Annotated in this window: 42 protein-coding genes and 2 tRNA genes (1 of these 44 running past the window's edge); 12 read left to right on the top strand and 32 right to left on the bottom strand. The window is 43.8% G+C overall.

Annotation, left to right across the window (positions count from 1 at the left end; all coding sequences use genetic code 11):
• Both cydB and JFC10_RS15125 read left to right on the top strand, forming a co-directional pair.
• Nucleotides 1-751 carry the 3' portion of a cytochrome d ubiquinol oxidase subunit II gene (gene cydB, locus JFC10_RS10740; protein WP_193012993.1) on the top strand. Its footprint begins 266 nt before the window's first position, so the window shows 751 of its 1,017 coding nt (coding positions 267-1,017); the start codon falls outside the window, past its left edge; its stop codon occupies nt 749-751.
• 90 nt (nt 752-841) lie between these two features.
• Complete coding sequence (locus JFC10_RS15125) at nt 842-958, top strand: DUF2474 domain-containing protein (RefSeq protein ID WP_406947309.1); 117 nt, start codon at nt 842-844, stop codon at nt 956-958.
• A 120-nt stretch (nt 959-1,078) separates the two neighbouring features.
• Here the strand turns inward: JFC10_RS15125 and murU are convergent, their stop codons facing one another.
• Together murU and JFC10_RS10730 are read right to left on the bottom strand one after the other, a co-directional pair.
• The gene (murU, locus tag JFC10_RS10735) at nt 1,079-1,822 is read right to left on the bottom strand and encodes an N-acetylmuramate alpha-1-phosphate uridylyltransferase MurU (RefSeq protein ID WP_227685819.1); all 744 of its coding nucleotides are present in this window, start codon (nt 1,820-1,822) and stop codon (nt 1,079-1,081) included.
• Nucleotides 1,823-1,937: 115 nt separating this feature from the next.
• The gene (locus JFC10_RS10730; protein WP_227685818.1) at nt 1,938-3,050 is read right to left on the bottom strand and encodes an aminoglycoside phosphotransferase family protein; all 1,113 of its coding nucleotides are present in this window, start codon (nt 3,048-3,050) and stop codon (nt 1,938-1,940) included.
• Between the two features lie 388 nt (nt 3,051-3,438).
• On the opposite strand from JFC10_RS10730, the gene lptD reads away from it, so the two are divergent.
• The gene (gene lptD, locus JFC10_RS10725; protein ID WP_198332806.1) at nt 3,439-6,573 is read left to right on the top strand and encodes an LPS assembly protein LptD; all 3,135 of its coding nucleotides are present in this window, start codon (nt 3,439-3,441) and stop codon (nt 6,571-6,573) included.
• 150 nt (nt 6,574-6,723) lie between these two features.
• Entirely contained in the window at nt 6,724-8,121 is a 1,398-nt protein-coding gene (locus JFC10_RS10720) for a peptidylprolyl isomerase (RefSeq protein WP_198332805.1), read from the top strand.
• Between the two features lie 560 nt (nt 8,122-8,681).
• On the opposite strand, the gene JFC10_RS10715 is transcribed toward JFC10_RS10720, so the two are convergent.
• Nucleotides 8,682-9,812, bottom strand: coding sequence for an endonuclease/exonuclease/phosphatase family protein (locus JFC10_RS10715; RefSeq protein ID WP_198332804.1), 1,131 nt, complete (start codon nt 9,810-9,812; stop codon nt 8,682-8,684).
• Between the two features lie 523 nt (nt 9,813-10,335).
• Here JFC10_RS10715 and asd point away from each other — a divergent pair.
• Entirely contained in the window at nt 10,336-11,469 is a 1,134-nt protein-coding gene (gene asd / locus JFC10_RS10710) for an aspartate-semialdehyde dehydrogenase (RefSeq protein ID WP_198332803.1), read from the top strand.
• A 163-nt stretch (nt 11,470-11,632) separates the two neighbouring features.
• Here asd and JFC10_RS10705 read toward each other — a convergent pair whose 3' ends face one another.
• Nucleotides 11,633-12,283: an SOUL family heme-binding protein gene (locus tag JFC10_RS10705; RefSeq protein WP_198332802.1), complete on the bottom strand. Its 651-nt coding sequence runs from the start codon at nt 12,281-12,283 to the stop codon at nt 11,633-11,635.
• 216 nt (nt 12,284-12,499) lie between these two features.
• On the opposite strand from JFC10_RS10705, the gene tgt reads away from it, so the two are divergent.
• Nucleotides 12,500-13,651: a tRNA guanosine(34) transglycosylase Tgt gene (tgt, locus tag JFC10_RS10700; RefSeq protein ID WP_193013000.1), complete on the top strand. Its 1,152-nt coding sequence runs from the start codon at nt 12,500-12,502 to the stop codon at nt 13,649-13,651.
• Nucleotides 13,652-13,793: 142 nt separating this feature from the next.
• On the opposite strand, the gene JFC10_RS10695 is transcribed toward tgt, so the two are convergent.
• The 12 genes from JFC10_RS10695 to rimO form a co-directional block, all read right to left on the bottom strand.
• A complete protein-coding gene (locus JFC10_RS10695) occupies nt 13,794-15,146 on the bottom strand; it encodes a sodium-dependent transporter (protein ID WP_193013001.1) in 1,353 nt (450 codons plus the stop codon).
• A 310-nt stretch (nt 15,147-15,456) separates the two neighbouring features.
• A complete protein-coding gene (gene lpxA, locus JFC10_RS10690; protein ID WP_193013002.1) occupies nt 15,457-16,236 on the bottom strand; it encodes an acyl-ACP--UDP-N-acetylglucosamine O-acyltransferase in 780 nt (259 codons plus the stop codon).
• Nucleotides 16,237-16,437: 201 nt separating this feature from the next.
• Nucleotides 16,438-16,908 carry a 3-hydroxyacyl-ACP dehydratase FabZ gene (fabZ, locus tag JFC10_RS10685; protein WP_226914639.1) on the bottom strand — a complete coding sequence of 157 codons (471 nt, stop codon included), beginning with the start codon at nt 16,906-16,908 and terminating at the stop codon, nt 16,438-16,440.
• 109 nt (nt 16,909-17,017) lie between these two features.
• Nucleotides 17,018-18,034: a UDP-3-O-(3-hydroxymyristoyl)glucosamine N-acyltransferase gene (gene lpxD / locus JFC10_RS10680; protein ID WP_198332801.1), complete on the bottom strand. Its 1,017-nt coding sequence runs from the start codon at nt 18,032-18,034 to the stop codon at nt 17,018-17,020.
• A gap of 146 nt (nt 18,035-18,180) precedes the next feature.
• A complete protein-coding gene (bamA, locus tag JFC10_RS10675; RefSeq protein WP_198332800.1) occupies nt 18,181-20,604 on the bottom strand; it encodes an outer membrane protein assembly factor BamA in 2,424 nt (807 codons plus the stop codon).
• Between the two features lie 262 nt (nt 20,605-20,866).
• Nucleotides 20,867-22,243: an RIP metalloprotease RseP gene (gene rseP, locus JFC10_RS10670; protein ID WP_198332799.1), complete on the bottom strand. Its 1,377-nt coding sequence runs from the start codon at nt 22,241-22,243 to the stop codon at nt 20,867-20,869.
• A 72-nt stretch (nt 22,244-22,315) separates the two neighbouring features.
• The gene (ispC, locus tag JFC10_RS10665) at nt 22,316-23,524 is read right to left on the bottom strand and encodes a 1-deoxy-D-xylulose-5-phosphate reductoisomerase (protein WP_198332798.1); all 1,209 of its coding nucleotides are present in this window, start codon (nt 23,522-23,524) and stop codon (nt 22,316-22,318) included.
• 447 nt (nt 23,525-23,971) lie between these two features.
• On the bottom strand, nt 23,972-24,781 hold the full coding sequence (locus tag JFC10_RS10660) for a phosphatidate cytidylyltransferase (RefSeq protein WP_193013008.1): 810 nt from the start codon (nt 24,779-24,781) through the stop codon (nt 23,972-23,974).
• Nucleotides 24,782-24,990: 209 nt separating this feature from the next.
• Nucleotides 24,991-25,749 (bottom strand): polyprenyl diphosphate synthase, encoded by a 759-nt coding sequence (gene uppS, locus JFC10_RS10655; RefSeq protein WP_193013009.1) that lies wholly within the window; start codon nt 25,747-25,749, stop codon nt 24,991-24,993.
• A 289-nt stretch (nt 25,750-26,038) separates the two neighbouring features.
• Nucleotides 26,039-26,593, bottom strand: a complete 555-nt coding sequence (gene frr, locus JFC10_RS10650) for a ribosome recycling factor (protein WP_193013010.1) — start codon at nt 26,591-26,593, stop codon at nt 26,039-26,041.
• 154 nt (nt 26,594-26,747) lie between these two features.
• On the bottom strand, nt 26,748-27,473 hold the full coding sequence (gene pyrH, locus JFC10_RS10645; protein ID WP_193013011.1) for a UMP kinase: 726 nt from the start codon (nt 27,471-27,473) through the stop codon (nt 26,748-26,750).
• Nucleotides 27,474-27,682: 209 nt separating this feature from the next.
• On the bottom strand, nt 27,683-29,281 hold the full coding sequence (gene rimO, locus JFC10_RS10640) for a 30S ribosomal protein S12 methylthiotransferase RimO (RefSeq protein ID WP_198332797.1): 1,599 nt from the start codon (nt 29,279-29,281) through the stop codon (nt 27,683-27,685).
• 135 nt (nt 29,282-29,416) lie between these two features.
• On the opposite strand from rimO, the gene JFC10_RS10635 reads away from it, so the two are divergent.
• The 3 genes from JFC10_RS10635 to JFC10_RS10625 all read left to right on the top strand — a co-directional run bounded on the left by JFC10_RS10635 (nt 29,417) and on the right by JFC10_RS10625 (nt 33,000).
• Nucleotides 29,417-30,826: a two-component system sensor histidine kinase NtrB gene (locus JFC10_RS10635; protein WP_198332796.1), complete on the top strand. Its 1,410-nt coding sequence runs from the start codon at nt 29,417-29,419 to the stop codon at nt 30,824-30,826.
• A 60-nt stretch (nt 30,827-30,886) separates the two neighbouring features.
• The gene (locus JFC10_RS10630; RefSeq protein WP_198332795.1) at nt 30,887-32,701 is read left to right on the top strand and encodes a sigma 54-interacting transcriptional regulator; all 1,815 of its coding nucleotides are present in this window, start codon (nt 30,887-30,889) and stop codon (nt 32,699-32,701) included.
• 214 nt (nt 32,702-32,915) lie between these two features.
• Nucleotides 32,916-33,000 (top strand) — tRNA-Leu (locus JFC10_RS10625).
• Nucleotides 33,001-33,125: 125 nt separating this feature from the next.
• Here the strand turns inward: JFC10_RS10625 and JFC10_RS10620 are convergent.
• On the bottom strand, nt 33,126-34,169 hold the full coding sequence (locus JFC10_RS10620; RefSeq protein ID WP_198332794.1) for a protein kinase domain-containing protein: 1,044 nt from the start codon (nt 34,167-34,169) through the stop codon (nt 33,126-33,128).
• 241 nt (nt 34,170-34,410) lie between these two features.
• Here JFC10_RS10620 and JFC10_RS10615 point away from each other — a divergent pair, with 241 nt between their 5' ends.
• Nucleotides 34,411-35,418: an ATP-binding protein gene (locus JFC10_RS10615; RefSeq protein WP_198332793.1), complete on the top strand. Its 1,008-nt coding sequence runs from the start codon at nt 34,411-34,413 to the stop codon at nt 35,416-35,418.
• Between the two features lie 39 nt (nt 35,419-35,457).
• Here JFC10_RS10615 and JFC10_RS10610 read toward each other — a convergent pair whose 3' ends face one another.
• From JFC10_RS10610 to JFC10_RS10575, 8 genes are all read right to left on the bottom strand, one after another.
• A complete protein-coding gene (locus JFC10_RS10610) occupies nt 35,458-36,567 on the bottom strand; it encodes a ribonuclease Z (protein WP_198332792.1) in 1,110 nt (369 codons plus the stop codon).
• Nucleotides 36,568-36,598: 31 nt separating this feature from the next.
• Nucleotides 36,599-36,841 (bottom strand): hypothetical protein, encoded by a 243-nt coding sequence (locus JFC10_RS10605; RefSeq protein WP_193013020.1) that lies wholly within the window; start codon nt 36,839-36,841, stop codon nt 36,599-36,601.
• 93 nt (nt 36,842-36,934) lie between these two features.
• Nucleotides 36,935-37,603, bottom strand: a complete 669-nt coding sequence (locus JFC10_RS10600; RefSeq protein WP_193013021.1) for a glutathione S-transferase family protein — start codon at nt 37,601-37,603, stop codon at nt 36,935-36,937.
• Between the two features lie 192 nt (nt 37,604-37,795).
• A complete protein-coding gene (gene rarD, locus JFC10_RS10595) occupies nt 37,796-38,866 on the bottom strand; it encodes an EamA family transporter RarD (RefSeq protein WP_198332791.1) in 1,071 nt (356 codons plus the stop codon).
• Between the two features lie 239 nt (nt 38,867-39,105).
• Nucleotides 39,106-40,176: an EamA family transporter RarD gene (rarD, locus tag JFC10_RS10590; RefSeq protein ID WP_198332790.1), complete on the bottom strand. Its 1,071-nt coding sequence runs from the start codon at nt 40,174-40,176 to the stop codon at nt 39,106-39,108.
• A gap of 186 nt (nt 40,177-40,362) precedes the next feature.
• The gene (gene gyrA, locus JFC10_RS10585; protein WP_198332789.1) at nt 40,363-43,182 is read right to left on the bottom strand and encodes a DNA gyrase subunit A; all 2,820 of its coding nucleotides are present in this window, start codon (nt 43,180-43,182) and stop codon (nt 40,363-40,365) included.
• 304 nt (nt 43,183-43,486) lie between these two features.
• The gene (locus JFC10_RS10580; RefSeq protein ID WP_193013025.1) at nt 43,487-43,666 is read right to left on the bottom strand and encodes a YdcA family protein; all 180 of its coding nucleotides are present in this window, start codon (nt 43,664-43,666) and stop codon (nt 43,487-43,489) included.
• A 105-nt stretch (nt 43,667-43,771) separates the two neighbouring features.
• Entirely contained in the window at nt 43,772-45,457 is a 1,686-nt protein-coding gene (locus JFC10_RS10575; protein ID WP_198332788.1) for an alpha/beta hydrolase family protein, read from the bottom strand.
• 322 nt (nt 45,458-45,779) lie between these two features.
• Here JFC10_RS10575 and JFC10_RS10570 point away from each other — a divergent pair, with 322 nt between their 5' ends.
• Nucleotides 45,780-46,652, top strand: coding sequence for a methyltransferase domain-containing protein (locus JFC10_RS10570; protein WP_198332787.1), 873 nt, complete (start codon nt 45,780-45,782; stop codon nt 46,650-46,652).
• A gap of 155 nt (nt 46,653-46,807) precedes the next feature.
• On the opposite strand, the gene JFC10_RS10565 is transcribed toward JFC10_RS10570, so the two are convergent.
• The 7 genes from JFC10_RS10565 to JFC10_RS10535 form a co-directional block, all read right to left on the bottom strand.
• A complete protein-coding gene (locus JFC10_RS10565; protein WP_406947315.1) occupies nt 46,808-47,965 on the bottom strand; it encodes an ABC transporter ATP-binding protein in 1,158 nt (385 codons plus the stop codon).
• Between the two features lie 308 nt (nt 47,966-48,273).
• Nucleotides 48,274-49,980: an ABC transporter permease gene (locus JFC10_RS10560; protein WP_198332785.1), complete on the bottom strand. Its 1,707-nt coding sequence runs from the start codon at nt 49,978-49,980 to the stop codon at nt 48,274-48,276.
• A gap of 161 nt (nt 49,981-50,141) precedes the next feature.
• The gene (locus tag JFC10_RS10555) at nt 50,142-51,266 is read right to left on the bottom strand and encodes a Fe(3+) ABC transporter substrate-binding protein (RefSeq protein WP_198332784.1); all 1,125 of its coding nucleotides are present in this window, start codon (nt 51,264-51,266) and stop codon (nt 50,142-50,144) included.
• Between the two features lie 290 nt (nt 51,267-51,556).
• A complete protein-coding gene (locus JFC10_RS10550) occupies nt 51,557-52,282 on the bottom strand; it encodes a 16S rRNA (uracil(1498)-N(3))-methyltransferase (protein WP_198332783.1) in 726 nt (241 codons plus the stop codon).
• The gene (locus JFC10_RS10545; protein WP_198332782.1) at nt 52,279-53,859 is read right to left on the bottom strand and encodes a 3-deoxy-D-manno-octulosonic acid transferase; all 1,581 of its coding nucleotides are present in this window, start codon (nt 53,857-53,859) and stop codon (nt 52,279-52,281) included. The genes JFC10_RS10550 and JFC10_RS10545 overlap by 4 nt, the downstream gene beginning before the upstream one ends.
• 222 nt (nt 53,860-54,081) lie before the next feature.
• A complete protein-coding gene (locus tag JFC10_RS10540) occupies nt 54,082-55,554 on the bottom strand; it encodes a tetratricopeptide repeat protein (protein WP_198332781.1) in 1,473 nt (490 codons plus the stop codon).
• Nucleotides 55,555-55,658: 104 nt separating this feature from the next.
• The gene (locus tag JFC10_RS10535; protein WP_198332853.1) at nt 55,659-57,296 is read right to left on the bottom strand and encodes a cardiolipin synthase; all 1,638 of its coding nucleotides are present in this window, start codon (nt 57,294-57,296) and stop codon (nt 55,659-55,661) included.
• A 296-nt stretch (nt 57,297-57,592) separates the two neighbouring features.
• On the opposite strand from JFC10_RS10535, the gene JFC10_RS10530 reads away from it, so the two are divergent.
• A tRNA-Val gene (locus JFC10_RS10530) sits at nt 57,593-57,668 on the top strand.
• Nucleotides 57,669-57,671 lie beyond the last annotated feature (3 nt).

The raw sequence follows: 57,671 nt of genomic DNA, 5'->3' as shown, positions 1-57,671 counted from the left end.
TTTACCAGTAACAGCGATGTTGTTTGGTCTTATCATGCGCGGTGTGGCATTTGAGTTCCGTTTCAAAGCATCGTCACGTCGTCATGTCTGGGATACGTTCTTTTTTGTAGGTTCAGTCGTTGCCACATTCTCACAAGGCATTATGCTTGGGGCGCTCGTACAAGGTCTTGAGGCAAGCAACCGTTTATATACTGGTGGGCCATTTGATTGGTTAACACCTTTCTCTATCGTCTGCGGCTTTGCCATGATTATTGGTTATGCCTTGCTTGGTTCCACATGGCTCATTATCAAAACTGAACATACCCTACAAGTCTGGGCACGCAAAGTTTCTGGCTGGATGCTTTCTGCTTTGATAGTGGCAATGATCGTTGTCACAGCGTTTATGTATTTTTCAGACATCAATGCCCTCGAAGGCTGGTTTGGCTTCCCAGGTCTACTATATCTAGCGCCTATGCCAATCATTGTTGTACTATTATTTTTCTTGATGCGTAAAGACTTAAGTGGTGAGCGCGAATATCGTCCTTTCTTGTTAACTGTGGCGCTGTTTTTGATGGGTTATATCGGGGTTTGCTTTGCCATATTCCCATACATCGTACCCTATCAGATGACGATTTATGAAGCAGCCGCAGCTGACACCTCACTATCCTTTATGTTAGTTGGTGCCGTCATAATGCTACCGATTATCCTGAGTTATACCGCTTTTGCCTATTATACCTTTAAGGGTAAAACGGGTCATGAGCATATGTACTAAGGGTAAATAAAGGATATAAAAGTGTGGTACTGCAAATATTAGCAGTGGCCATACTTTTTAGCTAAGCGCATTAACACGTAGGAGGCGAGCATGAAAAAGCTCAGTAAGAAACAGTCACAATGGGCATGGTTCATTGGGCTATATATAGCAGGGTTTGCTATTATTTTTACGATTGCTCAATTAATTAAGCTGGCTATGGGTGTTTAGCCGCTATTTATTGCCCACTTACCCATTGCTATACAACGTAAAAAAGCAGCGCCGATTAATCGACGCTGCTTTTTTTATAAGAATGCTTATAGAAGGTTAATGAGAACTAAGCATCTTAATCTAAGCGCCTTGATGGTTATCGACACCATTGCTTTCGATAAACTCGTTTACCTGTGCTAAGCGTTCAGGCGTGCCCACATCTATCCAATTATCAGAAATGACTTCAGCCGTAATTTGAAACTTTATCATCGCTTGCTTGAGCAATGGCGCCAACGCTGCTGGCTGACCTGAAACCAACCCATCGACCAATCGTGGTGACATCACACTAATGCCAGCAAAGGTATACTTGTCTGCACCATCAATCGGCTGTTCACTGGCTAAACTATTATTGATGGCAAAATCACCGCCGTTATTATGCTGTGGATTATCAATCAATAACAGATGTGCGCGCTGATCAGCACTCAGCTCATAATCTTGCAACTGCGCAAAATCATAGGTCGTCCATACATCTGAGTTCACTAAAATAAATGGCTCATCGCGTAGCTTGCCAGTTTGTAACGCTTGAAAAATACCGCCTGCGGTCTCTAGAGGCTCATCACCCTCTACTGACCAATGCAATTTGACGCCATATTGCCTGCCATCACCCAGTATATCCATCAGCTTATCAGCCAGCCATGACGCATTAATCGTGATATCAGTGATACCAGCCGCTTGTAGCGCTTTAATGTGCCAGACGATAAGCGGTTGCCCACCCACCTCCACCAGAGGCTTGGGCGTATCAAGTGTTAACGGACGCAGACGCGTGCCCTTACCAGCAGCCAAAATCATTGCTTGGGTAATCATTGCTCGGTTAATCTCAGCCATGTGCGCTCCTTTTTTTATTTTATTGGATTCTACATTCAGATTAAAAATTGCTGATATTTTAACGCAATTTATCAGATGAGAATTCGCGTCAAATGAAACTTGCAAGTGGTTCGTTCTAAATATATTGCTGTACGAACTTACTTTGATAAGCTGGCAGTATATTATCTCTGAGACTCTCATTAAACGGTGCTACTGCTTGTTGCATATGCTGACTGCCATGCGCCTCTAACCATTCTAATTCAAACATTAAATCACGCATCACCTTAGGAATATCCGCCAAATAGCGGTCTTTGCCATCTCGCTCAGACAAGCGAATAAAAATCCCCAACACTTTTAGATGTCGCTGAACGCCCATGACATTCATATCGTTTTCGAGCTGCTCTATGCTATCTGCAGTGGTCAAGCCCGCCTGCTTTTGCAACTGCCAAAAATCATTAATCCATGCAGAGACTTGGCTCTCTGGCCATTCTACATAAGCATCTCGCAGCAATGACACCAAGTCATAGGTATAAGAGCCGATGACGGCATCTTGAAAGTCAATCACACCTAAGCGCGAGCGATCCGCTTGGTCTTGCATTAGGTTGCGACTGTGATAATCACGATGGACGATGACTTGTGGCTGCTGCAAAACCTCTTTTATTAAGGCTTCTTTTAAAGTATCCCATATCGCTTTATCAAGCTCGACACCGATATAAGGTATGAACCAATCGCTAAATAAATCCATCTCACGATCTAATAACGCGGTATCATAATCTGGCAATTGATGTTGCGACTTTGCTGTTTTAACTGGGACAGTCTGTAGCGCGACCAACGTCTGCATTGCCAACTGATAATGCTCATCTATCTGAGCAGGCGTCGCATCAAGGAGCAGATGGGCGAACTCTACCGCACCAAAGTCCTGCAATACCAAAAAGCCTTTCGTCACATCTTGCGCGATGAGCGTCGGCACATTGATCGCCGGTGCCATCAGTTTAGTCACATTGATAAACTGGCGCATGGCGTCTTGTTCGTCCGCTGAGTCCATGACAATATAATGTGCAACATGCGTGTCATTACTGTTTGATAGCTGGATTCTATGGTATTGGCGAGCACTCGCGTCACCGGGTAGACTATCGAGTTTAAACGCTTGACCAGCAAATACTTGCTGCAACCAGCTCTCTAATTGTTGTAGACGGCTATTGAGTTTGTTATCGATCATATTAGGCTCTAAAATTATTTTATCAGTCATAATGGGCATCACAGGTTAAATATAAGTCGTAAACAATTAAAGTAGTGATAAGTCAGGCAAAACCTTGTTAAAATAGCGATGTCTTGAGCCAAAAAAACTGCGGTAGCAGGCGTATTGGGATATCATTCGACATCTAGCGCTGAGCATAACCGCAAGCAACCATTCAAAAAACAGCTTGGCTATATTATGAATTTTGGTAAATAGTGTAGCTGATTTGGTTTTTTTTGACTATGATTAGTCGTCATTATATGTAAAACAGCCAAATTCTTAAGATAGCATTATCAATCAGTGATTTTTTAGTCGTTTATTAATCGACATACATGATTAATAATATGGTTAATAAATTCAGTATCGCAATCCAATAGGCTCTGCAATCATAGGTGTGCCCTTGTTATATTCTCCGCTTTACCAAAGCATCCGTTTGATCTTATTTGGTGCCTTAGGCTTGTCCAGCCTAAGTGTTAGTGCTGCGCCCAGCAATGCTGACACACAGCAAACTGAGTCGCTAATCACTGACAGTAGCACCCGTTATATCTCTGACGTTACACCTGATGCCAATCGCAGTAGTGTCCAAAAAGATAGTGACTATAATGATATCCGCTATCAAAATAGCAATAGTCAAAAGACTGACTTTCAGCGTAATACGTATCAACAGACTGCTACTGATAACAATACTTCAGACAGTAGTTTTGACAATACTTTTAATGAAAGCGCCTTTAATGAAAGCACCTTCAACGACAGCATCTCTAATGAGAGTGCTATTAATGAAATCTCCTTAGACAACCGTCCTCTAGAAATTACCGCCATTAACGAGAGTGATGATAAAGGTTTTGTACCAGCAGCAGATACGATTGCTACCACTCAGAACAATAGCACTGCCCTGCTTGCTGAAACCACTGTACCTAAAGCCGCACAGAAAACTAGTAAAGTTGATGTGAGTGATGAAAGTATCCAAGATAGTCTGCTGCGTTTAGCAGAGTTTTATGAGCTGACCCCCGATACAGACGCCTCAACGTTAAACAATAGTGATAACGCTAACCAAGATGTCATTCAAAACGGGCTAACACCTACCCCGCAAACCATTCCCAAAGTGGGTAGAAACCTACAGTTATTACCGAATGCCGTAGATAGCGCCCAACGCTGCGAAGGTCAATGGGTTTATCCAAAGAGCAACCCCAACTATCAACGTGCTGTCAATGAGGCAAGAGCAACCAATGGTCAGCCTGCGCCAAACTTAAATGGTCTCCCGAATAATCAAGCGCCGCTGTTTTCAGAATCAGATTATGGTTATTACGACAATGTCGACTATGCAGAGCTGTCGGGCAATGTCATCATCAATCAGGGTACCCAGCAGATAGAAGCAGAAAAAGTCTTGTTAGATTTGAGCAATGGCATTGCCGCCGCTCAAGGCAAAGTCATGTTTACTGACCAAGCGACAGGCCAACAAGTGCCACGTAGCAACGCACTAAACCGCTCATCGAATAACGCCCAAGCCAATTTCACTGAAAAAGCATCAAAAGGTGGTCTTATTGGGGTCGCTGATAGCTTAAATTATAATACTGAAACTGGACAGTCAACAGCCAATGATGTGGCTTTTGCCAGTGTAGAACTGCAAGCTCATGGTTATGCCAAGCGCTTGAACAGACCGAATGACAATCAATATGAGCTAGATGATGTCATGTTCAGTACCTGTCCACCAACCAATCGCAAATGGCAGTTTGATGCCAAAAGCATTGATTTAGATACGGATACGGGTCGCGGCGAAGCCTATAATACCACTTTCCGTATCGCTGACGTGCCTGTGTTCTATTTGCCTTATTTCAACTTCCCGATTGATAATCGTCGCAGTAGTGGTTTTTTATTGCCGAATGCCAGTATCAGTAGTGAAAGCGGTCTTGAGATTGATGTGCCCTACTATTTCAATTTGGCACCCAATTATGATGCTACGCTGAATACCCACATTTATACCGATCGCAATCCTATGGTGTCAGGCGAGTTTCGCTATCTGACCGAAAGTTATGGCGAAGGTATTTTTAATGGTTCATATTTGCCTAATGACAAAGAATATAATGACGAAAACCGCTCTAGCTTCTTTTATGATCATTATTGGTCATCTAAGAGTATTCCACGCTTAAGCGGTGATGCAAAATACAGTTATGTGTCAGATTCAGACTACCTCAATGATTTTGATACGCTGGGTCTATCAGGCAGCACCATAAACTTACCACGCCGTGCGCGTGTCAATTACTATAATGACTATGTTGATGGTGAATTGAAGGTAGAAACCTTTCAAACTTTAGACGCTTTTACCAGTAATGGTAAACCCTTAGAAGACAAAGATAAGCCTTATTCAAGATTGCCGCAGCTCAAACTCGATTATCGACTGCCGTGGGCAAAAAACTTCGATATCACTGGTGTGAGCGATTCTGCTTACTTCAAAAAATCCATCGACGATGGCTCTGAGAATGAAAAAAGTGGCGGGCGAATTTATAATAAACTCAGTGCCGTTTATCCAATGGAAAAATCTTGGGGGTATATCAAGCCCAAACTAAGCTTGCAACATCTCTATACCTCTTATGATGAGGATAGCTTAGCTGACAATCAGCTGAGTGAGAAAGACGGTAGCCAGTCGGTATTTGTACCGCAAGCCAGTATTGATGCAGGTCTGCATTTCTACCAAGCAGGCTCGCCTTTTGGCGCATTCGACGATACCATGGGTGGATATCGCTTGCTAAGCCCGCGATTGAAATACACCTACTCACCGTACAAAAACCAAAATGATATTCCCAACTTCAATACTCGTATCGCCTCTATTAACTATGAGCAGCTATTTTCAGATAGCTGGTTTTTAGGACATGATCGCTTGCAAGATTTGCACTCTATCACTCCTGGCATTAATTATCGTTACATCGATGCAACGGGTGTGACACGTTTTGATGGTAGCATTGCAGAGCAGTTCTATTTAGATGATGGACGTGTAACGCTTGATGATCAGCAGCCGGTATTTACTTCATCATCATCAGGCATGGTATGGGATACTAGCACTCAACCTTATAACAATTTTTGGGTTGATGTCAGCGGAGCACTGACCAACGACTACGATTTAAATTATATTACGACTGAATTACGTTATCAGCCGTCTGACAACAGCTTGTTCAATGTGGGCTATGTCAAACGCCAACGTGATGAAAACACCGATCAGCTGCCGCTCTCTGCTTTTACTGCATCGGCGGTCTTTCCTATCAATAACAGCTGGCGAATCTTGGCTCAAGGTCAATACGATTACAATCGTGATAAAGTCCTGGATTCGTTGGTCGGCGTTGATTACGAAGATTGCTGCTTTGGTTTTGCAGTTTATGGTCGTCGTTACTATAATGACTTAAATGTCAAAGACAAACCAACGCAAGCCATAATGGCAGAGATTAGATTGAATGGTCTTGGTAGTGGTAGCAGCCGCCTGACCCGCTTACTCTCTGATAAAATCTTGGGCTTTGAACCTGTCCAAACTGCTTGGAAAGACTAAGACCGTTCTTGTATAAATATTTGTACTATATATTTCATAACCCCGTTTGTAACCCTATTATAGGCAACGCTGTTTAATATTTGACTGTTAAAAGCATTAGATAGCGTTGACCAACTACCATCCGATGCGATGACATTGATGAGGAGCATCATGAGATTTTTTTCTTTACGTCAAACCAGCCGTGCTGTACTGCTATCTATGAGTACCAGCCTAGCGCTTACATTGAGTGCACAAGCTGCCACCGTTAAACCTGCACAAGCGCCTCAAGCAAATACCGCGGCTGCGCAGAATAACGTCAATCGTTTGACGCCAGCCAATAGCACAGACGGTATCATTGCTTTAGTCAATGAAAATGCTATCTTAAAGAGCGAGTTGGTCGATGCTATCACGCAAGCTCAAGCACGCGCACAAGCGGCTGGAGAACCTATTGCAAACTCAGCACAGCTACAGTCTGAAGTATTAAATGCACTCATCTTACGTGAGCTACAGCTATCCATGGTCAAGCGCGTCGGCCTTAACCCTGATGAAGCCACTATCAATCAACGCCTTGGGCAAATCGCGCAAGCAGAAGGACTGACTAGCATCTCAGCATTGCAGCAGCGTTTAGACGCAGCAAAACCTGGTAGCTATGCGGCGCTACGTGCGCAATTGATCGAAGACGCAGCCATTCAAGCCTTACAACAGCGCCAAATCGGTAGCCGTGTACGCATTAGCGAACAAGATATTGATGCATTTTTAGCCTCACCTGAAGCCAAGCGCTTAAACCAGAGTGAATATCAAACGATTCATGTACGAGTGCCTTACATAGATGATTACAGCCGACTATCAGAAGACCAACGCAATGAGGCGCTAAAGGTAGCAGAAGCCTTGCGTACGCGCTTGCTGGCACCAAACGTTGATGTCGCTGAAGCGGTCGCTGCCAGCCAAGGCAACTATCCTATTCCGCTACAAGGTGGTGATATGGGCTTTCATAAAGCCGCTTCTCTACCTACAGAGCTTTCAAGTGAGATTACCAAACTTGAGGTTGGCGCGGTCAGTGCACCATTAATAACACCTGAAGGCATCGACATCATTAAACTTGCTGACAAAAAAGCCAGCGATACCATGCTGATACCGCAGTGGCATACGCGTCACATATTGGTAAAAGTTGATGAATTACAGACAGACGCACTTGCTGAGCAAAAAATTAATGATTTGTATGAGCAGCTACGCAACGGCGCTGATTTTTCTGGTTTAGCATCGACCTATTCAGATGATCCCGGTTCAGCTGGCCGCGGTGGCGACCTTGATTGGGTGAGCGAAGAAGACATGATTGGTCCATTCGAAGCCATGATGAAAAACACGGCAGTTGGTGACTACTCTGCTCCTTTCAAAACCCAGTTTGGCTGGCATATATTGAAAGTCGAAGGCAAACGCCAACAAGATGTTAGCGATCAATATCGCCGCAACATGGCACGTCAAGCGCTTTACCAGCGCTTAGCACCGCAAGCCAAAGAAGACTGGCTACAAGAGCTACGCGCAGGTGCGTACATTCAAGTACTTGGCTAATTGCTGTAGGCATCGATAAGTCAAATATAATAATGCTTTGTCAAAAAAGGGTATATGCTAATGCATGTACCTTTTTTTATTGACGTTTATTTAGGCTTTAAAAATAATCGGAATGTAATCTCAAATATGTAGCAGCACTCATAAGAATACCGAATAAAATCAATATAAATATTATCTATTTTATAAGCCAAGTAAATTTGACATCACTATTCGCTTTTTGGACTGATATAAGATGGTATAGATTAAGAAAATTACACACAAAGAAAAGCCCCGAACCTAGGGCGATTGGTTCGGGGCTATGGCGCTTCATATTGTTGTTATTATTTCTTCCATGCTGACTCATCCTAAGTCATGAACAGTATCCTATAAGACAGCGGGCTGACCTGTGCTTTTATTGATACTGTCTCAACACTGCATCCATGCGTATCCTTGTGTTGATGGTGGTATTGTAGGGTAATCAGTTTAATGCGACTAGAGGCTAAAGACCTTATTTAACGTAAGCATATGCTTACAGCCTTTTTTAAATTGCATCATACGATGATTACGACATTGGCAAGCTATTAACCCAGACTTCTCTGCTCCTCTGCATGTTCCTGTGAGACTTTTTTGCCTTCTTTCTTGCCTTCTACTATTGTATTATCTGTCTCTTTGATATCTTCCGATTCTGCAGTAGGGGCATTTTTCTCTTGATTACTCTCCGCTTCTGGTTCGTATTGTAAAGTCGTCATAACAGGAAAGTGATCCGAGCCTATAGAAGGCATACGTCGAATATCTACTACTGTAAAGCAAGCACTATGGAAAATATGATCCAGCGCCCAGCGTAAAAATGGATAGCTGACATGGAACGTATTAATAAAATGTCGACCAATACGCGGGTCTAATAATCCTGATATACGTTGAAAACGTCGAGTCGTCTTTGACCATGCCACATCGTTGAGATCGCCTGCCAATATCGCGGTTTGCTCGTTTTCTTTGATGTGCTTGCCAACCATCAATAGCTCAGCATCGCGGGTGGTAGATTTATCCGCTTCCGTCGGACTCGGCGGCATGGGATGCAAGCAATACAACCAAATCACGCGACCACTTTGCAGACGCAGCTGGGCATGAATAGAAGGTATGTCATCGATCATCAAGTACTTGACTTCAGGATCAATCAACTCAAGCTTAGAATAAAGATGCATCCCATACAGATTGTCTAGTGGCACTTTTACGGTGTAAGGATAATCAGGTTCGATTTGATGGAGCGCTTTTTCCCATTTTTCATCGCTTTCTAGCGTAATTAAAATATCAGGCTGTCTTTGCTTCACCAAATCCACCAATTTTTGGGTGTCATCATTTGGCGTTAGTACGTTTGATACCATTATTTTTAGTTGATACGCCTGTCCTTCTGGCTTATCTTTTGCCTTTTGGACTTCTTTTTTCCATAGCTTGGTATACGGCAATATCATTCTCAGCTGAAAGGCCAACGTAATGCTTAAGACAATAAATAATAGCCACTGCCCTAGCTGCCACTCTGACCAAAACATCAGCATACCAATCCAAGCAATGACACCCAGTACCATGATCTGAATACGCGGAAATTCCACACCGCGCACCCACCAATTATCCAGTGGTATCCAGCCCCAAATCGTCACAAATGCAATGAATCCTGCTAGCCACTGTATGCTGTAATATAATAGTGAGAGATCCATAGTATGTATTAGCCGTCTATTAAGAGGATGATTAAACCAATCACTCTGCTTATTGTTAATTGGATGATAAAGGTTTGCATGGTTTGAACTGATGTCATGACATTGACAAAAATTAAAGGCGCAAGAAAAAAGTGTAAGTACCACACCGCATAAGCTAAACGAGTTTGACACAGCTCATTGTACTTTGTAGTTTTGGTATTAGCTGATTACTTTAGCATTTCAGGAGCATATCGCCTACTAATGACTATGGATTATTCGTTAACCGCCATAAAATATTACACTTTTAATCCGCCCATCATAAACAGGACTACGGACGAATTTTATTTTTTAGGGATATCTACTTGTGGCGAGTGAGGCATCGCCACTATCGCCGTTAGGTTAATAACTTAAAGTTATACTGAACATCATTAATAGTGTATGAAAAACCACTAAAAACAGCCAAAACGCCTTGCTTTTTATGGCTATTCACGGCATTGTTATCGGCTGGCAATGCAACAATTTATGGTAAAAAGGATTGAGTTTCATGAGTAATTTAACAGTAGGCTTGGTAGGCTGGCGCGGCATGGTCGGTTCAGTATTAATACAGCGCATGACTGAGGAAAAAGACTTTGACGGTATTACACCCGTGTTTTTCTCAACTAGCAACGCAGGTGGTGATGCACCAAGCCTTGATGGTATTCAGACCGGCCAATTAAAAGATGCTCATGATATTGACGCACTAGCAGCTTGTGAGGTCATCATTACCTGCCAAGGCGGCGACTACACGTCACAAGTCCATCAACCGCTACGTGATAGTGGGTGGAACGGCTACTGGATTGATGCAGCAAGCACCTTGCGAATGGAAGATGACAGCATCATCATTCTTGATCCAGTCAATCGCACTGTCATTGATAGCGCCCTAGCCAATGGCAAAAAAGACTTTATCGGTGGTAACTGTACCGTGTCACTGATGTTGATGGCGATTGGTGAGCTGTTTAATAAAGGCTGGGTAGAATGGGTCAGCGCCATGACTTATCAGGCAGCTAGTGGTTCTGGTGCTAACAACATGCGCGAATTAATCGCTGGCATGGGCGTGCTACACGATGCGGTCAAAGATGAATTGGCTGATCCTGCAAGTGCCATCCTTGAGATTGATAAAAAAATCGCCCAAACTCAACGCTCAGACGATTTTCCTAAACAGTACTTTGGTGTGCCATTGGCTGGTAGCTTAATCCCATATATTGATGTTCAACTAGAGAACAAACAGTCAAAAGAAGAATGGAAAGGTGGTGTTGAAACCAATAAAATCCTTGGTAATTCTGAAGCCGATAAGATTGCTATCGACGGTATGTGTGTCCGCGTGGGCGCGATGCGCTGTCATGCTCAAGGCTTAACCATCAAGCTCAAAAAAGACATTCCTTTAGAGGAAATCGAAGCAGCTCTGAAAAATAGCGACAACGAATGGCTGGACTTGGTCGAAGACGACAAAGAAGCCACCATGAATCGCTTAACGCCCGTAGCCGTCACTGGTACGTTGACAGTCGCACTAGGTCGCTTGCGTAAGCTCAATATGGGCCCTGAGTATCTAGGCGCATTTACCGTTGGCGATCAACTGTTATGGGGCGCAGCTGAACCATTACGTCGTATGCTGAATATTATTCGTGAGCAAAAAAACTAAGTTTATTTTCTTAAAAAATCAGTACAAAAAAGACAGCAAATGCTGTCTTTTTTATGGGTACACCACTTCCAAAAATTTGAATAGTACGGAAAACGAGTGCAAGTACTATCTATAGTAAGCTTAGCAAATTTGACAACGCTAATCATACGCTTTGAGGCTAGTATTATTTTGGCTGATAAGCAATCATCACTTCATTACGGCGCAAAAACGGCAGCGTCCAAGGCGGATTATAACGTGCCAGTTCAGGCGTGCCCGTTATAGTCAAATTTTGTGTTTGCATCCAAGATTGTAGCTCTTTCGTTTTAGTCGCTACTTTTTTACTGCCTGCTAACCCTGAGAACTTAATCACACCGTACGTTTGTGCTGGCACCTCGGTAATCGTGATGTTTGGATTGTTGGGTTTGGGCAGTGTTTGCATCGTGTATTTACTGGGCATAGTAAATTGTACACGCCACTTCCCATCGTCTTGCTGCATACTTACTGGAGCTGTCATCGCGATTTTTTGTGACTCATCAACACCTTTTTTATTTTCAGGCTGCATTGTCACAGGTGCTGTCATGCTAATTTTACTACTGCCGCCCGTTGGCGCTGTATTATTGCCAAATATATAGTCGGCTAACACTTTAAACCCTTCGCGACTCGCTGAGTCTTGGTCACCACTCACCCATGTTTGTGCCACTAGCTGCTTGTCATAACGACGCAGCTCAAAGTCATCCATTTGTGACAATACTGTATAATTCGGCTCTTCGGTAGCCATAGCTGCTCCTGATGTTAGTAGTAAACCACTCAGTAATAAGTAGGTTGCCTTTTTCATATCGTGTCTCCAGCATCTAAAAGCAAGGTCTGGCGATTTTTGCTACCTCACCAGCTAATACTTTACCAATGACTCGATAACGCTGTCTGTATCTTTTGGTTATAGCCAAGCAACATTGGCCAGATATATCAGCGTCTCATAAACATCCATGTCCAAAAAAACTGCCAACAATGCTATAATTAGCACCATTTTCATAGCTTACATAGCGGTTATCATATGCAATTTGTCTTACATAAAACGGCCAGCGGCGAAACGCGCGCGCGCCGTGGTACGGTTCATCTCAATCATGGCGACGTACAAACGCCAGCATTTATGCCTGTTGGTACTTATGGTACGGTCAAGGGTATGCTGCCACGTGATATTGAAGCCATTGGGGCTGATATCGTGTTAGGCAATACTTTTCATTTATGGTTGCGTCCAGGTACTGAGGTCATCGATAAATTCGGCGGTTTGCATAAATTTATGCATTGGGATAAGCCTATCCTGACCGATTCAGGTGGCTTTCAAGTATTCAGTCTGGGTGCAATGCGTAAAATCACCGAAGAAGGGGTTGACTTTAAATCTCCTATCGATGGCGCTAAGGTGTTTTTATCACCAGAAAAATCTATGCAGATTCAGTATAGCTTGAACTCAGACATCGTCATGCAATTTGATGAGTGTACGCCCTATCCTGCCACTCATGACGAAGCCAAAAAGTCATTAGAGTTGTCACTACGTTGGGGGCAGCGCTGTGTTGATGAGCATAAAAGACTGGGTAGCACCAATGCATTATTTGGCATTATTCAAGGCAGTATGTATGCGGATTTGCGCCAGCAATCGCTTGAAGGGTTGCTCAATATCGGCTTCGATGGTTATGCTATCGGCGGTCTATCAGTTGGTGAGCCAAAAGATGAGATGATGGATGTCTTAGACTACATCCCAGATGCGATGCCAGCAGACAAGCCGCGCTATCTGATGGGTGTGGGTAAGCCTGAGGACATTGTTGAAGCGGTGCGTCGTGGCGTCGATATGTTTGATTGCGTCATGCCAACGCGTAACGCCCGTAATGGTCACTACTTCGTCACAGGCGATACGGACAATGCTGGTGTGGTACGTATCCGTAATAGCCAGTATCGCAATGACGAAGGCCCATTAGACCCTGAATGTGACTGCTATACTTGCCAAAACTTTAGCCGTGCTTATCTCTACCATCTTAATAAGTGTAAAGAGATGCTAGGTGCTCAATTAGCGACTATTCATAACTTGCGCTATTATCAGCGTCTGATGCAAGGTATTCGTGACGCCATTGAGCAAGACAAATTTGATGAGTTTGTGAGCGAATTTTATAACAAACGTGGACAAACGGTTCCTGAGTTAAATCTACGCTAATCATATTTTTGAAATTGTTACACGTACAAAAAGGGCTTAAGAATTATCTTAAGCCCTTTTTAGTGTATTGCTTTTATTGTCTAATGATTTAAATTATCTACGTCACTATCAATATTATGCTCTCAACACTATTTAATCAAAACTAGCCCATTAACGAGGTTACAAATACCACGATAACGGCAACTGGTGCTACAAACTTAGCAACGATTTGCCATAATTGCCATTCACCATTAGACAGATTAAGCTCTTGCTGGATACTGCGTTGGTCCATTTTCCAACCAACGAATACAATTGCAGCAAGACCTGTTAAAGGTAAAAGGAACTTACTCGTAATTTTATCCAATGCATCAAAGATACCATTACCCATAATAGTAAAGTCAGACCATAGGTTAAATGATAGTAGTGCTGCGATGCCTAATAGCCAAATCACCGTACTTGCAACGATGGTTGATACCGTACGACTCATTGGCGTACGCTCTTCTAAAAACTCAACCGTTGGCTCAAGCAATGAGATTGATGAAGTAATAGCAGCAAAAGTAATAAGTAAGAAGAACAACGTACCAATAATAGTCCCAGCACCCATGCTACCAAAAGCAATCGGTAAGCTGACAAAGATAAGACCAGGGCCTGAAGCAGGGTCTAGACCATTGCTAAAGATGATGGGGAAAATTGCTAGACCAGCAGCCAAAGCAATAACCGTATCTAAAATCACAACGGTACGGGCGGTTTTTAGTAAGTTCACTTCACGACCCAAATATGAGCCATAAGCAATCATGATACCCATACCAATAGATAGGGTGAAGAAGGCATGACCCAATGCTGCAAGCATCACATCCGCAGTCAACTTGCTAAGATCGGGTGTGAATAGATAGGCTACTGCTTCGCCAAAACCACCATTTATCACGTTATAACCAACGATGACGAACAAAATCACGCCTAGTAATGGCATTAAAACTTTGGCCGTGGTCTCGATACCTTTGGTCACACCAATACCGACAATCAAAGCAGTAATAGCCATAAACACGGTATGCCAAATCGTCAACGTACCTGCTGAAGCTAACATAGCATCAAAGGTCGCAGCAATAGAATCACTGTCTTGACCAATAAAACTGCCTGTACCTGCTTTAGTAATATAGTTGAGTGCCCAACCGCCAATCACACTATAAAACGATAGGATTAAGAAACCACCTAAAATACCTGACGCGCCAACAATGCCCCAATTGCGCGACTTACCTTCACTTGCTGCAACATCCGCAAACGTGTTGACTGGGTTCTTTTGTCCACGGCGACCAATCAGCCATTCAGCGACTAGAATCGGAAAACCTACCAGCGCGATACAGAATAAATAAGCGATAACGAAAGCTGAACCACCACTTTCACCGACCATATAGGGAAACTTCCATATGTTTCCCAAACCAACTGCTGAACCAACCGCTGCCAATACGAAGCCAAAACTTGAGCTCCACTGTGCATGTTCTTGTTTATTAATAGCCATTTTTTCCGTCCTCGTGCTTCAATTAATATCACTGATAATCTTCCTTGATTATCATAAATAGCCATTCAAAATATCGGGCTATTCAATAAACGCCTCAATGTGAGGCATCCAGCAACATTAAGAAAGAATTGTTTACAATATCGTAAAGGCTCAGTTTCTGCTAAGCCACCAAAAAAGTCAAGCGCTCATAAACATAAAAAGCCATAACAATTAGTTATGACTTTTAGTCATTTTATGTATAACTAACAAGAGTTTGGTCGATTAAAATAGTTTTACCCAATATATTTTTCAGCAAACACTAACCACAGTTTTAGCGCACCACACCACGGCGACTTTTTTGTAGTGAGTCAATGAGCAATTGGATTTTTGGCTCTTTTGGTAGCAGCTCATTATTCAAAATTTCAAGCGCTTGCACGGTCGTCAAACCGGATCTAAAAATCGTACGATAAGCTTGGCGCAACACATCAATAGTCTCTTTTGACCAGTCTTTGCGGCGCATTCCCTCCACATTGAGACCATGAGTCGTTGCTGGATTACCAGATACCATCGTAAAAGCAGCTACATCTTTTAGGATCAGACTCGCGCCACCAATCAAGCTATAATCATCGACAGTACAAAACTGATGGATACCTGAATTACCACCAATGATCGTGTGGTTACCGATAGTCACATGACCTGCAACGCCAACATTATTAGCCAATACATTATGATCGCCAATCACACAGTCATGAGCCACATGAGTGTTAACCATCAGAAGATTATGGCTGCCTATTTTAGTTATCTCACTATCTTGTGCGGTGCCTCGGTGTAAGCTACAGGCTTCTCGAATGGTATTATGATCGCCAATCTCAAGCCACGTACGCTCACCAGCATACTTTAAATCCTGAGGATCCTCGCCAATGCTCGCAAACTGATAAAACTCATTGTGTTGACCAATACGCGTCAATTTGGTGACAACTACATGGCGATGCAAAACCGTGTGAGCGCCAATCGTTACCTCATCACCGACGATACAATACGGACCAATGATAGCAGTCTCATCAATCTGGGCGGACGGTGAGATGAGTGCTGTTGGATGGATCTGACTCATAATGTGGGCCTTTGTATGATCTGATGCGAGTAAATGGTAAAACAAATACAGCCAATTTAGTTTTATGAAAAAACCTAAGCATGGCTCTGCTGTTAAATACGAGGGTCAATTATAATGCTTATGACCCATTTTGACCTAATTCTTTAGATACTTTCTTTAAAGATTTAGGTCAACTACGGAGATAATGGCGATTAATAAACGTTATTGCTCTTGGCGGGCAATCATTATTTGTGCACTGGCGGCTAACTCATCATCAACATGTACAGTGCAGTCAAATTTATAAATACCACGCTTCTGCATCACTGTTTTGGCACGAATAGTCAGCTGATCACCAGGAATCACTCGACGCTTAAAACGAACTTTATCAACACCTGCAAACAGATATAAATAACCATCTTCTGCGGTTAGACCGGCACTAATAAATCCGAGCACACCTGAAACCTGAGCCATGCACTCAACCATGAGTACCCCTGGCATAATCGGCTCATCAGGAAAATGACCATTGAAGAATTCTTCATTGATCGTCACATTCTTAATACCCGTAATGCACTCACCAGGTGTGCAATCAATAATCCTGTCGACCAATAAGAAAGGATAACGGTGTGGCAAATAATGCTTTAAAGTATGGTAAGTTAATGGCAGCGTAAGACCTTGTTCAGCTAAGCTTTTCATTTCTTTGTCATTTAAAATATCGATATCGGTGCCGCTCATAATGGTGCTTCCTTGCTATGTTTTAAATCGCTATGATTTTACTGTGTTTGTATATGGATTGATATTTGCGCTAATCACGCCCAAGCTGGCGAAAGCGTACAGCTGCCCGTCGCCAGTTAGCTGTCGGCATCGCAGCCGTTCCAGATGAGTATGAACCGGCGTTTTTGATAGATTTGGTTACCATGGTCATCCCAGATAAAGTGACATCATCGGTAATCTCGATATGACCCGTGATACCGACCGCACCGCCAATAATACAGCGCTTGCCTATACTAGTACTGCCTGCGATACCCGTTTGGGCAGCGATGGCCGTGCCATCACCGATACGCACGTTATGAGCAATTTGTACCAAATTATCAATAATAACGTGATTGCCAATGACCGTATCATCGATGGCTCCTCGGTCAATGCAAGTTTGACTACCAATTCGTACATGGTTGCCTATCACTACCCGTCCTAACTGAGCAATACGCTCCCAGCCAGTGGCGCTAGGATCTTTGGTTGGTGCAAAACCAAAACCTTCTGCACCCACACTCACACCTGCGTGTAACCTCACATGGTCACCGATGACACAATCATGCCCGATCACCACTTGTGATTTAATGACGCCATCAGTACCAATAGTCGTATTTGCGTCGATCACTACATGTGCAGCAAGTGAGCTACGCGCACCAATTTGTACATAATCAGCGATCACACAAAAAGCTCCGATATTCACCTGCTCACCGATGACTGCACTCTCAGCAATTACAGCACTAGGGTGAATGCCACCAGACAGTGACTCACGAGCAAACAACTGGCTGGCACCAGCATAAGCTAAGTATGGGCTTGCAACAACTAATGCTATCGCTGTGGCGGGCACTTGGTCGCGATATTCTGCAGTGACCAATACAGCCCCTGCGTTACTTATTGCCAGACTAGAAATATAATGGGGATCAGCCAAAAAACTTAGCTGATTATGATCAGCCGTGGCCAAGCTACCAATACTGCTGAATTTTTGACGTAACTGTTCAGCGTTAATTTCAGCCTTATTGGTAATAGGCTGACGCTGCTCAATCCGAGTGATAAGTTGCTCAATCGTTATCATAGTGACTATTATTATGACTATTATTATGAATAAGACAATCGCCAAGCTGAACAATCACCTTGGCGATCTACTGATATTTAACAGATGCTACGTTCATCTAAGTAACTGCTATCGGGAATGAGATGAACGCAAACAATCATGCTAAGTTAGAACGTATTACCAATCTGGAACTGAACTTTTTCAGTTTCATCGCCTTCTTTATCACCAATAGGTATAGCATAACTTAGTGAAATTGGACCAATTGGTGTATACCATGTTATACCTGCACCCGCACTAAAGCGCATACTATTATCTTGTGTCAGCAGGGGCACACCCGTATCAGTACCGTCATTAGGATTGATAAAAGTACGATCTTCTTTATCGGTAGTATCAAATACTTGACCACCTTCAGCGAACAATACTGGACGCACTTGATCCGCCCAATCACCCTTAAACGGCATTGGCAATATTAGCTCACTACCGAAGCTGACTAGCGCATTACCACCGATATCTTCGTCTTTGTAACGCACGTCATCATTTATGGCATCATAATACGTTTGTGATTTTGGCCCAAGTGTTGAGGCTTCATAACCACGTACAGAGCCATAGCCCCCAGCGTAGAAGTTTTCATAAAATGGCAAATCGTTACCATAACCAAGCTTGGTATAACCACGTGCGACCCAGTCTTTGTAGAAAGGATAATAGATATTGCCGCGATAAACGAGTTTTTGATAACTGGCATCACCTAAACCAATGGTCCCATCGACCGTATGGCTCATGCCTTTGGTCGGGAACACTGGGCGATCTAAAGTACTATAGTCCCAGCCAAATAGCAGGTTATAAGTATTGTAATCATTTTTGAAGCCTGTACGTCCAGAAGCCTCATTTTCATCATTGACAAAGTTTTCAAACGTGCCGCCATCGTCAATAATTTGCTGTACGTTTGATACACCTAAGAAGCGACCGCCTCGGACTGAGGTATTATCGACGTTCAAACCCGCACTCACGCGCTTGGTTTCATCAACAGGATAGCTATAGTTGAGCGTGGCACCATAAGAATCGGTGACATAGTTACTGACGTTTCTATCATCGTATTTCGTTTCACGATAATAGGCACTAAGACCTTGTGAGACGCCATTCTCGGTAAAGTACGGATCGGTATAACCCAAGCTATAAGAATCACGGGTTTCTGAGCGCGATAATGCCGCTTTCACACGGTTACCCGTACCCATAAAGTTATTTTGTGTTAGATCTAACTGGAAAGTCACACCGCCGCTTTGCGAGTAACCCGCCGCAATCGTTGAACTACCAGAAGGCTGTTCTTCAACCGTATAGTTAATATCTACTTGGTCTGGCTGGTTCGGTACTGGTTTCACATCAACGTTGACGGCTTTAAAAAAGCCAGTACGCATCAGACGTGTGCGTGACAACTGGATTTTGTCACTAGTCGCCAATGCGCCTTCTAATTGACGCATCTCACGGCGCAGTACTTCATCTTGAGTTTTGATGTTACCAGTAAAGTTGATACGACGGACGTAAATAGGACGTGCAGGGTCGATGAAATAGTCGACATCCACTACTTTGGTATCATCATTGATACGTGGCACTGGTCTAACCTGTGCCAAATAATAGCCTTCATTACCATAACGACTCTTAAGTGCCGCGGTGGTTTCATCTAGCTTGGCTTGCGAGTATTTTTCATTGGGTGCAAAAGTCACCAACTCTTTTAGCTCATTATTCTCAAAAGTCGGCTTGCCTAAGAAATTCACTTCGCCAAACTGGTATTGTTCGCCTTCGCTCAAGCTTACCTCGATAAACACACTGCTCTTATCTTCACTGATATTGAGCACCGCATTATCTACTGCAAAACGCACATAACCATCGTTTTGATAAAGTGCTTTTAGATTTTCTAGACTGGCGGCCAGCTTTTCTTTGGCATAACGATCAGACTTTGACAGCAGACGTGTCCAAGAGGACTCTTTTACCGCGAAAACGTCTTTGATTTCTTCATCACTGAAGTGTTTATTGCCAATGATATTAATATCGACCACTTTGGCAGGTTTGCCTTCAACAAAACGCACATCGAGCTTGACGCGATTGCCATCAAGTAACGTTTGATCAACCTCGATATTGCTGTTGTAATAGCCTTGGCTGATATATTGCTGCTGTAGTTCATTGGCGACGCCTTGTAGCGTGGCTTGTTTCAGCACATTACCGACAGACAGACCAGCATTGTCTAGCCCTTGCTCTAGCCCTTCTTTTGGAATGAGCTTATTGCCCTCAAAATTGACTTCAGCAATCGTTGGGCGCTCAACGACATCAAACCGTAGCTGTCCACCTTCGACACGGCTTTGAATATCAGCAAAATTTTCGGTCGCATAGAGCGCCTTAATACTGGCTGCCAAACTACTGTCATTCACCGTATCCCCTACCGAAATAGGCAGAACCGGATAGAGGCTATCGGGGGTTAGACGTTGCAAACCATTGAAACCGATGTCAGTGACTACAAATTCTGCAGCCTGCACTGGCATACTCATCATCGCTACAACTAACGGCAACCCTGCCGCGCTCATAAATAAAGGCGTACGCATAAACACTATCCGTCAATAAAAAACTTGCTTAAGTTAAGTTAAAAAGCCCATATTGTCTAGCCCATTTCGCATGAAATTTAAGCTCACACGCGGGAGACTCAGAACACTTTATATAAAATGCATCACAAAATAAACTAAAAATTACGATTAGTACAGAGGCCAAGATACAAAGCATGCTACCTATTATGGCAATAATCAGTCCATGATAGGCGTAAAACCATTAGTATCTCGTGCCTTATCGATCATATTAGCGATTCAATAGTCAAAACAGCCGACTGATATCATTACCAATTGCTAACACCATGAAACCTGCCAGCAAGAGTAAACCGATATTTAGTCCAATCATTTGCACCCCTTCTGAGAGTGGCTTACCACGAATCAATTCAATAAGATAATATACAATATGACCGCCATCCAATACAGGAATGGGCAAAAGATTTAGTACAGCAAGACTCAAACTAATCAAAGCTGCCGTCGATAATACCATCTGCCAACTAATATCAAAACTCTGTTTGGCCACTTTGGCGATTGTAATCGGCCCTGACAAATTGTCCAAACCAATCATGCCAGACAGCATCTTGCCCATCGAGCTTACCGTCATGACGGCTAACTGTTCTGTCTTTTCAAATGACTTTACCAGTGACTCACCAGGGCCATAAACCACGGTAGTCTTATAAGCGTCAGGAATAACTATTTCGGACTGTGCCACCATAGCACCAATTTGCCCATAATCGTTACCCAAATTGTCTTTTTTGCCTTGCGGCATAATCTGAAGCTGAACGGGATTACCATCACGCAATACCGTGAAATTAAGCAGGGTTTCAGGACTATCGCGGATGATACGAGTGGCACTGATCCAATCTTTAATTTGTTGATCATTGATAGCAATAATACGATCGCCTACTTTTAGACCTTGGCGACTGGCGGCACCATCAGGGGTCAAATCACCTACTATCGGTGCAATATCTGGTTGCCATGGCAGCATACCAAAGCTGGTTAACGCATCTTTACCTTGCGCGCTGCCTTGCATAAACTGAGTTACGGGCGCTTGATAAGTTTTGATCGCATTATCAGCTTGTGTCTCTGATTGCAAAGTAATACTAACATTATCTGTCTCACCCATCCGTCCAGCAAGGCGATAGTTGATGCCTTCCCACGTTTGTACCTCATGACCGTCAATCGCAACGATTTTGTCGCCAACTGGCAGCTGTGCCATGGCAGCAGGCGTATCAGGTAATACCTGCCCAATCTTGGTCGCCAGCTGCTCCGATGGCGTCATAAACAACACCCAAAACAGCGCAATAGCAATGACAAAATTCATGATAGGGCCAGCCGCAACAATCGCAATCTTTTTGAGCGGATGCTGACGATTAAATGCCAGATGTTGCTCAGCTTTTGCTACCTCGCCTTCACGCTCATCGAGCATTTTGACATAACCACCAAGTGGCAGGGCCGAAATACGATAATCAATACCGCTTTTTTTGCTCGTCCAGCCAAAGAGTTTGGGACCAAAACCAATAGAATAGGTCAATACTTTAACGCCGCAAAGACGAGCGACGATATAGTGTCCCCACTCATGTAAGGCAATGAGCGGACCTAAGACAAATATTGCCGCAAGGAGCGTTAATAAAAACGTCATGATCTTTTCTCAGTATGGTTTCTTAGCATCTTTTATTAACATCATTTTTTAACGACGCAGCTGTTGATACATTTACATCAACTTTGCCACAAGTTTGTCCGTAAGGTGACGCGCTATTTTATCAATTGCTAGAATATCTTCTATGTCAGCCATTTCGTTTAACGGTGGCAGCTGTATGTCATTCAAAGCCTGTTCGTTGATATCAGCAATGTCAGTCAGGCGAATTTTCCCAGCCAAAAACGCCGCCACGGCAATTTCGTTGGCCGCATTTAAAACAATCGTCGCTTGCGTGCCTGCTTGCATCGCCTGTCTTGCCAAACGCAAACACGCAAATTTTTGCAAATCAGGCTCAATAAACTCCAAGCCGCTGAGCGCATATAAATCCAGTGGCTGCGAGCCGCTATCGATACGGTCAGGGTAACTGAGCGCATGGGCAATGGGCGTTTTCATATCTGGACTGCCAAGCTGCGCTAAAAAGCTACCATCGCTATATTCTACCATTGAGTGAATGATACTTTGTGGATGAATGACCACATTTATTTTATCTTCAGACAAATCAAATAAATGGCAAGCCTCGATTAACTCTAAACCCTTATTCATCATCGTTGCTGAATCGACGGATATCTTTTGACCCATTGACCAATTTGGATGTTTGACCGCTTCAGCGACGCTCGCTTGCTGCATCTGCTCAAACGATTTTTGCAAAAATGGTCCACCAGAGGCCGTTAACCATAGCTTGCGCACGCCGTGATTTGGCTGATGAATTTGGGTATTATCCTGCTGAATAGCCAGTGGTAAACACTGAAAAATAGCGTTGTGCTCAGAGTCAAGCGGTAGCAAAGTAGCATTGTTTGTTTTGACCGCATTGATCATTACCTGCCCTGCCATCACCAGCGCTTCTTTATTGGCGAGCAAAATACGCTTACCTGCGCGTGCTGCTGCTAAGGTAGAAGGCAGTCCTGCCGCGCCTACGATGGCAGCAACGACAGTATCAGTTTGTGAATCAGTGGCTATGTCGACCAGCCCTGCTTCGCCGCCTACCACATCGATATCAAGACCTGCTGCACGGAGTCGCTGGGCAAAATCATCGACTGCAGCGGTCGGTACGCTAACGCGTTTGGGCAAAAACTGCTGGCAGAGTGCAAATAGTTTGTCTAAACGGTGATAGCCTGACAGAGCGTAGACGGTGTAAAGCTGTGGTTGCGCCGCTAATATTGCTAACGTGCTATCGCCAATCGAACCTGTCGCGCCTAGTACGGCGATGCGTTGCGTCATAACCATCGGTGCCTGTAAATGATACTCTAAAAAATTAAATAAGAAATCGATAAAACGTCTGATAAATAAGAGGTGAACGATATCAAGTGTATTGACTATAAGCAGCGATCAATCAGAGTAAAATACTTACTCAAATTAGTCATTCATCTTAACTACTGCAATTAGGGTCTGTTGACATTCAAATATGGTACTGGCAGAGGCTATTTTTTAGACAATACGCAGTGAAATTTTTGATGCCTAGTCATTCTAGGTTAGACAATTTCGCCATGTATTAGCAAAAAATAGTCCTGCCCTGAAAGGCTGATGCTAAAACCCCTCCAAACGTTGTTGCAAACCTAGCTAATGTCTCGACATTATCGTCGATTTACACCTAGTTTGGTGCGATTTTAGCGATCAGCAGCCCTAATATTTGAATGTTCAACAGACCTTAATATATGAATCATTTTTTCAGTCCTAAACCACTATCAAACCTAACTGCTGTATCGCCCAAAACCCAAGCGCAAATATCGGTGTGGCAGATAGCAGCGAGTCGATACGGTCAAGCACTCCGCCATGCCCTGGCAAAATAGTACCTGAGTCTTTGACATCAGCACGGCGCTTAAGCATAGACTCAAATAAATCACCAAGTACCGATGCTAAAATGGTCAACGCTGATAGTCCTACAAATGCGACTAACGGCACACCAGTCAGTTGTAGCTTAAACACACTGATGGCAATGACCACGAGCAAACCCGTGACAAGGCCACCGGCCAGCCCCTCCATGCTTTTATTGGGTGAGACATTTGGTGCCATTTTGCGACGACCAAACTTACGCCCCACAAAATAAGCGCCACTATCTGCGCACCAGACCAATAGGAACACATAGAGCAACCACCATGCCGACAGTTGCCACAAATAAAACATAGCCGTAATCGATGCGGTCAATATCACCGCACCCATCAATGCCAATTTTTTACCATACCAGTTGGTATGAGTCGGGAAAACTCGCACCCAAGACAGCGCCATTAGCCATATAGCCAGTGAAGCCACCCACCAAAACAGCCATGTCACTTTAAACATGAGTGATACTAGGGTCAATACCAAAACCAATAGCACAAACAGCGCAGGCTGACGCCACTTAGGCATCAGCTTAGTCCATTCATGAGCGGCGATAATGACACCAATCGCTAACAGCGGTGCAAATAAAATAGGGGTTTGGCTCGCAAACATTGCAATACCAACGATAATAACGAGAACAACTGCCGTCTTAATTCGTTGCCACATAATTATTGAGCCTTATAATAATGAAAAACGCATGGTCAAAAAGTGCATTATAGCAGCTAATCTACAATAGCCTATTAATAGCAATTGACACTCATTAATGCGGTTTATTATTTCACAAACAAGCAATATTAACTACTTATACGATAGCGGCTTTGTAAGAGCTCTTCCCTTTACAAAATAATCGGCAAACACTTAACACAATGAACGTATTAACGACAGGCTTGCTCTATCACTATCTGCTCACTGGTTTTACCAAAACGGCGCTGCCGCTGAGCGAACTCTGTTACCATTGCTGCCAGCTCATCGGCTGCAAAATTCGGCCATAATGTCTGGGTAAAAAATAGCTCGGCATAGGCTGACTGCCACAATAAAAAGTTAGAGATTCGGTACTCACCGCCCGTGCGTATCAGCATATCTACTGCTGGTGCATCTGCTAATTGCACATAGTTACCGAGCAATTCTTTATTAATATCATCAGCACGTAACTGACCAGCCTCTACTTGCTGCGCCAGCTGTTTTGCTGCATGGGCAATATCCCATTGCCCACCATAACTGATAGCGATGACCAGAGTCATGGCTTCAAAGTCTGCTGTTTTTGCTTCAGCGTCCGCCATTAATGCTTGCAAATCATCACTCAGCTGACTGCGGTCACCAATAAAACGCAGACGAATACGATACTCATTCATGCGTGGTATTTGCTCATGAATGGTTGAGGTTAACAGTTGCATGAGTAGCGCCACCTCACTGGGCGGGCGTTGCCAATTCTCACTAGAAAATGCAAATACCGTTAATACTTCGATACCCGTATTAACGCAATACTCGACGATAGGATCGAGTGCATCTTTGCCAGCCACATGCCCTTGGCCTTTGCCCAAATCATTGGCTTTACCATAACGATTATTGCCATCCATGATGATAGCGATATGGCGTGGAAGAAGATCAGGAGCCAAAACGGCTGAAGTGGACATAGGCGAAAGTGCTTATTGTTAAGGTAAAATAATAATAACGGGTGCGATAGCGATTAGAAAGCATCATAACCACAATTCACAAACTTATCATAAACCCGTCTATAGGCGTTATTTAGTTTGCAAGATAGCGCTTATAAAATACAGACCGTATCCGATTAATATAACATTGACACTATTATCGGTACCATCTACACAATAATAAGCAGCCAATAGTACTGACAGATTGGCTGCTTATTATAAGGATATGACGTAACGGTTTTTTGTCTTACACGATCAAAAAACCAGTGTTTTAAACGTCCATCAAATCGGTTTCTTTTTTGCTCAAACGACTATCAATCGTCTCGATATACTTGTCAGTGATTTTTTGAATCTCGTCACTGGCACGGCGTTCGTCGTCTTCTGAGATCTCTTTTTCTTTTGCCAATTCTTTGATGTCATTCATCATATCACGGCGAATATTACGGATAGAAACACGGCTACTTTCTGCTTCTCCACGCGCAAGTTTTTGCATGTCACGACGTGTTTCTTCTGTCAATGCAGGCATCGGCACACGAATCACATCAGCAGTCACTGGGTTGAGACCCAAATCTGCTTCGCGAATGGCTTTGTCAATCGCTTGTACCATGGTACGGTCAAACGGCTGAACCATCAGCGTACGTGAGTCTTCAACGTTGACACTAGCCACTTGGTTAAGCGGGGTATCAGAGCCATAATAGCTGACCATCACACCTGATAGCATACCTGGATGCGCACGACCTGTACGGACTTTACTAAAGGTGCTTTCAAGCGCTTCCAAGGTTTTTTGCATACGCGCTTCGCCGTCTTGCTTAATCTCTTTGATCATTAGATATCCTTATTTATCGCTGTCGATAAATCATTCATTTGTTAGTAAATATACGGGTGTTCACTACTAATTATTAACGACTGGCAGTTGTTAGCAACTGGCCTAATTTTAATGACTGGCATTCTCATATTAATATTCAGGGTATTCAGGCAAATCAGTGATAAACGCGTGTGCCTTCATTTTCGCCCATGATGACGTTTAATAACGCATTAGGCTTGGTCATATCAAACACTTGTAGCGGCACGTTGTGCTCACGGCATAAGGCAATGGCGGTTAAATCCATAACGCCAAGCTTTTGCTCTAACACTTCATCAAAGGTCAAACCGTCGTACTTGACCGCGTCGTCATGTAAGCTTGGGTCTTTGTCATAAACGCCATCAACTTTGGTGGCTTTTAGAATTAAGCCCGCTTCGATTTCGATACCACGTAAGCAAGCAGCCGTATCGGTGGTAAAGAAAGGATTGCCCGTACCAGCAACAAAGATACATACTTCGCCATTTTTGAGATAGCGAATGGCATTGCGACTGCTATAGCTTTCGGTCACCTCGCCTATCGGCAAGGCTGACATCAAGCGGGTTTTGATATTACGGCGCTCAAGCGCATCACGCATGGCAAGACCGTTCATGACCGTTGCCAGCATACCCATCTGATCGCCTGTGACGCGGCCGACTAGGCCTTCTTGTTGCAACTGCGCGCCGCGATATAAGTTACCGCCGCCGACCACGATACCCACTTGAACGCCAAGACCGCGTAAATGGGCGATAGACAAGCTCATCTTATCGAGCACTTCGGTATCAATCCCCATCTCTTTGCCACCAGCTAAGGCTTCACCAGAGAGTTTCAACAAGATACGAGAGTAACGCGGGTTTTTGTCAGACATGAGGTCACCTTGTTAGCATTAAATTATAATTAAAATGATCGGTAAAACACAAATAGAGTTTGCCTTCGAATTTACCCGAAGTGTCATCACCGAGGTGCTATAAGAAACACCGCAACTAATGACAAACGTGTAAAAAGGCTAAATTGCGCTAATTGTAGCAAAAACTGCCCGCGATTGGGCAATTTTCATGCGCCTATTACAGTGACTGCTTAGCCTTTGTAACTGGCAAACAAATCATACTCGCTAGCGTCGTCAATAGTGACCGTTAAGAATTGCCCGACTTTAACTTGAGTGGTAATCTCATCAACGTAGACGTGACCGTCAATCTCTGGTGCGTCAGCGTAGCTACGGCAAATCGCAATGCCCTCTTCACTATCGATTTCATCGACCAATACCATCAAAGTTTTACCAACTTTCTCTTGTAGCTTTTGCGCTGAGATGTCTTGTTGTAGCGTCATCAAACGCTCATAGCGCTCTTGCTTAATCTCTTCTGGCACATGATTTGGCAGATCATTAGCCACTGCACCTTCGACTTCTGAATAGGTAAACGCACCAACACGATCAAGGCGAGCTTCTACTAACCAATCAAGCAAGCATTGGAAATCTTCTTCGGTCTCACCAGGGAAGCCCACAACGAAGGTTGAACGAATAACGATATCAGGGCAAATCTCACGCCACGCTTTAATACGCGCTAAGGTGTTTTCGCTATGCGCTGGGCGTTTCATCGCTTTTAGGATGCGATGGCTGGCATGTTGAAACGGAATGTCGAGATAAGGCAATAGCTTCTTCTCGCCCATTAGCTCAACCACTTTATCGACATGCGGATACGGATAGACATAATGCAAGCGCACCCAAATGCCTAAGTCATTTAAGGCTTGGCACAAGTCATAAAACTTCGACTTCAGCGGCATACCGTTCCAAAAACTGGTCTTATACTTTAAGTCCAGTCCATAAGCAGAAGTATCTTGCGAGATAATAAGCAGTTCTTTCACGCCAGCATTTTTCAGTGCCAGCGCTTCATTCATCACACTGTCAATCGGACGTGAAACCAAGTCTCCACGTAAGCTTGGAATGATGCAAAAAGTACAACGATGGTTGCAACCTTCTGATATTTTTAGATAAGCATAATGGCTTGGGGTCAATTTGATACCCGCCTCATTAATCAAATCTATTTTTGGATCATAGTTGGCGTCCAGACTGCGGTTGGGTCTAGGTACATGCTGCGCCACCGCCGTGATCACTTCGTCATACGCATGCGCGCCAGTCACGGCTAACACGGCTGGATGCATTTCACGGATTTTGTCCGCTTCTTTGCCCAAGCAACCTGTGACGATCACTTTACCGTTTTTGCTAATCGCTTCGCCGATGGCATCAAGCGACTCTTGTACCGCGGATTCAATAAAACCGCAGGTATTGACCACGACTAGGTCTGCGCCCTCATAATCACTGGCGACCTGATAACCATCACGGCTGAGTTCCGTGATAATGCGCTCACTATCTACCAGCGCTTTTGGGCAACCTAGTGACACAAACCCAATCTTTGGTGCTGAGTTCACTGGCGCATTAATAGTCGCTAACGTTGCATCGCTGCTTTGCTCAATGCTGCGGTTTTGATTGTGATTGGCTTTATGATGGTAAGGTTGGGCAGTGTTTACTTGACTGACATCTGCCTGATTATCTTGCGCTATATTTGGATTGGCAGGATTAAAAACGGTGGCAGTGTCTTTTAACATAGAATCTGTTGGCGTAGAAGTTGACGGTGAGGTAGTAACAGTCGTATTAACCGACTCGGTAGAAGTGTTGGGCATGGCTGACCTTGCTAGAGATAAATTGGCTATGCGCATTGTACGTTTTTTTTGCAAAAATCGCCAGTTTTGCCTCTCTATAGTGTTGATTTATGGTTAAATATTATATCGCATATTCTTTTATTCTAGGCAATAGCCATGACAACCCATTTGATACCTACAAAACCAACACCTGACTTAGCATTTATGTCACAGCATTTGTTCACAGCTATTTTATGGATCAATGATGACTTATCTATCACTTGGCTAAATGCCCAAGCCGAACAACTCCTCGCTATTAGCAGTGGCCGCTTACTGGGTCAGTCTATATTGACACTGCTTGCATCCGAAGAATTGAAATCAGCCGATAGCAAGCATTACAGTGATAACAATATAACTGTCGATAAAAGTAGTGGTGCAGACATCCATGAACAAACTTGCTCTTTGAAGGAAAGATTTCAGCAAGCAAAGCAATATCAACAACCCTTTATCGATCATGATCACCTTATCAACACACCACTGAATGGTAATTTATTATTCTCAGTCGATTATAGCGTGACCCCTGTCATTTATGAGCAGCAACCTTATTTTATTATTGAGATGTGGGGCAAGGATCGCCAAAGTCGCATCTCAGAAGAGCAACGCCAGCAGCAACAATATAATGTTGCCCGTCATATGCTACGCTCGGTTGCTCACGAAATTAAAAATCCGCTTGCTGGTATCCGCGGTGCTGCACAATTATTACAGCGAAAATTTATCAAATTCAGTGACACGGCTACTTCTAACTATCAACCTTCTGCTGTTACCGCCTATCCAAACTCTATATTAAATAATGATCAAAACCTACAAAAAACCGCTGTAAAACTGCGTAATTATACCGATATCATCATCTCAGAGACGGACCGTCTAACCCATCTTATCGGGAAATTCCTTGGCTCCAATCAATTACCAAATTGGCAAACGCTAAATATCCATGAGCCACTGGAGCATGTTTTATCTTTGGTCGTTAATCAATATCCACAAGTGACCCTACAGCGCGATTATGATTTGTCATTGCCCGAGTTATGCGCGGATAAAGATCAGCTGATACAGGTATTTTTAAATTTGATTAATAATGCCTGTGAATCGATGACGGAGTTTGAGCAAACGCTGCAGCAAAGAGAGTTGTCCGAGCCTAAAGCGCGACAACCTGTCACCTCACAAACGAGCAATAATGACAGCACCAGTTATAAGCCTACGCTGCATATTCAAACCCGAATTGCTTTTCAACATACCATTGCTGGGCAACAGCACAAGCAAGTCCTCCAAATCAACATTACCGATAACGGCTCAGGCATCGATCCTGCACTAATCGGGCAAATATTTTTCCCGATGGTGACCAGCCGTGCCGCAGGGACGGGGCTAGGATTGTCTATCGTGCAAGATATCATCAGTCATCACCGTGGTATGATTGATGTGAGTTCTCAGCAATCAAAAAGCCTGAACGACAGCCTTAAAAATGACCATAACCATCAACACACCAGTTTTACGCTGTACTTGCCTTTCAATCAGCCAGCGCCCAATACTTAAAAACCTTGAACCAACCTATGAAACAATAACCCTGAATCACTTGCTTATTAGGCCTGATAAATGACTGCATATAATGACAAAGCCACACCTAACAGCGACAATCAAGGCTCTGCCCAAACATCAGATAATCCAGCTATACGAGAATCTGATAACCACGCTATAAAAGTCACGGTCAATAATGCGCCTGAGGATAACCCTGCAACTTTATGGCTCATCGATGACGATGCAGCATTGCGCTTGGTGTTGGCAGATACTTTTGAGGATGCAGGTCTCAACGTTATCAGCTTTACCCAAGCGCAAGCAGCGTGGACACGTCTCAACGATATTTTACAACAGCAGGAATCAGCCGCTCAGTTGCCCGATGTGATATTGACCGATATTCGTATGCCCATGATGGATGGTTTGTCTTTTAGCGATTGGGTACATGAGCACTTCCCTAAGCTGCCCATTGTCATTATGACGGCGCATTCCGACCTCACTTCTGCTATTAATAGCTATCAAACAGGTGCTTTTGAATACCTGCCAAAACCTTTTGACTTGGATGATGCAGTCGTAACGATTTATAAAGCCATTAATTATCAGCCCAATATGGCGGTAGCAAACTCTACTCCTGAACCTGCTCCGAAGACCATCACTACAAATCCATCAAATATTTTACCCAATATGCAGGTAAAACCCGATACCGATACCAGACCCAAGCTTGCTAGCAAGGCTACTCTGGTCAGCAAAACCAATAAAACATCCAACCATAAAACCAACGTTAAACCTGCCATCAGCGCCAATGACAATCCCAGCGGCATCATTGGGCAATCACAAGCGATGCAGACGGTGTTTCGTGCCATTGGCAGATTGGCACACTCACCCATTACCGTCTTGATTACTGGTGAATCAGGAACTGGTAAAGAATTGGTCGCCAGTGCTTTGCACCAGCATTCACCGCGTCACCAGCAACCTTTTATTGCCCTCAATATGGCCGCCATTCCACATGATTTGATTGAATCTGAATTATTTGGTCATGAAAAAGGAGCATTTACTGGTGCGACGACGACGCGACAAGGGCGTTTTGAGCAAGCGGATGGTGGGACATTGTTTTTAGATGAAATTGGCGATATGCCTTATAGCACCCAAACTCGGCTGCTACGAGTACTGGCCAATGGTGAGTTTTTTCGCGTAGGTGGACAGCAGCCGGTCAAAGTGAATGTACGCATCATTGCCGCTACCCATCAAAACTTAGAAGAACTGGTCAAACAAGGCAAATTTCGTGAAGATCTGTTTTATCGCCTTAACGTTATTCGTTTGCCGTTACCACCATTACGGACACGACCTGAAGACATTCCAGCATTAGCCAACTACTTTATGCAGCGCGCGGCTGAGCAGATGAATAGTGCAGAGAAACAGCTACATCCGACGGCGCTACATATCATGCAGGCTTTTGAGTGGCGTGGTAATGTCCGTCAACTAGAGAATGTCTGCCTTTGGTTGACCGTGATGGCCACAGGCGACACAGTGATGGTTGATGACTTGCCACCAGAGCTACTTGCTAATCTCTCATCTGATTTAGAAGCGTATCAAGAGCAAAGTCTACCCTCACAAGCTATGATTCAAAATGACCAAATACGCTCTCATTCCCATAGTTTAAGTTGGCAACAAGCATTGGCTGCTTGGGCTGAGCAATCTCTACAAACAGGAGAAACCGATATTTTGCAGACGGCAACCCCTGAGTTTGAACGCGTTTTATTGACAGCAGCGCTCAACCATAGTGGTGGCAAAAAGATAGCAGCCGCCAATTTACTCGGTTGGGGACGCAACACCCTAACACGCAAATTACAGCAATTAGATATTTCTTCAGAAGAAGGACAAAAGAATCATTATTAAAACTGCAAACCCATAAAATTAAATACCATTAATATCAATATCTTATAAAAATAAGTGAAAATAAATGATAAATATTTAAAAATAAATGCAAATAGGGGTTGCCAAACTTTTCAAACTCTATATAATAGCCAACCACTGAGACGCACTACCGAATCAGTTAACTATCTAGATAGCGTTTGAATTTAATCGCTTTTGATGATAGAGTAACGAAAATGGGGCTGTGGCGGAATTGGTAGACGCACCAGATTTAGGTTCTGGCGCCGCAAGGTGTGAGAGTTCGAGTCTCTCCAGCCCCACCATTTTCGGATAGTACATCTTAGACCAAATATTAAAGCCTGCTTTTTAGCAGGTTTTTTTTGTGTCTGTTCTTTTTGTATTTAGAGTTTGACGAATCTATATTTTCTGATTCATTTGTTTAGATTCATTACCTATCAATACTTTCTAAATCTAAAAGTATCTGCTCCATATTTTGATACCTTCTCTCCACCTGCTTTGCCAATGCTTTATCAATGATACCTTGATAGTGACTATATTCTAACGGTAATTTTGGAATAGGCTGCTGGCAGTGCTGAATGGCCCAATCTGTCATGGACTGATTACTTTGAGGGTCTATATTAAATGGTCGGTCAGCTACTAATATCTCAGTCATCATGATGCCAAACGCATAAATATCGCTTTGTACTGTTGCACTCTGTCCCTGCCAGCGCTCAGGGGCAAGATACGCTGGTGTACCAGCAGGACTTGCCAAACTAGGGGTGTTAAGACATTCTGCTAAGGCAAAATCGGTTAACCATAAATCAGCCTTGATACTGCTATCATCCGCATGATTTGGCAAAAAATCATCTAGCAAAATATTACTGGGTTTAATATCATTATGTAACCAACCAGCGCTATGTAGAGTGGCTATGCGGTGCGCAGACTGCACAAGAAAATGATGCTTTCGTGGAGCGGTCAATGACGAGTAATTTCGAGCGTTAAGCTGAGTTGCCAAACTACCATTCAGATAATATGGCATAGCAAATATTGTTAGCTGCGAAAACTGATCTAATACCTGTACCCTTAGAGTTTCATAAGCGAGCATTGGCGGAGCAATAGCAAAAAGACTGTCTTGAAATCTCTTTTGATTGGCTGATAAAGTATTGATAAATTTTAGAACATTAGCTTCATGATTTAAGCCAGCCAAATTTTGATTGGTAGCAGCCGTTAACTGCCATTTAATCATCACTCGACCAAACTGTGTATGCTGGGCACGCGTCAAGCCTTGGTAGTCATTCTCGTTATTGTTACTTTGCTGGCTGATGCGCTGATGTGATACCTCGCTATAATTCAAGCTTGAGAATAACGTAGTCAATGTTGGCAAAATTTTCTGAGCTTGCGTTTGTAATACTTGTTTCAAAAACGCTCGTTCTGTACCTGTGTGTTTTGCACTCGCTTTTGCATTAGAGGAATTACTGGCACTATGTTTCATGATAAAGTGATACCTCTATATAGCTAGGGCGTGTCCTCATTTTAAAAATGGTGATAAAAATGAGATAAATTGCCGTCAAACAAGGAAAGTAGCGCAAATTATATCGAGATATTGATAAGCTATTTGACGATGTTTGGCAAAATTTAGCCATTTTTAGCCCATTTAAAAGATATTCGATTGAATTGAGAACACGTCCTAGTATGCCGAACGTCATTTTAATTTTTATGAGCGACTGAGTATTATGCCCCAATCCACTAAGCCTGTTACGAATTACGCCCTGCCTGACCATTTATTGGATTTACTCGGACAGTATTTACAAGAGCAAGTCACGCCCACTATCGAGATTGATCCTGCTCAACTAGCCTATCGCTGGGTCGGTGGTCATAATGGACATTTAGAGCCATTGGCAGTTAACTTATTTTTAAGTTTAGACGACCTACATGGTATCGATATCCAAAAGGCAAAACTGGTACAAAACACGCGCCAGTTTCTAAAGGGCTATCCTGCCAATCATGTCTTAATGACAGGAACACGTGGTGCAGGCAAATCATCGCTGATTCGGGCATTGCTACAAGCCTATCATAGCGAAGGACTGCGCATTATTGAAATTGCCCGTGATGACCTGCGGGTGCTTGATAAGATACGCGCCGCCATTAATGCGCTACCAGCTGATTGTGGTTGTCACTATGTGGTGTACTGTGATGACTTAGCATTTAACGGTCAAGACGAGAGTTATCGGACGTTAAAAAGCGTATTGGACGGCTCGCTAGACTCGGAGCAAGACAAGTTATTGGTCTATGCAACCAGTAACCGCCGTCATCTGTTGCCTCAGCTAATGAAAGACAATGTCAATATTTATAACGGTCAAACCGATGAAGTCAATCCTTACGAAACCATTGATGAGACAGTATCGCTGTCTGATCGCTTTGGTTTATGGCTGTCATTTCATCCAATGGATCAAAACACCTATTTACACATCGTGCACCATTATTTATCACTTTCGCCAAACCCTAGTATAGATAATACAAATGACGTTAAAGCAAATGACGCTAAAGTAAATGATAGTACAGCAAGTGACCCTCAAAAAGTTGATGTCGAAACAACCAACAATACACTACCTGATAATATCAGAGCAGCAGCATTGCGCTGGGCATCAGAGCGCGGTGGACGTTCAGGACGAGTGGCGTATCAATTTAGCCGCTACTGGATAGGACAGACACGATTAGCAGCTGAAGACAGTCAGTCGTAAAACTTAATTAAAAGTTATTTTTATGACGGCGCTCAGCGCTTAACGACCGCGTGCAGACCCTAAATATTGTACGCGGCTACTCTTCGTACCGTCTTCCAAATCAACTGCACCATTTACCATATATTGGTCAAAATCGGCTGCCAGCCATAGATTGCCTTGATAGACACTTTGCGCATCTAAGCGAATATATGCCATATTTGGCGTTTCGCTATCTGGATTATCAAAGCCCTGATAACGAGCGCTAAAGTGGGTCAAAATGATGTTTTTCAGGTTCATTTTTTGCGCGAATGTACCCACCACATGAGCGCTGCTATGCATGGGGTCAAAGTCAGGGTTTCTGGCTTGAATAGCCATCATGACCTCGTGCGTATAAGTGGCCTCATGCACCAACAAATCCGCATCCATAACCGCTGTGCTCAAACAGTCTGGCGTATCATTGTCCCCTGCTACCACCACTTTTGTCCGCTGCGTCTTATTATTGACATAGTCTGCTGACTGCAAGTGCTGACCATCTTTAGTGATGACGTCTTCGCCTTGTTGTAGCTTGCCCCATAGTGCACTTGCTGGGATACCATCGACTGTCAATTTATCGGTGTTGAGCGTGCGACGGCTGATGGTTTGCGTGATACCGAATCCATGAGATGGCACACGATGTGATAAAGGATAGACGTCTATCATAAGCTGATGTTGATTATCCAAGTCGATTTTTACTTTACCCTTATTATCTTCTTGCGACAACAAATCCTCTATCGACGCAAAATTGAGAGTAAAAGGCAAATATAATTCAGTATGTAGGATAAAGGCATCAAGCAGCGCCGAGATGGCTTTTGGTGCAATGAGCGTCAGTGGCTCACGGCGACCTGACATCGCGGCACTCGCCAGCAGTCCTGGCAGGCCATAACAATGGTCGCCATGGACGTGCGTAATACAAATAGCCGTTAATTGACGTAAGGAGAGCTTGGTATGTAATAGTTGCTGCTGCGTGCCTTCACCGCAATCAATCAATAGCCATGGGCGCGATTTTTTATTTTGACTGCCTTGCTGTGACCCAGAAGTATGAGGATTCAAGCATTCGATCGCCAAGGCGGTCACATTACGTTGTTTGGTTGGCACACCTGCGGAGGTACCCAAAAAGGTTAGCTTTAACATAGACAAACTCTTTTAGCTAATTCCTTATTTTCTATGACGACTGACATAGCATGGTTCTTTGACCTTCAATCATTTTCCCGCCATTGGCCGTACATTCACTGACCATATTAGACTCATAAGATTTCCAGCCGCCATAAAAGCTGGCAATGCATAGAATCACTACGAGCAATTTTTGTGACCATGCTTTAATGGATACTTGCTGGCTATGCACATTACCGTCAGCAGCAATACCAGTATCGGTATTTTTGTTATTTGATTTATTCAGCTCTGTCATTTTTTATCCTAAAAAAGGTTTTGTCTATAAATAAACAAAACCTTTCGTTTTAATATCAAATTAGTCATTTATTAACGATTAAATGCGCCTCGTTTAGAACTGCAAACGACCGCCCTTTTCTTCTGCACGCTTAAAAGCATCGCGCTCTTCACAGCGTTTTAGCCAGATTAAGATATTGGCATATTTACTGCTATCTAATCCTGTACCAGCATTGGCACCCACAACTGCAAGATGCATTTGGATATCAGCGGCACTGAATGCTTCACCAGCGAACCAGTGACTATCTTGTAGCTGCTTCTCCATCAGATTTAAGTTATTCACTATATTATTGTTGATCATTCCATCTTCAACTTGTTTGCGAATCCCTTTACTTATCGGCTTGATCAGCATGGGTGATCGTTCAACCACTTTGTTAAATACCAGACGCATGACCAATGGTGGCATCGCCGAAGCTTCAGCAAAATGCAGCCAAAAAGTATAGGCTTCCCACGCCGACTCGTTATCATCAGAAGGCTTAAACTGATGTTCCTTATCGTAGTGTCTCAGCAAGTATTCAATAATAAAACCTGACTCAGCCAACGCGCGATCACCGACTTCAAGCACCGGCGTGTGTCCTAACGGATGCACTTTCTTTAAGCTCTCAGGTGCAAGATGCGCCTTAGTACGCTCATAGGTGATCAGCTCATAATCGAGCCCCAACTCTTCTAGTAACCATAAAATACGAAACGAGCGCGAATTGTTTAAATGATGCAGAGTTAACATAAACCGTCCTAGTTTTATATTGTTTTAAATCAGCCATAATCTCTTTGATACAGTGCCACGCTTCCAATTAAGCGTGACAGCACTGCCCTCGATGATAGCGTAATTTGCGCCCCTTTAACACTACAAGTTTGTAGAACGATGACGAAAAACACTGCCTGCCAAGTCCAACTCATCTGACTTAACTAGCAAGTGTTATTTAGCATGTAACTCTTCAATTTTGCGCGTCATCTTATTTATCTTTTGCTGATACTTTTTAATTTGGCGGAATCGGTGCGCCATTAGCACACCTTTGATACGGCGATTTTTCAGGCGACGTCGTGGCGGAAAACTGCCTACTTGTGGCTCATTGTAGCCATGCAAACGGTCGTCACGTTTGCGTGCCATATAACCCAGTGCACTATCAGCAATCATAATAAGCAATGCGACAAAAATCATGCTGTACATCAGCATGGATCCACCATCATGTAAGTTACGATCCAAAATCGCAATCGAAAACACGAATAAGAATATTGGTTCAAGGTAGCACAAAGTCCCAAATAATGAGACAGGCAGCTTTTGGCTCGCTACCATCGTCAGTGACATCGCAGCGGTACTGATAATGCCCAATAACGGCAACAGATACCAAAGCTTATGGTTGGTTATTGCCACCTCAAAGCCCCCATTCATATACAGCGCAACCAATACCACGGGCAATAACAACACAAGATCAGAGATCAAGCCTGTGATAGGCGGTACGGCCAATTTACGACGTAACAGATAATAAGGAGGATAACCCAAGCACACAAACAAAGTCGCCCAAGAGATCGCACCATATTCAAAGATATCGTAAGCAATACCGAGACCTGCACATATGATCGCAGCCCACTGTAGCAAACTCATGTCTTCACTATAAAAGAAGCGACCGACCACGATCATGATCATTGGGTATAAGAAGTAGCCCAACGTCACCTCAAGCCCCAAGCCATTGACTGGCGCCCACATAAATATCCAGATTTGCGCGCCCAAAATCGGTGTGGGTAATATAAATAAAAACCACTCTTTTGCATTTTTTAATGTTTTTAAATAGTCAAAAATATGCTGCCATTGCTTTAGCAAACTGACTAGCAGCACCAAACTAAAAAACATCGTCAGCACACGCCACGAAGCGACTTGCGTACCTGATAATGGTTGCAGCAGCAAACCAAATAGGAACAGCAATGAGTATAAAAAATTTGCAGCCACAGCAGTGATTGTACCCTGCGAGGTTTGGTTAGTAGTCAGCATTACAACAGCCTTTATAGATTGGGGCACATCCTTGGCAATTTTAAAAAAAAACAAAAGCCTCAGACGAGAACGTCTGAGGCTTTTGCATATAAGGTCGTCGCGCAATCTAAGATAAACGCTTTTAATGTATCGTGCTTACATCATGGCAGCATTATGTCAAAGTCAGAATAGATAAGCAATGCTACTGTTCATCTAGTCTGCCAACTTCTGCATTGAGTAAGTTTAATGCATGTAAGTACTTACTTTAAATCAAGTTGTTCGATTTTTTGCTGTATCTTATCCATCTTTTTTTGGTAACGACGAATTTTGCGAAAGCGATGCGCTTTTAGCACACCACCGATACGCTGATTGATAAAATGACGACGCGGCGGAAAGCCGCCAATTTGAGGCTCTCTATATCCATGCAAGCGGTCACTACGCTGACGAACGAGATAGCCTATCGCACTATCGATTATCATGACCGCTAGGGCAAGTGTAATCATGCCGTACATAAAGAGCGAGCCACCTTCATCAAGGCTCTGACTCAGAACCGTGATAGACAGCACAAATAACAACATCGGCTCTATGTAGCTTAGCGCGCCAAACAGAGACACTGGCAGCTTGCTACTGGCAATCATCGTCAGAGACATCGCAAGCGCACTAAAGGCACCAAGCAGCGGCAATAAATACCAAAATTTCATGTCCTCTGCTGCCACACTAAAACCACCTGTCACATAAAGCATGATAAGCACTACTGGCGTTAGCAATGTCAAATCAAACAGCAAACCTGTAATCGGCGGGACGGAAAGCGTGCGACGAAGCAGATAATACGGCGGATAGCCCAAGCACACAAACAACGTCACCCAAGACACTGAGCCATACTGAATGACATCGTAACCAATGCCTAGCGCCGCAAATATCGCGGCTACCCACTGTAATACACTCATATGCTCATGGTAAAAAAATCGACCAAGTACAATCATCACCAGCGGTAATAAAAAATAGCCCAAGGTGACATCCAGACCAAAGCCATTGACTGGTGCCCACATAAATAGCCAAATCTGTCCGCCCAAGATCGGTGCAGGTAGTATAAATATCAGCCATTCTTTTAAGGTCTTAAGTGTCTTAATATAATCAAAGACATGCTGCCATTGCTTGGTCAAACTGAGCAAGATGATCAAACTTAACAGCATCATCAACACTCGCCACGAGGCCACCTGCGTCCCCGTTAAGGGCAGCATAAATAGCCCAAACAAAAACATCATCGAGAATAAAAAGCTCGACGATACCGCTGCGACAGTTCCCTGAAAAGTTTGATTGGTCGTAAGCATAACAACAGCCTTAAAAATAGAACCTTATGGACATTATTTATAAAAAATTAGAGCAGCAGAAACTTATAGGCAGACCCTAACAATAGAGAAGATACAGAAAAAATAAAAGCCTCCGACGATAACGTCAGAGGCTTTTTTGTAGAACAATCATATCAGACTAGATCAAAAAGCTAACTACTGAAACATTTATTCGTCGTCTGTGTTTTCACCGTCTGTACTGTCAACATCTAATTCATTGTCAGTAGAAATATCCATAACGTCATTAATTGCTGTGTTGCCAGTCGCCGCATCAATCTCTCTCTGCTCTTGACCTTCCACATCAAATGTACCGTCTTCTCTCATGGCATCGACTAACTCATCGTCACCTTCTTCGTGCTCAACACGTGCCATAGCAACTAGCTTCTCGTCTTTTGATAGACGAATCAGCGTAACACCTTGCGTATTACGACCAGAGCTAGCGACATGCTCAACGGGCGTACGAACCAACGTACCTTTATCAGAAATTAAGATAATATCATCTGTAGAGTCAACCTTGGTGGCACGTACCAGTGCACCATTACGCTCACTGGTCTTGATCGCAATCACACCGCCACCACCACGATTTTGGGTATTGAACTCATCGATCAAGGTACGCTTACCAAAGCCGTTTTCACAAGCAATGAGAATTTCGCGTACATCATCTTCGATCACAACCAATGATTTGATAGATTCATTAGTCGCCAAACGCATACCACGGACACCTTTAGCAGTACGGCCCATCACGCGAGCATCATTCTCATCAAAACGAATGGCTTTACCACTTGAAGCAAACAACATCACTTCTTGGTTACCATTGGTAATACGAGCGCTTACTAGCTTATCGCCTTCTTCTAATCCAACTGCAATTAAACCGTTCGAGCGAATATTAGCAAACTGTTTAAGCTCTACCCGCTTCACCGTACCATTGGCAGTTGCAAAGAACACAAAAGGTGGCTCTGCTTGCGTGCTGTCGTCTAATAAATCATCATCCCCATCTATTAGAGCATCTGTTGACGCTTCACCTTTTATTGATAGATCTTCCACTATTTTTGGAATTGGCAGTATCGTGGTGACGGTTTCATCAGGATTTAAGCCAATTAAATTTACTAATGGACGACCGCGAGCACCGCGACTGGCAATCGGCACTTCAAAACCACGTAAGCTGAAGACACGCCCACTATCTGTGAAGCACAATACAGTAGCATGCGTTGAAGTGACCACCAAGTGATCAATCACATCATCTTCTTTCATAGCCGTTGCAGACTTACCCTTACCGCCACGTTTTTGCGCGACATAATCATCAATCGGCTGAGTTTTTGCATAACCAGTACGCGAAACCGTCATGACTACCGTTTGTTCAGGAATCAAATCTTCACGGTTAAAGTCAGTACGTGAGTCAATAATATCGGTACGGCGCTCATCACCAAAGTTATCACGAATCTCAATCATCTCATTAGAGATAATGGTCATTAGCTTATCAAAGTCACCTAAGATAGACTCTAAATGAGCGATTTCACGCAGTAAGTCCTGATATTCTTCGGTCAATTTGTCTTGCTCAAGACCCGTTAAACGATGCAACTGCATATCTAAAATCGCGTTGACCTGCTCAAGTGATAAGCGATAACGTTCTTCACCTTCGATAAGACCAAACGGCGCTTTAGGATCTTCGCCTTCGATAAACTCAGGACGCACAGATTGGCTACCAGCAGCGGTAAGCATCGCCACCACGCTACCTGAACCCCAGGTGTTGTTTAATAAGCTTTCACGTGCCAAGCCGCGGTTTGCAGACGCTTTAATCGTCGCAATAATCTCGTCGATATTGGCGAGAGCAACCGTTAGACCTTCGAGCAAATGACCACGTACGCGCGCTTTGTTCAGCTCATAAATCGTACGGCGGGTCACCACTTCTTGACGATGACGCACAAACGCAGCGATGAGCTGACGCAGGGTCAATAGTTTTGGCTGACCATTATCTAGCGCCACCATATTGATACTAAAGCTAGATTCTAGCGGCGTTTGCAAGAACAAGTTATTGACAATTACTTCAGCAGTCTCGCCGCGACGCAAGTCAATGGCGATACGCATACCGTCTTTATCAGACTCATCACGAATCTCGCTAATGCCTTCGATTTTTTTATCACGTACAAGCTCTGCAATACGCTCAATCAGTTTGGCTTTATTGGCTTGATAAGGCACTTCGGTAAATACAATACGCTCGCGATCACGGTTGACACCCGTATCACTCATGGCTTCGATATGGTAGCGACCACGTATGTGCAGGCGACCTTTACCCGTACGATAAGCATCTAAAATACCCGCGCGGCCGTAGATAATACCGCCCGTTGGGAAATCGGGACCTGAGATGTGTGACATCAACTCTTCAGCTGAGACTTGTGGGTTTTCTACATAAGCCAAACAAGCATTAATCACTTCTGTCAGGTTATGCGGCGCCATATTGGTCGCCATACCGACTGCAATACCCGTCGCACCATTGACCAGCAAGTTAGGAATACGCGCTGGCATCACGCTTGGCATGCGCTCAGAGCCATCGTAGTTGTCTTCCCAATCAACCGTGTCTTTGTCTAAATCAGCGAGCATCTGATGGGTCAGTTTGGTCATACGTACTTCCGTATAACGCATGGCAGCCGGTGGATCATCATCGATCGAACCAAAGTTACCTTGACCATCGACCATCGGATAACGCAAACTAAAATCCTGCGCCATCCGCACAATCGCATCATAGACCGCACTATCGCCATGTGGGTGATATTTACCAATGACATCGCCGACCACACGTGCAGACTTCTTATACGGCTTATTGTAGTCGTTAGATAGCACGTGCATGGCGTACATCACACGGCGGTGTACAGGTTTGAACCCATCACGCACATCAGGCAGCGCACGCGAGACAATCACGCTCATCGCATAATCCAGATAGGATTGCTTTAGTTCATCTACGATGCCAATAGGACTGACCGATTCGCTCATATACACTCCTTCACTCACATTGTTTTTCTAATGTTGACACGTTTGTTCAAGATACTCATGGGTTATACAAAAATATAGCTGCATCAATGCGCAGCTACTATCAAAATAGTGACCCTAAAAAAGCACCGTCAAACGTGCAAAACAATAGGAAAATAGTGATACGGTTTTTGTTAAAAATAATGTTCAATTAAAGAAGCTATTTTAGCACAAATTTGCTGATTTAGGGGCGTCTGGCTGTTATTAAAATTAAGCAAAACAGCTGATTAGCGGTTTTTTTACTCTAATAACAAGAGTAAAAACAACTTTAACGGCATACTTTTTTTGATTGACTGATTTTGCCATTTTTACAGACAAACTTGCCATCTTTTGAGCAGTGAGATACGCCGCCCATTTTACCCGAACAAGGTGTATTCTTAGCTTGTGCTTGACTGATCGAAGCTATCATAAAGACACAGGTAACCAGTGATAATATCATTGACTTCATACTTTTCTCCTATTAATTATTAAATGGTATTCATGAAAAAACTGCATCCAGTGGACACAGTTTTTTCGATAGCAAAGCTATTTTTTACGGTTAAGCTGACCTCTATCAAGCGGGTTTAAATTCCTGATTAAAGAACTCACGTGTGGCTTGTGTACAAGCAGTACTGACCAGACCACCGTGATAGTTACCCAATACAGCAGCACTTGCAGGTATGCCTTGCTGTGCTCCTGCCTCTATTACTCGTTGAAGATTTTGCACAAAGTTACTTTGAACACTTGCTACAACAGAATTAATATTCCATTGGTTCATGGACGCCTGTCCAATAAGTTGAACGTTAGGAGTATTAGGACGAGCAGCGGCTGTTGTCGCATCAACATCTAATACTGTCACGTTGACGGTAAGGGCTGGGTTTTGTGCGACATTACCTTGAATAATAGCAGCCATTGAACTGGTGTTTAGATCATAAAAGACCGTTGGATCCTGATTGCCACCACATAGCAGTGTTGGCATTTTTGGCACATAACCACGTAGATCATTGAGTTTTAATGCTTTGCGTAAGTTATTTTTTGGATTGGCTGCTGGCAATGCACCCGTCATCTCGATTAGGCTATCAGGGTTCTGTAACGCATCCGCCACATAAGCGGTACGGAAGTCCGTTCTGATCAGATAATTGTCATCCGCGAAGCCAATAGAGGCAAAGGGAACGGTAGGTGGTGGTAGAAGATCGAGAGTGGGATTGTTTTCAGGGTCTTTTTCAAACAGCGCATTATCAGGCAGTTTATTGGCGGCGACCAACTCACCAAAGCTCAATAAACTTGGTAATTCTGTGTTTGCATAATTGGCAGTAAATATATCAGCAGTACTGTTATAGACATTGCCATACGCGTTTTGGAGGCCAGATGCCAGTAGCGGTGCAAAACGAGTCGCGCCAATATTGACGTTTCCTCTAAATATGGCATCACCGAACGCTGCCAGTGCATAAGGCCCTGATAAAGGTGCAATTGCAGTGACTGGCTCATCGTTTTTCTCGAACATTCTAGCGGTGGCCATCGCCACGTGCCCACCTTGTGAGTAACCACTAATGAATAACTCACCAGAGTCATCAAGGTTGGTATAATCAGGATCATTAGCGCGCTGTTGTCTTGCAATGATTGTACGGGCACTATCTAGCGCATCGGCCATATCAGTGGCTTGTTGATCAGCCACAAGGTATGGATGGTAATCAAGATCAGACTCATCATAACCAGCATAGTTTGGTGCAACCACAATATAACCTTGAGCTGCAAAGTTTGCGGCGATTAATGTTGCCTCACTAGCTGCTGGGTTTTGAGGATTGGCTACTTGGCTAAAATCGTAGTCTTTGTCAGTGGTTGTGCCATGGGCATATAGCAAGATAGGTCGATCGCCTTGACAGTCAGCACTGTCTCCGCTTGGTAGCATCAAGGCTGCTGTCGCGTTGGTACGCTCACCCGCTGCCCCTACTGTCGGATAGCTGACTTTTTCGATTTTGATATCGCATTTGGCATCAGGGGTTGCCGTACCCTCAAGACCGAACTGGGTATTTATTTGCGCGGTGTTAAATGACTTGATTGATTTAACTGACGTCGCAGAGCCAGGGCCTACGACATCATCATTGTCATCGCCACAACCGACGAGCAGCAAGCTACTGGCAATGGCGACCGATAATAGGCAGCGCAGCATCACCGGCTTGCCTGTATTAGTGGATATTGATTGATGGGTATTGATAGATGACTTGTCACTTATAGCGGTAGTAGATTTAGATACGATCATGGTTGCTGTCCTTAGCAGTGGTAAATCAGACGTTTGCTGAGAGTCCTTTGCAATAGAAAACTTCAGAGTGGCAGACTCTTGTTATCAAATGGTTTTTATTGAGTACTTTGCAATATCAAACATTTCTAATAAAACCGTCTCAATAATTGCTTCTTAAACCTTACTACTTATACCGTAAAATGTTATGAAAAGCTACTGGAAAACATGCATTTAACAGCATCTTTAACCTGATAGTAAAATTAGTATTATTGTCAAACCTAGCTTAGATTTTGTCTTTGTTGTACGATGTTCCGAAATACAACCCTAATACAGATAGCGCTTTATGCAAACCAATAGTGAAAGTACAAAAGAACATGACAACCAATCGCTTAATCTGACACAACAAAGCGACGCATCAGGCGATATACGTGCCGATCGTAGCTTCGATGCGATTGCGGATCATTTTGAAAAAAAGGTTTACGGTGGCTTAAAAGGCGATATTCGATTGGCGGTGCTACGCCGTGATATCTTTGAATATAGCGCGCAAATGAGCAAAAGCCTTGGGCGACCTTTACGTATTTTGGATGTGGGTGCAGGGCTTGCACAGATTGCCATAGAGCTTGCGGCCCAAGGTCATACACTGGTCATCAATGATATCTCAGGCAACATGCTAGAAAAGGCGAAAGCGAGTGCCGCGCAGATAGACGAAAACCTCGATATCACATGGTATGTTTGCCCCTATCAGGAGCTGCCAGAAAAATTAGGCAAAGAAAAGCATGAAAAGTTTGATTTAATCATGTGTCATGCGCTGCTTGAATGGTTGGCCGAGCCCGCTGCCGTGATGGACTTTTTTGATCAGCAATTAACGGATAAGGGTGCACTATCTTTATGCTTTTATAACCCAGCAAGCTTTGATTATCGCAACCTGATCATGGGGAATTTTAACTTACTCGATAATACAGAATATAAGGCTGATAACAAAAAAAGCCTCACACCCAACCATCCTGTCGCCAAAGAAGAAGTCGAACGTTGGTTAGCAGCGCATCACTATCAGACCATACGTACCAGCGGTCTGCGCGTATTTCATGATTATGCCCCGCTTAAGCGTGGTGGTCACAATGACCCAGATGCTGTGATACGTATGGAGCTGCGCTACTCGCAATTAGAGCCGTATAAACGGTTGGGACGTTATTTGCACATATTGGCGACACGATAAGCTTAAGTGCAAGCGCCTGTTTTCTGGAGAGACTTTTAGTTGATATAATCGCAGCAGTGTAAAGTAAGCACAAGGCAGCCTATCGTAAATAGTACACTTTGTGCATTTCGCGAGGTTAATACCTTAATAATTTATAAATGCTTCGACTATAAAGACTACTCTGCGTCTTCAACTCTCTCTGACCTATCATACTCTGACCAAGTCGTCGCATTGATGTCTTTTTCATCAAATACCACGACGTGCTCTAAGATAGGTAAAATACCAATCTGTGACCCAATCTCGTGATTATGGTGACTGGCAACTAATGACAATACCGTTTGCCCGTCGTCGAGTTGCAAGCGATATAAATAGTTGGCACCGCGAAATACGCGTCCAACCACTAAAGCAGTTTGTGTGCTCTCATCGTCATGAATGATATCATCAGGGCGCACCAACACCTTAATCGGTGTGCCGTTAGGATAATCGTACTCGCAATACTGTGGATACCCTGATTCATCGTAAATTTCCATACGTCGATAGATATCGCCTAATGCCGTCTCAACATGACCTTCTTTGATGATGCCATCTATCATCGCGCCTTCACCGACAAACTCGGCAACAAAGGGACTGATTGGTTCATGATATAACTGGCTTGGGGTTGCCCACTGTACCAGCTTACCTTTATGCATCACTCCCACTTTATCAGCCAGTGCAAACGCTTCGTTTTGATCATGAGTGACCAATATTGCCGTGGTATTGGTGCGTTTAAGAATATCACGGACATTCATTGCCAATGACTCACGTAGCACCACATCTAAGTTAGAAAATGGCTCATCGAGTAGCAATAATTTCGGCTTTGGTGCTAACGCACGGGCCAATGCCACCCGCTGCTGCTGGCCACCTGACAGCTCATTTGGACGTTTGTCAGCATGCTCAGACAATTCAACCAGCTCTAGCATCTCAGCAACACGGGCTTTTTTATCAGCGGCAGACCATTTATTCAGACCAAAAGCGATGTTTTTTGCCACGCTCAAATGCCCAAATAACGCATAGTCCTGAAACACCATACCCATACCGCGTTTAGCAGGTGCTACTGCATACGAGTTGCGGTCAGTTTTATTAGTAAGACACTGATTGTTTAAGAAAACAATACCATCACGGCTTTGTTCCAACCCTGCAATTGCTCTTAGTGCCGTGGTCTTACCACAGCCGCTATAACCTAAAAAGCAACCAATCTCGCCTTGCTTCAATTCCAGTGACAAACCATTCACGATAATCGTATCGTCATAACCGACGATCAAATCTTGCACACTAAAATAAGGGCTGGTAGCCATAGCTGCCTCAGTATCTGTCTCAACATCTTGGCTAAGAGCACTGCCTCTTTCAAGGGATTTTCTAGGCTGAACGGGCTGTGTCTTAACTTGAGCAACTGGCGATTTTTTTATATGCTCCAGCCTTGCCTTAGCTTTTATTGACTTGGCATTGATTGATTTAGAGTCTGCTGAGCCTTTCATTGAATCAGTGTACATAGACGGTACCAGTTAGCTATTAGTAAATAAAAAACCATAGATAAAACAGTGAAAACAATCATAAAATGGAAGTGGAGCGCTAGCGGATAATGCAGATTCACTCTAACAATCCCTTAACCTTGCTTATCGCTTTGACGCAATAATATCCAAACAGGCAGCAGCCCAACCAGCACAATCAATAAACTTGGCAACGCTGCTCGTCCCCACATGCCTTCGCTGGTCATCTCAAATACCCGCACCGCCAGCGTATCCCAGCCTTGGCGCCGTGTCATTAACGTAATCGGCATCTCTTTCATGACTTCAACAAACCCCATTAGTAATCCAGTCAATATTCCTGGACTAATCACGGGTAACATCACTTGTCGCCAGCGCTGATAAGGACTGTCACTTAATAATTTGGCGGCTGCTTCTTGATTGACCGTTAGGCGCTGGAGCTGCCGATCGACTGGCTGAAAACTTACCGTCATAAAGCGCGTCGATAATGCTAATAGCATCACAATAACACTGCCTGATAGCACTTGCTGCGAGGTAACACCAAAGGCAATCATTTGATTATCTAGCCAAGCAATTGGGATGAATATACCCACTGCCAGTACCGTGCCTGGCACCACATAACCCAAATTTGCCAAAGTGGTCATGAGCTTGGTCAATTTATCAGGATATTGCCGCTTAATCCACGCAATAATAACCGCCAAAAAGGCAATAAAAATCGTGGTCATACTCGCAATCGTAAGACTATTGACCACAAAATCAATATAGCGCGCATCAAAATCTTGGCGAAAATTCAATGCTGTCCAATAGATTAGCTGCAGAAATGGGATTAAAAAAGCGATGGCAAACACCAAGGTACACAGTAATGTCATACCCAATTTCGCAGACGTACTGGCATCGAAACGCTGACTACTGCCTTGAGTCACGTTATTGCCACGCTTGGTTTGCCAATACTGCTCAAACAATACCACAATAAAGATCACACCGATTAGCAAAGCAGCCAATTGTGCCGCAGTGGTCAAACTAAAGAAGCCAAACCATGCTTTGTAAATAGCCGTGGTAAAGGTATCAACATTAAAGACCGACACGGCACCAAAATCTGCCAAGGTTTCCATGCTGGCCAGCAATAGTCCGCCAATAATCCACGGCAATGCTTGTGGTAATGCCAACCGAAAAAACACGCGGCTTCGGCTTAAACCCAGCATCTGTCCCGCTTCAATCGCTCGCCTACCTTGCGATAAAAACGCTTGACGCGCCAGCAAATAGACATAAGGATAAAACGCTAGGGACAGTACCAGACCTGCTCCCCAGACATTACGTACCGAAGGAATCACCGTGTCAAAGCCTAGGTCGCGCAAACCTGTCTGTAATGGCCCGCTAAAATCAACAATACCAATGGTGACAAACGCCAATACATAAGCAGGTATCGCCAGCGGTAACATCAGCGCCCAAGAAAAAAACCGCTGCCCAGGGAAGCGGTACATGCTGGTTACCCAAGCAAGGGCTGTACCGATAGTGCCAGACACGACCGTTACCATCAGCAATAAAATTGCGGTATTTTTGAGCACTTGCGGCAGCACATAGTCTGCCATGTGCGTCCAAATATCGGCAATTGGCTGTGTCCATGATAGCAACACAATCAAAATCGGTAAAAGCATAAACGACGAAATCAGTCCTAAGACTGATTTTGAGATAATACGTTTACGGACGGCGTGGTCTTGGCTGATAGTCTGATTGTCAGCAATACTATTATTATCAATATTATTGTCATCAACACTATCATTGACTGTATCATTTTGACGTACAGACGCGTCTGGCGTTTTGATCATATCATTATTACCGTGTCATACGCATAAAGACCTTATAACGTTATACCAAACTCAAAAATACTGTCCGCTTTGAACATAAACATTATCATTCAGCCTATCAAGAGTGATACTTGTACTTGATAGGCATTGTCATTTTTGAGAGTGGTATGACTGTCAATACCTTATTTATAACCTGCTTTGTCCATCAACTGAATCGCTTGGGTTTGTAGCTCACCAAACTTTTGCACATTGATATCGTCTTTTTTGAATTCACCCCATGATCTGAGCATTTCTGACTCATCAACCCCTACTTTTACTGGAAATTCTTTATCGGAGCTGGCATAAACACCTTGTGCCTCATCAGAGGACAACCATTCCATCAGTTTAAGCGTACCATCTGGATTGTCTGAGCCTGTAACCACACCAGCACCTGAAATATTTACGTGTGTACCAGTCGTACCTTGGTTTGCCCAAAATATTTTCACAGGGAAGTTAGGTTTTTCATCGAGCAGACGACCATAGTAGTAACTATTGGCAATACCTACTTCACACTGGCCAGCAGCGATGGCTTCTAGCATACTGGTGTCATCGCTGAATACGTCAGTGGCTAAGTTAGCGACCCAACCACGGACGATCTCTTCGGTTTTTTCTTCGCCCAAGTGCTCCATCATGCTAGCCACAAGTGACTGGTTATAGACCTTTTTAGAGGTACGTAGGCATAACTTACCTTTCCACTTCGGATCAGCTAAATCTGCATAAGTAGATAACTGGTCGGCACTGACTTTACTTGGGTCATAAAAGATCGTACGAGCGCGCAATGATAGACCCGTCCACTGACCTTTTGGATCACGATATTTGGCAGGAACGTTAGTCTCTAACACAGTAGAGGATACTGGTTGTAACAAACCCTGCTGAGCCGCTTGCCATAAGTTGCCCGCATCAACGGTTAGCAGCATATCGGCTGGCGTGTTCTGACCTTCGGCTTGCAAGCGCGCCATGAGCGGACCTGTACTGTCCGTGACTAGCTCAATCTTTACACCTGTCTGTTCGGTATAACGGTCTAACAATGGCTTAATCAGCTGCTCATTTCGCGAAGAATAAATAGTAATCGTTTGACCACCTTCACTCGTAGCACCATCATTAGCAGCTGGTTGCTTTGTAGCCGCCGCTGATGTCTCCGCCTCTGCGCTCTCTTCTGTTGTAGATGAATTGCTACAACCAGCCAGTCCTAACATCATGCCAAATACGGCAACAGGCAAGATAAGCTTAGTAGAAGTTAGGTTAGCGCTAATGGCATTCAATGACATGGTTTTCCCCATAATGATGCTACGAAAAGGTGAGATAAATAGACGAGATGACAATAAGATAAGGCGGCGCTAAAGACCTCTAATAATAAGGCTCAATCACGCGATAATCTCTGAAACAACATACTAATAGAAATGATATTAATTATCAATACATTTGTTTAACTCTGAAATGTACTGTTTACTTGGCTCAACTGTCACTTTCTAAGGATAAATTTATAGATCTTCACGGGTCAATCTATACCTTTTTTGAGTGATGGCACGTCCTAATCATCTTTCAATTATCTGCTGATTCACGACAGCAACCATTGACCTAAAATAACATTGACAGCGGCTTCGGTACGTAGAATACGCGAGCCTATAGTGACTGCCGCGCAACCTTGAGCGGCGAGCAGTGCTATTTCATAATCAATCCAGCCCCCTTCAGCACCGATACAAACCAGACTTGGCAATCCTAACGATGGCTGCTGTTGTAGATATTGCGTAAAGGATAGCTCACTATACGGGTGCGCCACGATGGCTCGATTGGTTATCAAACCTGCCAGCTCATCTTCCACGAATGGCTTGAAGCGTTTTTGTAACGTGATACGAGGCGCTATCGTATCCACCCCTTGTTGCAGCCCTTCTAATACAAATTCATCAAGGCGCTCAAGCATCGGACTTTGCCAATAGCTTTTTTGCGTGCGATAACTGTTGATTAGGATAATATCGCGTACACCAAGCGCAGTCATATCCATGATTAAGCGGCGCAGCACTTTAGGACGCGGTAGTGCCAACACGACGGTCAAATCTAACTTAGGTGGCGGCACAATGGTAAGCTCGATATCACGCAGCTGAATAGCATCAGAGCGGATGCTTTCTATAGCAGCAGTGCCCAAATGACCACCCATTTGACCGATTTTCAGCGTATCACCAACTTTTGCCATCAGCACTTTATTGACATGATCTATTTGCGATAACTCATCAATATGTGCCGCTTCCGACGAGAAGTTTTCAATGGGTAATAATAGACAATTCATAGCAGCTCTTGGCTTGGTTGTTGAGTAACATGCTGCTCAACAACCTCTTTAATCATGGTAAATTGGCGGGTCAATACTGCTTGCTGTTGTATCGTCATTCGCGCGCCAGCTTGCCCTGCTTGTTTCGCTACCTCAAGATCGCTGAGCCAAGACACTAGCTGCTGATAAATGAGTGCCGCATCCTCTTTAGCGGCAGGCTTCTTACGAGAGGATTGTTGACTCGTATTAGTAGTAGCCGCATTAACAGTAACCGGACGATAAAAAACATTGTTTGGCTGATATAACGCGCCGACCTCAGCCAATTTATCCACCACGCTTTGACAAGACTGAGTATAGCGCCCCATGAGCACAGGCGTTGCCACACTCGCTGGCTCAACGGGATTATGTCCACCGACATTCACTAACGAGCCGCCGACCAATGCCACATCTGCCAACTTATACCACGCCATCAGCTCGCCCATGCTATCGGCCAGATAGACTTGTGTGTCAACATGAATGGTATCTTCTGCACTACGCCGCGCCATTGTTAATTCGGACGCTTGAATGAGCGCTGCTACTTCATCAAAACGTTCAGGATGTCTAGGCACAATGATAAGCAGCGCATCAGCGAGCGCTGGATGAGACAATAGCTGTTGATGCAGTGACAGTGCCGTCTCTTCTTCACCACTATGGGTGCTTGCGGCTACCCAAATCGGTCGACCAGCTACAGTCATCTCTTCTACTAATGTAGGTTCTTTGAGCGATTCAGACTGTCCATTTAGTACGCTAGGATTTTCTGTATAGCTATCTTCTATATCAGTCGCTTTATCTTCAATTTTAGGCGTATTAATCACCCATTTGAGTGAACCTGCGACACGAATTTGCGCGCTATTTGCACCCAATTGCCGAAAGCGTTTAGCAGACTCACTGTCTTGAGCGATAATCAAAGTCAAGTTTTTCATCATGCTGGCACTGACCGCAGCAATTTTTTGATAACTTTGGAAAGAAGACGCTGATAGTCGACCGTTGACCAAGATACTGGGAATATGGTGTTCGGATAATTTGGTTAAGATATTTGCCCACAATTCTGTTTCTACAAACAGAGCAACAATGGGCTTTACATGCGCTAAAAAAGCCTCAATCACAGCTGGACTGTCAACAGGTACATAACTGTGGCTCATTCGACCTTGGGCAATTTCATCGGCGAATCGGCTAGCACCGCGAGCAAATCCTGTCTGCGTGGTATTGGTTAGCCATATTTGATAGCCATCAGCCAATAATGTATCTAATAGTGGCGCAACGGTATTGGTCTCACCTAGTGACACCGCATGACACCAAATAACGCCTTTATTGGTTTGCGTATTAGTCGCTTCAGCCACTGGCCGTGGCGGATATTGTTTACCAAAACGCTGTGCCACTTCTTGCTGATAGTTGTCACGATTGTGTGAGCGTCGCCAGACTTGCAATCTATATAGCGGCTTAAGTAAACCGATGGCACACTGATAATAAAAAGGCGCGTTATAAATAGTGCGGCTGGGCAACGATTCTGGGTCAGTCGCTTCTAAAGCACAATCAGAGGATATAGGAGAAGATGGCATAAAGTCGCCCAGATTAGTAATGGCTCAAATAATATAGTCAATCCACCATGAAAGAGTGATGGCGTTAATCTCGCTTGCAGTATGACCTATACATCTGCACTCGGTTGCCTTTTACCTCTTTAAATTAAATCGACTATAACAAAGTGACGGTAAAAATTGCGCCAATTCTACCTGAATTTAGCGCTTAACAATATGCTTTACAGCGTGTTGCCATAAAATATTTTAGACAATAATCAGGATCAGTATTGCCACCACGAGTATGGCTGCGAATAGCAGCTGGTAGCGCTTCATACTATGTTGCTCTTGTTTTTGTGTCGTTATCAACGCTTGCGCTTGTTGCCATTGCCCTACTACGCTCGCCGCTTCCGTGTGTCCATTTTCCGCTGCTTGCTCTAGCCAATATTTGCCAGTGTCTATATCTTGCGCCACGCCGACGCCTTGGTAATACATCTTGCTTAGTAGGCGCTGCGCACGGCTGTCGTTTTTGCTGGCGGCCTGCTTAACCCATTCAGCACCTGACTCTGTAGCAGCACGCTTATCAACGGCTAACCCTTCACCAAGTAACTCATACATTGCCAAATGTAGCATGGCAGCGCTATTACCCGCATGCGCTGCTTCCTGTAATTTTAATAACGCTTGCTGTTTTGCCGCCAAATGACTCTCTGAAAAGTTTATTTGTGCGCGTGGCTTACTTTGCTTGGAAATGTGTTGCTCAAACTGCTCCAGCACTTTATGGGCTTGCTGATACTCAATATTTCCAGCCGTTTGAATGACCTCTATGTTTTCCAGCTCTACGAGCAGTTGCGTAAAAATCGCGGGCGTTGGCGGTTCTTGAGAAGCAGACACTAACGATGGTAGTGGCTGCTCCAATACTGTATTTTCTGAGGCCGTATGAGGTCGCACTGTTTCTGTTTTAGATAGCACAGGCTTAGTTTGGCTCTCTGGCTGAGCGAGTACTTTAGGTTCTGATATAGCAGCTGGCGTATCATTTGGCGTATGATATAACGCTTCTTTTTCCAATGGTTTCTGACTATCAACCGTTTTAATACGCTCTACATGAGCACTTGTATTTGTATTTTGTGTGCTGCTTTGAGTAACTGAAACTGACGTGCCTGACTTAACCACTTGGTCATCATTCAGCTTTGGCAGCCTTGCACTAACCGCTTGATATAAACCGCTAGCCACTTGACCGCCTTGTACGGCTGCAAATGGCCGATCAATATGACCAAATAACCGTAATCCTATCGGCTCTAGGGCAAAAAACAATGACGTAACGCTATTAATATCAGCCGACTGACAATAGATAACCGCCATATGTTGATAAAAATCATCGGTTTTGAGAGCCAATTCAGGATAGCGCTTATGTAGCTCAAATTGTCCATACCAATGCGGCGTATTTTGCCATTGCTGTGCCAATACTCGCCCTGCATAAAATGCCAAAAACACCATAAAATTACGATAGCGTTCATCGATCAATAATGTTTCTTCATGCCATCGACCAGTTTTAACCATCTCACGGCGTATGTGCGACAGTAGCGTATCGATTCGCTGTAGACTGACCAATGACTCATCTAATATACAATCACGAAGCTCGCTTTCGTAAGCAATACCACCAGCGATAGGACGATCAGCTAGAAAATCTTGCCAATAGCCTGCTGCAATATAATCAAAGGGCGTTAGAGGTGATGCAGACATAGACAAGCGCATCCTTTATCGGGATAAATTAATAGTAATAAAAATAAGGTCATCATAGCACTAAGCCAACATCGGTCGTTTACCTTACCCTAAAATTGAAAACGCTACAATAAAGGACTAAATAAGCGCACCACATTATCAAATAAACGCTCTGCACCATGGCGCTGTTGCCACTGCTCTAAACTCAGAAAACGGCAGCTTTGTAAGTAGACTTCTTGACAATCAGCCACTTGAGCGACCATCTCTGGTGTATAAATGGCCAAGCTCACTTCCATGTTTAGATAAAAACTACGCATATCGATGTTCACAGTGCCAAATAAACAATAATCATCATCGATAACCACTGTTTTGGTATGCAACAGACCACCCTTAAACAAAGCAATCGTCACACCTGCCTCGAGTAACTCTTGATAATAGGCTTGTGACGCATGCTGTACAAGAAACGAATCCACCTTTTCAGGAACAATAAGTGTCACCTCAACCCCACGTTTGGCCGCTATCGTTAGCGCTCCCGAGAGCGCTTCGTCAGGTACAAAATACGGCGTAGTAATGCGAATACGTTTATTGGCGCGATGAATAACCGTCACCAATGTATTGTAAATCACATGGGCAGTCACTTGTGGTGCGGAAGGTATTAGCTGCGCCAGCACCCCTTCTACCATCGGCATTTTCGGTATCACAATCGATGTCGAGCCAATATTTGGCTGCTCATAATAGTCGATCTCACCAGCCAATACCTTTACCCGACTGTTTAAATCATTAATGGTTGGATTCATCACATATAGTTTACGAGTATAGCCATTTACTCGTTGATTGAGCGCGTCTAGATTGTCATTGTTTTCCGCACCAATGTCTGTGGCCACCACGATCGCCATGGCTGTCGTAATACTAATAGAGTGTTGACTGGTCGTGCGTATGGCCACATCGATCCACTGTCCAACGTTTTTATTTTGTTTAAAAAACCTCGGATCGACCAAGTTAAAGCTACCGATATAACCAATGTGCTCATCAATAACCACAATCTTACGATGATTGCGCAAGTCAGAGCGCTTAAATAACGTTTTAAACAAACCCACTGGTAGTGACTGATGGACAAAAACACCTGCTTTTTCCAATGTACGGTGCGCGCTACTATTAAAAAAACTAAAGCTACCCACGCTATCGGCCAATATATGACACTCAACGCCACGCTGCGCTGCCGCTGACAACGCCTCTATCACCTCTAGTACTTGTCCTTTAGGATAAACAATATAAAACTCCATCAGGATAATACTCTGAGCGGCATTGATATCTTCGATTAAATTCTGAAAGATAGTATGAGGATCGGTCAATAACTGCATCTTATGATTAGGGAATACGCCTAGCCCTGTCCAGCGCGTGCCTATTTGACTGACACCGCGATAGTTGACTGGTAGCAGCTCTTGTCCCTGATCAAAAACCAAATGCTCACGCCGTGCCATATCATCCATCAATAGGCTTGCTTGATCCACCCGTTGACGATAGCGCCGTCCTATCATCGGCTCACCCAATAATATATAAGCGATCAAACCAAAAATAGGTAAGGTATAGAGCACAGCAATCCAAGCAATGGACACACCGATATTGCGCTGCACCGATACAACACGTAGCGTCATTACTATCATGAGAACAATATGCAATACCAGACCCAAGCCTGCAAAGTCTCCCCAAGACCAGGTCGTAAAAGTTTGTTCAATAGTGGAATTTTCTATGCCCGCCTCCAACAATCAATATAAAATAAAGCATGAGTCGTAAAACATCCTCAATAGTATAGTAGTTTTTGACCATCAAACAATGACTAACCATAATAAGTTTTTAGGCAGCAACGTTAGTAAACACGTGCCTCAGACTACTATCAATAATAACTTTCAGACGGTATTTTAAATTATTTTTCAAAATAGTTAAAAAACTGTTTGACAGCCATGTGTAAATCTATATAATACACACCCACAGCAGCAGAGCTTAGTGACAAACTTAGAGCTCAGTTGATGTTGAATAAATTGCATAGCAATTGTTCGAAGGGTGATTAGCTCAGTTGGTAGAGCGTCTGCCTTACACGCAGAATGTCGGCGGTTCGAATCCGTCATCACCCACCACTA

It is taken from the genome of Psychrobacter aquimaris, assembly GCF_016107525.1.
Classification (GTDB): domain Bacteria; phylum Pseudomonadota; class Gammaproteobacteria; order Pseudomonadales; family Moraxellaceae; genus Psychrobacter; species Psychrobacter aquimaris.
This window is presented reverse-complemented; position numbering and strand designations above follow the sequence as displayed.

Bases quoted from the DNA above. Each gene is read 5' to 3' on its own strand.
- JFC10_RS15125 (WP_406947309.1), top strand. From the start codon at position 842: ATGAAAAAGCTCAGTAAGAAACAGTCACAATGGGCATGGTTCATTGGG.
- murU (WP_227685819.1), bottom strand. From the start codon at position 1,822: ATGGCTGAGATTAACCGAGCAATGATTACCCAAGCAATGATTTTGGCT.
- JFC10_RS10730 (WP_227685818.1), bottom strand. From the start codon at position 3,050: ATGACTGATAAAATAATTTTAGAGCCTAATATGATCGATAACAAACTC.
- JFC10_RS10720 (WP_198332805.1), top strand. From the start codon at position 6,724: ATGAGATTTTTTTCTTTACGTCAAACCAGCCGTGCTGTACTGCTATCT.
- JFC10_RS10715 (WP_198332804.1), bottom strand. From the start codon at position 9,812: ATGGATCTCTCACTATTATATTACAGCATACAGTGGCTAGCAGGATTC.
- asd (WP_198332803.1), top strand. From the start codon at position 10,336: ATGAGTAATTTAACAGTAGGCTTGGTAGGCTGGCGCGGCATGGTCGGT.
- JFC10_RS10705 (WP_198332802.1), bottom strand. From the start codon at position 12,283: ATGAAAAAGGCAACCTACTTATTACTGAGTGGTTTACTACTAACATCA.
- tgt (WP_193013000.1), top strand. From the start codon at position 12,500: ATGCAATTTGTCTTACATAAAACGGCCAGCGGCGAAACGCGCGCGCGC.
- JFC10_RS10695 (WP_193013001.1), bottom strand. From the start codon at position 15,146: ATGGCTATTAATAAACAAGAACATGCACAGTGGAGCTCAAGTTTTGGC.
- lpxA (WP_193013002.1), bottom strand. From the start codon at position 16,236: ATGAGTCAGATCCATCCAACAGCACTCATCTCACCGTCCGCCCAGATT.
- fabZ (WP_226914639.1), bottom strand. From the start codon at position 16,908: ATGAAAAGCTTAGCTGAACAAGGTCTTACGCTGCCATTAACTTACCAT.
- lpxD (WP_198332801.1), bottom strand. From the start codon at position 18,034: ATGATAACGATTGAGCAACTTATCACTCGGATTGAGCAGCGTCAGCCT.
- bamA (WP_198332800.1), bottom strand. From the start codon at position 20,604: ATGCGTACGCCTTTATTTATGAGCGCGGCAGGGTTGCCGTTAGTTGTA.
- rseP (WP_198332799.1), bottom strand. From the start codon at position 22,243: ATGACGTTTTTATTAACGCTCCTTGCGGCAATATTTGTCTTAGGTCCG.
- ispC (WP_198332798.1), bottom strand. From the start codon at position 23,524: ATGGTTATGACGCAACGCATCGCCGTACTAGGCGCGACAGGTTCGATT.
- JFC10_RS10660 (WP_193013008.1), bottom strand. From the start codon at position 24,781: ATGTGGCAACGAATTAAGACGGCAGTTGTTCTCGTTATTATCGTTGGT.
- uppS (WP_193013009.1), bottom strand. From the start codon at position 25,749: ATGTCCACTTCAGCCGTTTTGGCTCCTGATCTTCTTCCACGCCATATC.
- frr (WP_193013010.1), bottom strand. From the start codon at position 26,593: ATGATCAAAGAGATTAAGCAAGACGGCGAAGCGCGTATGCAAAAAACC.
- pyrH (WP_193013011.1), bottom strand. From the start codon at position 27,473: ATGTCTGACAAAAACCCGCGTTACTCTCGTATCTTGTTGAAACTCTCT.
- rimO (WP_198332797.1), bottom strand. From the start codon at position 29,281: ATGCCCAACACTTCTACCGAGTCGGTTAATACGACTGTTACTACCTCA.
- JFC10_RS10635 (WP_198332796.1), top strand. From the start codon at position 29,417: ATGACAACCCATTTGATACCTACAAAACCAACACCTGACTTAGCATTT.
- JFC10_RS10630 (WP_198332795.1), top strand. From the start codon at position 30,887: ATGACTGCATATAATGACAAAGCCACACCTAACAGCGACAATCAAGGC.
- JFC10_RS10620 (WP_198332794.1), bottom strand. From the start codon at position 34,169: ATGAAACATAGTGCCAGTAATTCCTCTAATGCAAAAGCGAGTGCAAAA.
- JFC10_RS10615 (WP_198332793.1), top strand. From the start codon at position 34,411: ATGCCCCAATCCACTAAGCCTGTTACGAATTACGCCCTGCCTGACCAT.
- JFC10_RS10610 (WP_198332792.1), bottom strand. From the start codon at position 36,567: ATGTTAAAGCTAACCTTTTTGGGTACCTCCGCAGGTGTGCCAACCAAA.
- JFC10_RS10605 (WP_193013020.1), bottom strand. From the start codon at position 36,841: ATGACAGAGCTGAATAAATCAAATAACAAAAATACCGATACTGGTATT.
- JFC10_RS10600 (WP_193013021.1), bottom strand. From the start codon at position 37,603: ATGTTAACTCTGCATCATTTAAACAATTCGCGCTCGTTTCGTATTTTA.
- rarD (WP_198332791.1), bottom strand. From the start codon at position 38,866: ATGCTGACTACTAACCAAACCTCGCAGGGTACAATCACTGCTGTGGCT.
- rarD (WP_198332790.1), bottom strand. From the start codon at position 40,176: ATGCTTACGACCAATCAAACTTTTCAGGGAACTGTCGCAGCGGTATCG.
- gyrA (WP_198332789.1), bottom strand. From the start codon at position 43,182: ATGAGCGAATCGGTCAGTCCTATTGGCATCGTAGATGAACTAAAGCAA.
- JFC10_RS10580 (WP_193013025.1), bottom strand. From the start codon at position 43,666: ATGAAGTCAATGATATTATCACTGGTTACCTGTGTCTTTATGATAGCT.
- JFC10_RS10575 (WP_198332788.1), bottom strand. From the start codon at position 45,457: ATGATCGTATCTAAATCTACTACCGCTATAAGTGACAAGTCATCTATC.
- JFC10_RS10570 (WP_198332787.1), top strand. From the start codon at position 45,780: ATGCAAACCAATAGTGAAAGTACAAAAGAACATGACAACCAATCGCTT.
- JFC10_RS10565 (WP_406947315.1), bottom strand. From the start codon at position 47,965: ATGGCTACCAGCCCTTATTTTAGTGTGCAAGATTTGATCGTCGGTTAT.
- JFC10_RS10560 (WP_198332785.1), bottom strand. From the start codon at position 49,980: ATGATCAAAACGCCAGACGCGTCTGTACGTCAAAATGATACAGTCAAT.
- JFC10_RS10555 (WP_198332784.1), bottom strand. From the start codon at position 51,266: ATGTCATTGAATGCCATTAGCGCTAACCTAACTTCTACTAAGCTTATC.
- JFC10_RS10550 (WP_198332783.1), bottom strand. From the start codon at position 52,282: ATGAATTGTCTATTATTACCCATTGAAAACTTCTCGTCGGAAGCGGCA.
- JFC10_RS10545 (WP_198332782.1), bottom strand. From the start codon at position 53,859: ATGCCATCTTCTCCTATATCCTCTGATTGTGCTTTAGAAGCGACTGAC.
- JFC10_RS10540 (WP_198332781.1), bottom strand. From the start codon at position 55,554: ATGTCTGCATCACCTCTAACGCCCTTTGATTATATTGCAGCAGGCTAT.